Here is a 57,671-nt window from a genome sequence, read left to right on the forward strand (position 1 = left end):
CTCAGCTGCGCCGAGTGCCGCACCCCGGTCCGGTGCACGCGCTGCCAGGGACCGGTCGCGCTCGGCGCGTCCGGCGCGGCCCCGACGTGCCGATGGTGCGGTCTCGCCCTGCCGGCCCACGGCTTCGAGTGCGGCCACTGCGGGTCGCGCCGGCTCCGGTCGTCGATCACCGGGGCGCGCCGCACGGCCGAGGAGATCGGCCGCGCCCTGCCCGGCGTGCCGGTGCACACCTCGGGGTCGGGGGAGGTGCTCGCCACGGTGGGCCGTGAGCCGGCCCTCGTCATCGCGACGCCGGGCGCCGAGCCGGTGGCGGAGGGCGGCTACACGGGCGTGCTGCTCCTCGACGCCTGGGCCAGCCTCGACCTGCCGGTGCTCGACGCGCCGATCGAGGCGCTGCGCCGGTGGATGTCGGCGGCTGCCCTCGCCCGCCAGGGTCGGGCCGTCGTGCTGTGCGGCGCGCCCGAGGCGGTCGCCCTGCCGGCCGTCGAGGCGCTCGTGCGGTGGGACCCCGCCTGGCTCGCGGAGCGCGAGCTGCTCGAGCGTCGCGAGCTCGGCCTGCCACCCGCGGTCCGGGTCGCCCAGCTGACCGGGGGCCGGCGCGCGCTCGAGGAGGCGCTCGGGCAGGCCGACCTGCCCGCCCACGCCCAGGTGCTCGGTCCGGTGCCGCTCTCGCAGCTCGGCGCTCCTGTGCGTCGCGGTGGCCAGCCCGACCCGGACGGTGAGCGCGCGCCGGCCGACCACCACGTGCTCGTCCGCGTGCCGCCCGAGGGCACCCTCGAGCTGACGCGGGCGCTCATCGCGCTCAAGGCGTTCCGGTCGGCGCGCAAGGAGGCCGCCGTCGTCGCGGTCCGCGTCGACCCGCTCGACACCTTCTGAGGCCGGGCCACGAACCGGCCCGTGACAGAGTGGCGCCATGGCTGATCGAGACCTCGACATCGTCCTCTACGGCGCCTCCGGCTTCGTCGGTGCCCTGACGGCCGCGCACGTCGCCGCGCAGGCCGGCCCCGAGCTGCGGGTGGCCCTCGCCGGCCGCTCCCGCGAGAAGCTCGAGGCGCTGCGCGTCGAGCTCGGTCGCGCCGCCGCCGGCTGGGAGGTCGTGACCGTCGACGCGACGGACGCCCCGGGCCTGCGGGCGCTCGCCGACCGCACCCGGGTGCTCGCCACGACGGTGGGGCCGTATGCCGTGCACGGCAAGCACGTCGCCCGCGCCTGCGCCGAGGCCGGCACCCACTACGCCGACCTCACCGGTGAGGTCCTCTTCGTCCGGTGGTCGCTCGACGAGCTCGACGCGCTGGCGCGCGAGTCGGGCGCCGCCATCGTGCACAGCTGCGGGTTCGACTCGATCCCCTCCGACCTCGGCGTGCTGACGACGGCGCACCGCGCGGCGGCCGACGGCGAGGGCACGCTCACCGACACGACGCTGCTCGTGCGTTCGCTCAAGGGCGGCATCTCCGGCGGCACCATCGACTCCGGACGGCAGCAGGCCATCGCGGCCCGGTCCGACGCGGCGGCCCGGCGCGTCATCGGCGACCCCTACGGCCTCAGCCCCCGCCGGTCGGAGGAGCCGTCGTCGGGGCGAACCCCGGCCCGCGGGCTGCTCGAGCGCGTGCGCCGGTCGGTGCCCGTCGACCGCGACCCGGCGACGGGACGCTGGACGGGCCCGTTCGTCATGGCCTCCTACAACACCCGCATCGTGCGGCTGTCGAATTCGCTCACCCACTGGTCCTACGGGCGCGGGCTGCGCTACCGGGAGGTCACCGACTTCGGCTCCGGGCCGATGTCGCCGCTCCTGGCCGGTGGCATGGCCGTCGGTCTCGGCGGCGTGCTCGCCGGGCTGTCCTTCGCCCCGACGCGCGCGGTGCTCGACCGGTTCCTGCCCAAGCCGGGGGAGGGGCCGTCACCCCAGACCCAGGCCGCCGGCCGCTTCCGGCTCGACATCCGGGCCACCACGACGACCGGTGCCCGCTACCGCACGCGGGTCGGCGCCGACCTCGACCCGGGCTACGGCGGCACCGCCGTCATGCTTGGGCAGACGGTGCTCGCGCTGGCGGCCGACGACGGGCTGCCGCTGCGGGCCGGCGTCGGCACGCCGGCGACGGCGCTCGGCGACGCCCTCGTCGATCGCCTCCGCGCGCAGGGCTTCACCTTCGAGGCCGAGCGGATGTCGGCGGACTGAGGCAGGATGGCCGCACCGGTCACTCCGGTGCGACGTGCACCGGGCCGGCCCGACGGAGAGGCACGCCGTGGGACGCATCGAGGTGCACGAGTTCATCTCGCTCGACGGGGTCTTCGAGGAACCGAGCTGGACCGCGGAGTTCCCCTTCGACCCCCTCATGGGTGAGGCGATCGGTCGCCTCACGGGACCGGGCTCCGAGCTGCTGCTCGGCCGCCGCACCTACGAGATGTTCGCCCCCGCGTGGTCCTCGCGCACCGACGACGACGACCCGGGCGCGACGTTCTTCAACGGCGCCCGCAAGAACGTCGTCTCGACGACGCTGCGCGACCCCGACTGGAACAACTCCCGGGTCATCGGCGGCTACGACCCCGAGCGCATCGCCGCGCTGCGCGACGAGGTGGAGGGCTCCCTCTACGTCAGCGGCAGCGGCACGCTCGTGCGGGCCCTGCTGCGCGACGGGCTGGTCGACGGGCTGCACCTCTTCGTCTTCCCCGTCGTGCTCGGCTCGGGCGAGCGCCTCTTCACGTCCGAGCGCGTCGGCGGGCTGAGCCTGGCCGAGACCGAGGCGTACGACAGCGGCGTCGTGCACCTCGCCTACAGCCAGTCCTGACCGGCGCCGCCAGCGTCGGGACACCGGTTCTTCGGACGTGACCCAGCCACCTCCAAAGAAGTGCTTGACGGTCGAGACCTGGTGACGACATACTCCCAAACATGTCTTTGGGAGAAGAGCGGATCAGCGAGCTGCGTGCGACGGCCCACCCGTTGCGGCTGCAGATGCTCTCGCTGCTGACGGGCGCCGAGCTGAGCGCCGCGGAGGTCGCGCGCGAGCTCGACGTCACGCAGGCCAACGCGAGCTACCATCTGCGGCTGCTGCACGCGGCCGGGCTGCTCGAGGTCGCGGGGGAGGAGAGCGTGCGCGGCGGCCGGGCGAAGAAGTACCGGCACGTCTGGGACGCCGAGCGTCCGAGCGGTGACCGGCCCTCGAGCGACGACGAGAGCATGGCCTACGCCCGCGTGCTCGCCGAGGCCATCCCTCGTCGGTATGCCGAGCGCGAGCGGCGTCCGGGACGCGGGAAGGCCATGTTCACCGACGCGGAGCTCTGGGTCGAGCCGGAGGTCTGGGAGCGCGTCTTCGACCTCGTCAGCGAGGCGAGCGGGCTGCTGCACGCGAGCGCCCGCCCCCCGCGTACGGAGGGGACGGTGCGCGCCAACCTCTCGGTCGCGGCCTTCCGCATGGACCCCGGCGCCGCTGCGTCGAATGGTGCGGGTGGCGGCGTGGGCGGCGGCACGGGTGGGGGTGCGCGGTGAGGCCCCGCGAGTCGCTCGGGGCGCTCGGCGACCGTCGCTTCGCGTGGTACTTCACGGCCCGCACCGTCTCGACCGCTGGCTCGGTCATGGTGCCCGTCGCGCTCGCCTTCGCGGTGCTGCACATCGACCAGTCGGCGGGCGCGCTCGCGCAGGTGCTCGGGGTGCGCACGCTGACGATGGTCGTGTTCCTGCTCGTCGGCGGGGTGGTGGCCGACCGGTTCTCGCGCATCGTCGTGCTGCAGGTCTCGCACGTGCTCACCTGCGTGACCCAGGCGCTCGCGGCCGGGCTCATCATCAGCGGGCACGCGACGCTGACCCAGCTGACCGTCCTCGAGGGCGTCAACGGCGCGGTGTCGGCCTTCACGATGCCGGCCATGATGGGCGTCGTCCCGCTCGTGGTCGACCGCCGCCGGCTGCAGCAGGCCAACGCGCTGCTGTCGTTCAGCCGCAGCGGGCTCGCCATCGTCGGGCCGGCCGTGGCCGGGCTGCTCGTCGTCGGGGTCGGCCCGGGCTGGGCGCTCGCGGTCGACGCGCTCACGTATGCCGTCGCCGTCGTCTGCCTCGCGCGCGTCGGGCTGCCCCGGCACCGGGAGGATGCCGGCACGCGGCACTCCATGGTCGCGGAGCTGCGCGAGGGCTGGACCGAGTTCACGAGCCGCGAGTGGCTCTGGGTGGTCGTGCTCGTCTTCGGCGTCATGAACGCCATCCACGTGGGTGTCGTGGGGGTGCTCGGCCCGCTCATCGCGAGCTCCACCGAGGCCATCGGCGAGGCCGGCTGGGGGCTCGTGCTCAGCGCCGAGGCCATCGGCACGGTGCTCATGACGCTCGTCATGCTGCGGCTGCGGCTCGCCCACCCGCTCCGCGCCGGCATGCTCGCGATGGGCGTGCTGGCGGTGCCCATGGTGCTGCTCGGGGCGGCGCCCGCGCTCGTCCCGGTGGCCGTCGGCTTCCTGCTCGCGGGCGCGGCCGTCGAAGTCTTCGGCGTCGGCTGGAGCACGGCCCTGCACGAGCACATCCCGGTGGCCGTGCTCTCGCGGGTGTCGAGCTACGACGCGCTCGGGTCCTTCGTCGCCATGCCGATCGGCACCTTCCTCTACGGCTGGCTCGCGACGTCCGTCGACCTCGAGACGCTCGTGCTCGTCAGCGCCGCCGTCTACGTCCTCGTCGCGCTCAGTGCGCTGGCGTCGCGGTCGGTGCGCGACCTCGGCCGGTCGGTCGAGGAGCCCACCGACGGGACGGCCGACGGGACGGCCGACGGGACAGCAGGGGGGACGCCGGGCGGGACGACGGACGAAGCGACGACCGGGAGCGCGGGCACCGGGTCGACGGCGCGGCCCTAGACTGTCGGTCGATCCCGTTCGTCCCCGTCCGTCCGTTCCCGCCCGCTCCCAGGAGATCCGTGTCGATCCAGGACATCCGACTCTTCGGTGACCCGGTCCTGCGCACCGCGGCCGCCGAGGTCGTCGACTTCGACAAGCAGCTGCGCGTCCTCGTCAAGGACCTCGAGGACACCATGCTCGACGCGCCCGGCGCCGGGCTCGCGGCGCCGCAGATCGGGGTCGGGCTGCGGGTCTTCACCTACTGGGTCGACGGTGTGCTCGGCCACCTCGTCAACCCGCGCCTCGACCTCTCCGACGAGGAGCAGGACGGGCCGGAGGGGTGTCTGTCGATCCCCGGGCTGGCGTTCGACACGAAGCGCTCGCTGCACGTCGTCGCCACGGGGCAGAACATGTTCGGCGAGCCGGTCGTGCTCGAGGGCACGCAGCTGCTCGCGCGCTGCGTGCAGCACGAGACCGACCACCTCGACGGCATCCTCTTCGTCGACCGCCTCGACCCCGACGCTCGCCGCGCCGCGATGCGGGCGATCCGCGAGGCCGAGTGGTTCGCCGACAACCCGCCGGAGGTGCGGATCAGCCCGCACTCCACCTTCGGCCGGGCGATGTGAGATGAGGGTCGTCTTCGCAGGCACCCCCGAGGCAGCAGTGCCGAGCCTCGACGCGGTCGCCTCCTCGAGCCACGAGCTCGTCGGTGTCGTCACCCGCCCGGACGCGCCCGCCGGGCGCGGCCGCCGCCTCGAGGCCTCGCCCGTGCGCCGGCGTGCCGAGGAGCTCGGCGTCCCCGTGCTGACGCCCGCCCGTGTGCGGGAGCCGGAGTTCCTCGACGCACTGCGCGCCCTGGCCCCGGACGCCTGCCCGGTCGTGGCCTACGGCAACCTCGTGCCACCCGAGGCGCTCGAGATCCCCCGCCTCGGATGGGTCAACCTGCACTTCTCGCTCCTGCCTGCCTGGCGCGGCGCGGCGCCCGTGCAGCACGCGATCATGGCCGGTGACGAGGTCACCGGCGCCTCGACCTTCCTGCTCGAACGCGGCCTCGACACCGGGCCCGTGCTCGGGGTGATGACGGAGACGATCCGTGCGACCGACACCGCGGGCGACCTCCTCGGACGCCTCGCGACGGCCGGCGCGGGCCTGCTCGTCGCGACGCTCGACGGCCTCGAGGCCGGCGAGCTCGTCGCTCGTCCTCAGCCGGCCGAGGGGGTGTCGCTCGCACCGAAGATCGAGGTCGACGACGCGCGCGTCGACTGGCGGCACCCGGCCACGGCCGTCGACCGCCTCGTGCGCAGCTGCACGCCGGCACCCGGGGCGTGGACGACGTTCCGCGGCGAGCGGCTCAAGGTGGCACCGGTGGTCGTGGCGCCCGCCGACGGTGGCGGGGGCGATGCCGCCGGCGCGCTCGCGCCGGGCGAGCTGCGCGTCACGAAGCGCGCCGTGCTCGTGGGCACGGGCACCGTGCCCGTGCGCCTGGGCACGGTGCAGGCGCACGGCAAGAAGGCGATGGCCGCGGCCGACTGGGCGCGCGGCATCCGCATCAGCGAGGGAGAACGGGTCGGCGATGAGTGACGGGCGACGCGGAGAACGTCAGCGGCCGCCGGCGCGCGAGCGGTCGGCCCGGCACCGCTCCGAGCAGCGGCCCTCGGAGCGGGCGCGCCGCACCGACCCCGCCCGGCTCGCCGCCTACACGGCGATGCGCGACGTCGCCGACGGCGGCTACGCCAACCTCGTGCTGCCGAAGCTGTTGCGCGACAAGAAGATCAGCGGTCGCGACGCCGGTTTCGCCACCGAGCTCGTCTACGGCGCCACGCGCCTCTCGGGGCTCTACGACCGCATCATCGCCGTGGCTGCCGGTCGCCCCGTCGAGAAGATCGACGCCAACGTGCTCGACACCCTCCGGCTGGGCACGCACCAGCTGCTCGGGATGCGCGTGCCGAGCCACGCCGCGGTCGACGAGACCGTCGCACTCGCGCGCCAGGTCAACGGGGCCGGCGCGGCCGGCTTCGTCAACGCCGTCATGCGCAGGGTCAGCGAGCGCGAGGGCGACGCGTGGATCGAGCTCGTCACCGAGGGCATCACCGACCCGGTCGAGCGGCTCGCAGCGCGCACCTCGCACCCGGTGTGGATCGCCAAGGCCCTCCGGGCCGCCCTCATCGGCCACGGCACGGTGTCGACCGACGACGTGGAGGCCTCCCTGACCGCGCTGCTCGAGAGCGACAACGCCCCGGCGAAGGTGTCGCTCGTCGCGCGCCCGGGACTCACGACGCTCGAGGAGCTCGAGGACGCCGGAGCCGAGCGGTCGGGCCTCAGCCCCGTCGGCGCGACGCTTCCCGAGGGCGATCCCGGCGCCATCGCGGCCGTGCGCGACGGTCGGGCGGCCGTGCAGGACGAGGGCTCGCAGCTGCTCGTGCTCGCCCTCGCCGCGGCCGACGTGCAGGGCGCGGCGACCGCCGAGGAGCGCTGGCTCGACCTCTGCGCGGGCCCCGGCGGCAAGGCGGGACTGCTTGCCTCGCTCGCCATCGAACGGCGGATCCCGTTCGTGGCCAACGAGATCAGCGAGCACCGGGCCGACCTCGTGTGGCAGACCCTCGCGGCGGCGCGAGCGGTGGCCCGTGAGGAGGACGTCAGCCTCAAGGTGCGCCACGGCGACGGCCGCGACCTCGGGGAGGTGGAGCCGGGCGGCTTCAGCCGGGTGCTCGTCGACGCCCCGTGCACGGGCCTGGGCGCGCTCCGCCGGCGGCCCGAGGCGCGCTGGCGCCGCTCTGCGGGCGACGTCGCCGCCCTCGCCGAGTTGCAGCGCGAGCTGCTGGCCTCCGCGGTCGACGCCACGGCGTCGGGCGGCCTCGTCGGCTACGCGACGTGCAGCCCGCACCTCAACGAGACCCGTTTCGTCGTGGCCGACCTGCTCAAGCGGCGCGACGACGTCGAGGTCGTCGACGCGCGCCCGTGGTTCGTCGACGCCGCGGGTCACGAGCTCGAGGGCCTCGGTGACGGCCCCTACGTGCAGCTGTGGCCCCACGTGCACGGCACCGACGCGATGTTCTTCGCCCTCCTGCGCAAGCACTAGGCCAGCAGCCCCCGTCGAGGCCGAGGGCAGCGGCCCTAGGCTGACGGCGTGCAGATCTCACCGAGCATCCTCTCCGCCGACTTCGCCAACCTCGAGTCGGAGCTGGGCCGCATCGCGAACGCTGACTGGGCCCACGTCGACGTCATGGACGCGCACTTCGTGCCCAACCTGACCCTCGGCCTGCCGGTCGTGGAGGCCCTGCTCGCCGTCAGCCCCGTCCCGATCGACGCGCACCTCATGATCGAGGACCCCGACCGCTGGGCGCCGCAGTACGCCGAGGCGGGCTGCCAGTCGGTGACCTTCCACGTCGAGGCCGCGCGCGACCCCCGCGCCCTCGCCCGGGCCCTGCGCGCCGCCGGGGCGCGCGCGTCGATGGCCCTCAAGCCGGGCACCGACTTCGCGCCGTACGCCGACCTGCTGCCCGAGCTCGACATGGTGCTCGTGATGACCGTCGAGCCCGGTTTCGGCGGCCAGTCGTTCATGGCCGACCAGATGCCCAAGGTGCGGCAGGTCCGCGAGGCCGTGAAGCGCCACGGTGGCGAGATCTGGATCCAGGTCGACGGCGGCGTGAGCGCCCGCAGTATCGAGCAGTGCGCCGAGGCCGGTGCGGACGTCTTCGTCGCCGGCTCCGCGGTCTACGGCGCCGAGGACGCTGCCGCCGCCGTCGACGAGCTGCGGTCCCTGGCCTCTCGGCACCGCCACTGACCCATGGCACGACGCCGCACGCCACGACGCCAGCTGCCGCCGCGCCTCGTGCGCGTCGTCGCCCTGGGCGTGGTCGCCACGGCCCTCGGTGCGTGCTCCGGCACCGACGGCACCGCGAGCGACGGCCCCCGCCCGGTCGCCGCGACGCCCAGCTCGGCCGGGGAGCTGGTCGAGACCCTCTGGGTCGACCGCAGCGAGCACGTCGGTGACAACAGCAGGGTCGTCGCGCTCGTCGCCGACGTGGGCCTCGCGGCACCCGGCCGGCCCACCCTCGAGCTCCAGACGAGCACCCGTCCCTACGGTGTGACGATCCGGTATGCCGACGGTGTGCACGCCGACCCCGCCGAGCTGACGCGCCCGGCCACCCTGCTGCTCGGCACCATCGGCAACCTCGGCCGCGTCCGGGTCGAGGCGGACGGGACGACGTTCACGTTCTCCGCCGCGGACGCCACGCGGGCCCTCGGCTACGACGTCAAGCGTCTGGGGCAGGACCGCGGCGCCCTCGAGGCCTACCTCCGCGAGGCGCGCTGACAGCGCCTCGGGCAGCCCGGAGCCGCGCGACACCGCCGACCTCGTCCGCTTCCTGCTCTCGGACCAGGGCAGCTGGATGAACGGCCGGCTCCTCCTCAGCAACGGCGGCTTCCGCACCGCCCGACCCCCACCCGACCCCCACCCGACCACGCCAACCCCGCCACGGCGCAACTCGCGTGCCCGAACCCGCCCCACCGACCACGCCAACTCCGCCAGGGCGTGACTCGCGTGCCCGAACCCGCCCCACCGACCACGCCAACTGCGCCGCGGCGCGACTCGTCAGGCGGGGCGGGGGCGGTGTCGGCGGTCTCGAGGCGTGGAAGGCCGGCTCCTCGTACGGGTGGGCGGCCCGGAGCCGGCGTCGGTGCTGCCGACGGCGACACCGTCGGGGACACCGCCGTGGCGGCCGTCACGCGGCCGCGACATGCGGGTGGCGGGCCGTCGGGTGCATACTGGGCCTACGTGCTCCGGGGTCGGTGTAATTCCGAGCCGGCGGTTACAGTCCGCGACCCGATCGCCTCCAGCGACCGGTTGACCTGGTGGAACTCCAGGACCGACGGTGAAAGTCCGGATGGGAGGCAGCACGAGACAGGCCGTCGTGGCCTGGGCCGTCGGCGTTGTCTCCGTGCGGTTCCGGACCACGTGGGCGTGTGGAGTACCCCCGGAGTTCGTCCGACCCACGACGAACCATCCAAGGACGACCACCACATGCAGGCTCCAGCTCTGGCCGACCAGGCGAAGAACGTCTTCCAGCAGGCCATCGACGCGACGATCCCCATCGGGCCCTACCAGCTGCACTGGCTCGAGCTCGTCGGCGTGCTCATCGGGCTCGCGTCCGCCTACCTCGGCATGCGTCGGTGGGTGTGGGCCTGGCCCGTGGGCATCCTCGCGAACGTCATGCTCTTCTTCGTCTACCTCGGCGCGGTCTTCGGGGCCGACGAGCGCATCCCGCTCTTCGGCCAGGCCGGGCGCCAGGTGTTCTTCATCATCACGAGCATCTACGGCTGGTGGCGGTGGGCACAGGTGCGCCGGCTGAACCACGCCGACGACGCGAGCGGGGTCGCGATCACGCCGCGCTGGGCCAGCACCCGCGAGCGGGTCGCCGTCGTCGCCTTCTGGCTCGTCGGCACCGTCGTCGTGCACCAGGTCTTCGTCTGGCTGTGGAACCTCTCGCCCAACCCGTTCTTCACGCCCGAGTGGTGGTTCTACTGGTGCGACGCGTGGATCTTCGTCGGCTCCATCGTCGCCACCTACGCCATGGCCCGTGGCTGGAACGAGTTCTGGCTCGCCTGGATCGCCGTCGACCTCGTCGGGGTGCCGTTCGCCTTCGCCACGGACTACGTGCCGACCGGGGTGCTCTACACGTTCTACGGCCTGTTCGTCCTCTACGGCTTCACCCAGTGGGTCAAGGTGACCCGGGCCGAGCGGCCCGACGTCGAGCCCGAGCTCGTGCGGACGTCGAGCTGACCATGGGGGACACGTCAGCGTCGGCCTGGATGCGGCGAGCGCTCCAGCTCGCCGCGTCGGGGCCGTGGCCCGACCCCAACCCGCGCGTCGGCTGCGTCGTCGTCGCCCCGGACGGCACCGTCGTGGGGGAGGGCTTCCACCGGGGCTCCGGCACGCCGCACGCCGAGGCCGAGGCCCTGCGCGCGGCCGGCGCCGCCGCCCGCGGCGCCACGGCCTACGTCACCCTGGAGCCCTGCTCGCACCGGGGTCGCACCGGCCCGTGCGCCGACGCCCTCGTCGAGGCCGGGGTCGCCCGGGTCGTCTTTGCCCAGTCGGACCCGAACCCGGATGCCGCCGGCGGCGCCGAGCGGTTGCACGCGGCCGGGCTGCACGTGACGGGCGGAGTGCTGGCCGACGAGGCCGCCGCCCTCAACGACCGGTGGGCCCGCACCGTGGCCCTCGGGCGGCCCCTCGTCACGTGGAAGCTGGCGACGACCCTCGACGGTCGGAGCGCCGCCGCCGACGGCACGAGCCAGTGGATCACCGACGAGGTGGCGCGGGCCGACGTGCACCGGCTGCGCGCCACGCGCGACGCGGTGCTCGTCGGCACCGGCACCGTCCTCGCGGACGACCCCCGGCTCACCGTCCGGCTGCCGGACGGCTCACCCGCGCCGCGCCAGCCCCTCCGCGCGGTGATGGGGTTGCGCGCGGTGCCCGCCGGCGCCCGCGTCGACGACGCACCCGGCACGGCCGTCCGCCTCACCACGCGGGATCCCGCCGAGGCGCTCGACCGGCTGTGGCGCGAAGGAGTCCGCGACGTCTGGTTGGAGGGAGGCCCGACGCTCGCCGCGGCCTTCCTGCGTGCCGGCCTGGTCGACGACGTCTACGCCTACGTCGCTTCCACCCTGCTCGGGGCCGGCCGCGCGGCCGTCGACGACCTCGGCATCGGCACGATCGCGGACGCGCGGCGACTCGAGCTCGCCGACGCGGCGGTGGTCGGGGGCGCCGTGCGCATCCACGCCGTGGCGCCGCCGTCGTCCACCACGTCGTCCACCACGTCGTCCACCACGTCGTCCAGCACGTCGTCCACGACCGCCACCGACGCCGACGCCGCCGCGTCCACACCAGCACCAGCACCAGCACCAGCGAAAGCCTGAGGAGAGAGCCATGTTCACCGGAATCGTCGAGGAGCTCGGCACCGTCGTCGCGGTCGAGCACGGCCCCGAGTCGGCCGTCCTGCGCATCGACGGGCCGCTCGTCGTCGCCGACGCCACCCACGGGGCCTCGATCGCCGTCAACGGGGTGTGCCTCACCGTCACGACGCACGACGAGGCGGGATTCGCCGTCGACGTCATGGCCGAGACGCTCCGGCGCAGCAGCCTCGGGACGCTCGCCCCGGGCGACCGCGTCAACCTCGAGCGGGCCATGCGGGCCGACGGGCGCTTCGGCGGCCATGTCGTGCAGGGCCACGTCGACGGCACGGCGACCATCACGGGGCGCACCCCGGGGGACCGGTGGGAGACCGTCGACCTCACGCTCCCGGCCGGCCTCGCGGCATACGTCGTCGAGAAGGGCTCGATCACCGTCGACGGCGTCTCCCTCACCGTGTCGCACGTCGGCGACGACGCCTTCGGCGTCTCGCTCATCCCGACCACGCTCGAGCTGACCACGCTGGGGCACAAGGGGATCGGTGACGTCGTCAACCTCGAGGTCGACGTCATCGCGAAGTACGTCGAGCGCCTGCTCAGCCACCGCACGGAGGTGCTCTCGTGACGGCCCTGTCGACCATCGAGTCCGCCCTCGAGGCGCTGCGCGCCGGACGGCCGGTGCTCGTCCTCGACGACGAGGGACGCGAGAACGAGGGAGACCTCGTGCTGGCGGCGCAGACCGCGACCGAGGAGTGGATGGCCTGGACGATCCGCCACTCGTCGGGCTACCTGTGCGCGCCGATGCCCGCCGAGGTCGCCGACCACCTCGCGTTGCCGCTCATGGTCTCCGAGAACCGCGACCCGCTGCGCACGGCCTACACCGTCTCGGTGGACGCCGCGTCGGGCGTCACGACCGGCATCAGCGCCGCCGACCGCCTGCGCACCGTGCAGGTGCTCGCTGACCCGGCCGCGACGCCTACCGACCTCATCCGCCCGGGGCACGTGCTGCCGCTCCGGGCTCGTCACGGCGGGGTGCTGACGCGCCCGGGCCACACGGAGGCGGCCGTCGACCTCGTCCGCCTCGCGGGGCTCTCGCCCGTCGGCGTCATCGGCGAGCTCGTGCACGACGACGGCACGATGATGCGCCTCGACGCCGTCGTCGAGCTCGGGCGGGAGTTCGACCTGCCGGTCGTCACCATCGAGCAGCTCATCGACTGGCGCCAGCGCCTCGACCGGGTCGAGCGCCTCGCGACGACCCGCATCCCCACGGCGCACGGCACGTTCACCGCTCACGGCTACCGCGACACGCTCTCGGGCGACGAGCACGTCGCGCTCGTCAGCCCGCGAGGGCTGCGGGGCCGGGCGGAGGCCGGGCCCGTGCTGACCCGCCTGCACTCCGAGTGCCTGACCGGCGACGCGTTCGGGTCGTTGCGCTGCGACTGCGGCCCCCAGCTGCAGGCATCCCTCGCGCGGGTGGGCCGGGAGGGCGGCGTCGTCGTCTACCTCGGGGGGCACGAGGGCCGCGGGGTGGGTCTCGTCGACAAGCTGCGCGCCTACGCCGAGCAGGACGGCGGCGCCGACACCGTCGACGCGCAGACCGCGCTCGGCCTCCCGGTCGACGCGCGGGAGTACGCCGCGGGCGCGGCGATCCTGCACGACCTCGACGTGAGCCAGGTCGTGCTGCTGACCAACAACCCCGGCAAGGTCGCCGCGCTGCGCGGCCTCGGGATCGACGTCGTCGCCGTGGAGCGGCTGCACGGCCCGATGGGGTCCGACAACGAGCAGTACCTGACGACCAAGCGCCAGAAGCTCGGTCACGACATCCCGGTCCCCGGTGACCGGCACGGCGAGGAGACGGCATGAAGCACGGCGCACCCACCATCGAGACCGACGGCAGCGGCCTGCGCGTCGCGGTCGTCGCGGCCAGCTGGCACGAGCAGGTCATGGACGGCCTCGTCGACGGCGCCCTGCGGGGGCTGGCCGACGCCCACGTCGCACGCGTCGACGTCGTGCGCGTGCCGGGCACCTTCGAGCTCTCCGTCGCGTGCGCGACCCTCGCCCAGCGCTACGACGCGCTCGTGGCGCTCGGCGTCGTGATCCGCGGCGGCACCCCGCACTTCGACTACGTCTGCCACGCGGCCACGACCGGCATCACGGAGGTGTCGGTGCGCACGGCCACGCCGATCGGCTTCGGCGTGCTCACGTGCGACGACGAGGCCCAGGCCCTCGACCGCGCGGGGCTGCCCGGCTCGGCGGAGGACAAGGGCCACGAGGCCGCGACGGCGGCGGTCGCCACGGTCGCGGCGCTGCGTGCCGCCGTCCCGTCGTGAACCGGCGTCGAGGGCAGCCCGCACCGGCCCGTAGGCTGGGGCACCGTGAAGAGCTTTGAGCAGCTGTACGCCGAGCTGGCCGAGAAGGCGCAGACGCGACCCGAGGGGTCGGGCACCGTCGCGCAGCTCGACGCCGGGGTGCACGCGATCGGGAAGAAGATCGTCGAGGAGGCCGCCGAGGTGTGGATGGCCGCCGAGTACGAGTCGAACGACGAGGCGGCGGAGGAGATCAGCCAGCTGATCTACCATCTGCAGGTCCTCATGCTCGCCAAGGGCATCTCGCTCGACGACGTCTACTCACACCTCTGAGGACCCCGATCCATGCTGCGAATCGCCGTGCCCAACAAGGGTTCCCTGTCCGATGCGACCGTCGACCTGCTGCGTGAGGCGGGCTACCGCACCCGCCGCGACAGCAAGGAGCTCGTGGTCAACGACGCCGAGAACGACGTCGAGTTCTTCTACCTGCGCCCCCGCGACATCGCGGTCTACGTCGGCTCGGGCACCGTCGACGCCGGCGTCACCGGCCGCGACCTGCTCCTCGACTCCGGGTCCACCGCGGTCGAGGTGATGTCGCTCGGCTTCGGTGCGTCGACGTTCCGGTATGCCGGCCGGCCCGGCACCGTCGGCACGGTCGAGGAGATCGCGGGCAAGCGGGTCGCCACCTCGTACGCCGGCCTCGTGCGCGCCGACCTCGATGCGCGCGGCCTCTCGGCCGAGGTGGTGCGCCTCGACGGCGCCGTCGAGACGGCCATCACCCTCGGGGTGGCCGACTGCATCGCCGACGTCGTCGAGACCGGCACGACCCTGCGCCAGCAGGGCCTCGAGGTCTTCGGCGAGCCGATCCTGCGCTCCGAGGCCGTCCTCATTCGCGGCGACCGCCCCGGCGAGGACCAGGCCATCGAGGTGCTGCAGCGCCGCATCGCCGGCGTCATCACGGCCCGCACCTACGTCATGCTCGACTACGACTGCCCGCGGGCCCTCGTCGACGAGGCGTGCGCGCTGACGCCGGGCCTCGAGTCGCCCACGGTCTCGCCGATGCAGGACGAGGCCTGGGTCGCCGTGCGCGCCATGGTGCCGCGCATCGGTCGCAACCGCCTCATGGACGAGCTCTACGACCTCGGCGCCCGCGCGATCCTCGTCACCGACATCGCCGCCTGCCGCTTGTGACCGCCGACCCGCCCGTGCCGCCGCCGGCCACCGCCGCGCTGGCACCGTTCCGGCCGCGCCGCGGGCGCGCCGTGGCGCTGGGCGTCGTGTGGTCCTCGCTGCTCGTCTTCGGCGTCATCGCCGTGCTGATGCCGAGCGAGGGCGGCCGGTGGGGCATCGGGGACCGGCTCATGTTCTTCGGCCTCGGGGTGGTCGTGGCCCTGACGGCGTGGCGCTACGCCTCGATCGTGGCCGTGCCGAGCCGGTCGGGGCTCGTCGTGCGCAACCTCGTCGTCACCCGCACGCTCACCTGGCCCGAGATCGTGGGCATCCAGTTCGGGGGTGGCGAACCCTGGGTGACGCTCGACCTCGAGGAGGGCGACACGATGGCGGTCATGGCGATCCAGAAGGCCGACGGGCCGGTGTCGGGCCGGGAGGCCTCGCGCCTCGCGGCGCTCGTGCAGGCCTTCGGCGAGTCGCCGGAGCCCGGGGGGCCGGGGGAGCCAGGGCGGTCGGCGCCGTGACGGACGTGACCGGCGAGCCCACCCCCGAGCGGATGCGCCACGCCCTCGGGCACTTCGCGACCGGCGTCACCGTCGTCACCGGGTTCGGGCCCCAGGGCGAGCCCGTCGGGTTCGCCTGCCAGTCGTTCACCTCGGTCTCGCTCCACCCGCCGCTCGTGCTCTTCTGCGCCGACCACCGGGGCCGCTCGTGGCCCCGGATGCGTGAGCAGGGCGTCTTCACCGTCAACGTGCTCGGCCACGGCCAGCGCGACGTCGTCCAGCGCTTCGGCTCCGCCGCGGGGGCCCGCTTCGACGGGCTCGACTGGGAGCGCTCCGAGCACGGCGGCCCGAGCCTGCCCGGCGCCCTGGTGCGCGTGCACTGCACCGTCGAGCAGGTGCACGTCGCCGGCGACCACGACGTCGTCGTCGGTCGGGTCCGCGGCCTCGACGACGGTCCGTCGGGCCGACCGATGCTCTTCTACCGCGGCCGGTTCACGGTGACCGAGCGCCGCGGCTCGGCCGTCGCCGCCGACACCTCCGACGAGTCGGGCGTCGAACCGATGGACGACTACTGGGGCTGAGGGCCCGTGAGCGCGCCGCCGTCGGCCGGGCCGCCGTCGACGAGCCCGTCCCACGACCAGTGCGGGACGTCGAGCCCGTCGGGGACGTCGCTCGCCGAGTCGTGGTGGATCGCCAGGCGCTCGGTCGCCCACCGGAAGTAGGCGACGAGGACCGCGGCGAGCGCCGGGTCGGCCGCGAGTCCGACGTCGTCGACCGCCGCGGCGAAGCAGCGGACGGCGCGCTCGTCCATCTCGTGGTGCTCACCGTTGCCCGCGTGCATCCGCACGACGTCGCTCTCGGTCGCGATCGTGGCGGTGTAGTCGAGGGGGCCGCCGAGCGCCTCGGCCCAGTAGAGGGCGAGGCGGTGCGAGTGGTCGGGGTGGTGCCCGTGCGAGAACGCGTGCGCCACCACGGGGTCGGCGAGGCAGCGTTCGTGCCAGGCGTGGGCCAGCGACTCGAGGGCGGGCAGGCCACCGACGGCCTCGTAGACGGTCTCGGTCACCTGGGCAGGGTCCCAGGTGACCGCTCGCGCGACAAGGCCGCTGCCGTCAGCGGAAGTGGATGAAGTTCGACGGCCACGAGGAGCTGCCGCGGCTGATGATCCGCCGCCCGCTCATCGAGGTGTAGGTCTTGCCGAGGACGTAGCCGCCGTAGCCGCTCTCGGAGATGGCGACCTGGTCGCCGTCGGAGCTGACCCAGTCGACGTAGGCGACGTGGTTGGAGTTCCACTGCGCGATGTCGCCGACCCGGGGCCGCTGGTCGACGGCGAAGCCCTTCGCGCGGGCGTTGTCGTCCCACGACGTCGCGTTGCCGAGGTTGCCCGGGTTCCGGACGCCGTCCTGCGAGAGACGGAAGGCCGAGTAGTTCGTGCAGTTGTTGCCCCACGCGTCGACGGGGTAGTTCCACGCGCGCTGGCCGTAGTAGCCGAAGCGCTCGATGCAGTCCTGCGTCGCGCGGGAGTAGCACGTCCACCCCGACGGGGCGGCCGCGCCGACGGCGGTCCAGAGGACGGACGACGGCCCGTAGACCGCGGCGTTCGCGTTGTTGAGGACGCGGATGACCGACCCGGGCGTGCTGGTGCGCGTCGACCAGATCGTCGTGCCGCTCGCGTTGCGGACGACGAAGTTGCCGCCCGTCAGCATCTTGGCGTAGTTGCCCGCGCCGCTCGTGTACGCCGTCCACTGGCGCACGCCCGTGCTCGAGAGCAGCTCGAGCTCGCCGTCGGTGCCCATCGTCAGGCGGTAGGCGCCGTTGGCCGAGACGATCGACTCGCCGCCGCGGAGGACCTGGCCGGGAAGCATCCGGTCGTAGCGGTTGCCCCGGTGGTCCCAGACGGTCGTCGTGCCCGAGCGGACCTGGAGGACGCCGTCGTTCGTCAGGGTGACGAGGCCGCCGGTCCACCCCGAGGTGCCGCTCGACCACGCGACCGAGCGGTCGGGTCGGACGATGTCGATGTCGCCGTCGGCTCCGACGACGAGGCGGCTCTGCGCGCCCGTCGAGCCGCTCGCCCAACGGCGCGCCCCGGCGGCGGTCGTGATGACGAGGTTCCCGTCGGGCTGCATCGTCGCGAAGTAGGCGCCGTTGGGCGAACGCAGCGCGGTGCCGGACGAGAGCACCTGTCCGGTCCGGAGGGTGGCGCCGGAGACGAAGGTGAAGGCATCCCACTCGACGACGGTGCCGGCTCGCGTCGAGACGCGCATGGGCACCGCGCCGGTGGCGACGCGGGGCGGCGCGACCGCGGTCAGGGTCGTCGCCGACACGCGGGTGAACGACTGAGCCGCGACGCCGTTGAACCAGACGCCCGTGACGTCGGTGAACGACGTGCCGCGGAGGGTGACGACGGTGCCGCCGGCGAGCGGACCCGACGCGGGGGAGACGGCGGCGACGGCGGGCGGGTCCTGGAAGGTGAAGCGGCCCGCTGCGACGACGGGCGAGGTGCCGCCCGGTGTCGTGACGCGGACGTCGACGTCCTCCTCAGCGTGCGCCGGCAGGGTGACGCGCAGCGTCGTGTCCGACACCGTCGTCACCGCCGGGGCGTCGGTGCCCCCGAAGGCGACGGCCGAGACGCGGGTGAATCCGGTGCCGGTGACCGTGACGGTGGTGCCGCCGTCGGTGCGGGCCAGGCCCGGCGAGACCGTGCCGAGGGTCGGCACCGGCTGGTACTCGAACGTGGCCGACGGGCCGGTGGCCGAGATCCCGCCCGGCGTCGTGACGCGGAGCGCGGTCGGGCCCGCGGCGTGCGCAGGTGTCGTGACCCGCAGCTCGCGGTCGGAGACGACGGTCAGCGCGCTGCCGTCGGCGCCGTCGAGCTCGACCTGCGTCGCGAGCGCGAGGCCCGAGCCGCGCACGACGAGGACGGTGCCGCCCGCGACCGGGCCGGCCGGCGCGGAGAGCGAGGCGACGACCGGGACGGCGACGTAGCGGAAGAGCGTGGCGGGGCCGACGGGGCTCGTGCCGCTCGGCGTCGTCACGGTCACGGTGACGGTGCTCCCGGCGTGCGCCGGTGTCGTGACCCGGATCGTCGAGTCCGACACCCGCGTCAGCCCGGTCGCGGTGGAGCCGCCGAAGCGCACCTGCGTCGCGTTGCCGAGGTGGGCGCCGGTCAGGGTGACGACGGTGCCGCCGGCCACGGGTCCCGCGGTGGCCGACATGCTCGAGAGGACCGGCGGGAAGCCGAAGAGGAACCGCGCGCGAGAGGTGGCGGGTGACGTGCCACCCGGCGTCACGACCCGGACGTCGACCGGGCCGGCGTCGCGGGCGGGCGTCGTCACCCGCACCGTCGTCGCCGACACGCGCACGACCGACCGGGCCGGCGTGTCGCCGAAGCGGACCTCGGAGACCCGCGAGAGGTCGGCCCCGGTCAGCGTCACGACGGTGCCGCCGGTGGCGGACCCGACGGCCGGCGACACGGAGTTCAGGGTCGGGGTCCCGACGTAGGCGTACGCGTTCGCGGCATACCCCTTCGAGGTGCCCGACGCGGTGGCGACGTGGACGTTGACGAGCCCGGCGGCGTGGGCGGGCACGGTGGCACGCACGCTCGTCGACGACAGGACGGTGAAGGTGGCGCGCGTCGAGCCGAAGGTGACCGACGTGGCACCCGCGAGGTCGCGTCCGCCGATGACGACGTCGGACCCGCCCGCGAGGGGGCCTGCGACGACGGAGAGCGAGGTGACGGCCGGGGCGCCGACGTAGGTGAACCGGCCGGTGGCGACGGCCGGGGAGGTGCCGTGCGGCGTCGTGACGCGCACGTCGGCCGAGCCGGCGCCGTGGGCCGGCGCGGTGGCTCGCACCTGCGTTGCCGAGACGCGGACGAGCTTCGCCGAGGCGACGCCGCCGAACGTGACGCGCGTCGCCGCGGTGAGCCTCAGGCCCGTAACGGTGACGACCGTGCCGCCCTTGACCGGGCCGGATGCCGGGACGACGCCTGCCACGACCGGCGCTGTGGGCACCGGCACCGGCTTGGGCGCGACGTAGAGGAAGCGGGCGCGGGTGCTGACGGCGGAGTTGCCGCCGGCGGAGGTCGTGACGCGGACGTCGACGGTGCCGGAGGAGTGGCGCGGCGTGGTGACGCGGACCTGGGTGGCGGAGACGCGGACGAGGCGGGTGCCGGGGGTGGCGCCGAAGAGGACGCGGGTGGCGCCGGTGAGGCGCTGGCCGGTGAGCGTGACGACGGTGCCGCCGGCGGTCGAGCCGGAGCGGGTCGACAGGCCGGTGACGACGGGCGGCTGCGGGGCCGGGACGGGCTTGGGCGCGACGTAGAGGAAGCGGGCGCGGGTGCTGACGGCGGAGTTGCCGCCGGCGGAGGTCGTGACGCGGACGTCGACGGTGCCGGAGGAGTGGCGCGGCGTGGTGACGCGGACCTGGGTGGCGGAGACGCGGACGAGGCGGGTGCCGGGGGTGGCGCCGAAGAGGACGCGGGTGGCGCCGGTGAGGCGCTGGCCGGTGAGCGTGACGACGGTGCCGCCGGCGGTCGAGCCGGAGCGGGTCGACAGGCCGGTGACGACGGGAGTCAGCGGGGCGGACTGGGCCGGAGCGGCATACGTGAAGCGTGCGGCCGCGACGGCGGGCGACGTGCCGCCCGGCGTGGTGACCCGCACGTCGACGGCGCCGGCCGCGTGCGCGGGGGCCGTGACGCGCACCTGGGTCTTCGACAGGCGCGTCAGGCCGGATGCCGGGGTGGTGCCGAAGTGGACCGCGCTCGCGCGGTGGAGCCCGGAGCCGGTGATCGTCACCGTGGTCCTGCCCGCCGTGGACGACGTGCGGGTCGACAGGCCGGTGACGGCCGGGACCGGCTCGAAGGCGAACGTCGAGCGCAGCGTGAGCGGCGAGGTGCCCGCCGGCGAGCTGACGCGCACGTTGACGAGCGCGGCGGCGTGCGCGGGGGTCTTGACGCGCACGCGGGTCGCCGAGACTCGCGTCACGGCGGTGACGCTCGCGGCGCCGAACCAGACCCGCGTCGTCGCGCCGACGCCCGGGCCCGAGAGGTCGACGCTCGTGCCGCCGCGCACGGGACCCGCGACGACCGAGAGGCTGACGCCGTCCGGGGCCGGGACGGCGGCCGCGGCCGTCGGCGCCCCGACGAGACCGGGCACCCCGGCGATCATCGCGAGGGCGAGCAGCACGGAGAGGGTGCGTCCCGCCGCTCGTCGGTGGCCTCCGGGGGCGGGGGCGGTGGATCGGGTGGGGCGGGGCAGCATCCGTCGTCTCCTAGGCAGGTTCGCACGTCCGGCGAGCATTGTGCCCAGGAAAAAGGTCCCTTGTATGCGCTTTCGTCCGAATTGCTCTGTCTCAGAGGTCCGGTGGTCGCGCCCGGCCCGATGACCTACTCCACGCGGCGCAGGTCCGGGCGCAGGTGGAGCAGCACGACGGCCTGCACGACGCCGATCACCGCGAGCACGCCCCACACGGGCGAGAGCCCGCCGGTCACGTCACGGAGCAGGCCCATTGCGAGCGGCCCCACCGACGCGACGCCGTAGGAGATGAGGAACGCCATGCCGGTGAGGCGACCGCTCGCCTCGGGGGTGCGGGCGTAGCGCACGAGGAGCACGAGCGCGAGCGAGAAGGCGGCGCCCTGGCCGAGGCCGGTGACGACGGCCCAGACCCACGGGGCGGTCGTCGGTGCGAGCCAGATGCCGACCGAGCCGACGACACCGAGCACCGCGGCCGGCAGGAGCAGCCGGCGCATGTCGCTCGCGCGGTCGCTCAGCACGGGCCCGAGCAGGCCCGAGACGATCTGCGCGCCGCTGAAGGCCGCGGCGAGGTAGCCGGCCGACGCGCGCGACCAGCCCTGCTCGACGTAGGTCGGCGCGAGCCAGGTCACGGCGGAGTAGAAGCACCAGGACTGCAGGGCGAGGTAGCCGGCCACGAGCCACGCGGTCGACGAGCGCCACGGCAGCCGGCCCGGCCCCTCCTCGCCCGGCGTGTGGTGCGGGTTGGCGCGCACCGTGAACGGGCCCCAGGCCAGGGCGCCGACGAGCGCGAGCACGCTCCACGACCCGAGCGAGGCCTGCCAGCTGCCGAGCCGGTCGGCGAGCGGCACCGCCACGGCCGAGCTGACCGCGGCCCCGCCCATCATCGCCAGCATGTAGAGGCCGGTCACGAGGCCGGTGCGCTCGGGGGGGAAGTACGTCTTGACGAGCCGCGGCAGCAGCGTGCCCGCCACGGCGATCCCCACGCCGCAGAGGAAGGTGCCGGCGTAGAGCACGACGACGTGGTCACCGGCGAAGCGGCTCAGCGTGCCGGCGAGGATGCTGAGCACCGCGAGCAGCACCGCACCGGCCGCGCCGGTGTGGTGCGCGATGCGGCTCGCCACGGGCGCGAAGAGGCCCATGCAGAGCACCGGCAGCGTCGTCAGGGCGCCGGCGGCCGCATGGCTGAGGCCGAGGTCGGCCGAGATCGCGTCGAGCAGCGGCGGCACGCTCGTGATCGCCACCCGCAGGTTGGCGGCGACGGCCACGAGGGCCACCGCCATGACCCAGACGGGCGGCAGGGGGCGGAGGACGCGGTCTCGGCGCAGCACCCTCAGAGACTAGATGTGTCGAGCACGAGGTCGGCACGCAGCCTCGTCGAGTCGGCGCCGAAGAGCGCCGTCTCCTGGTCGGCCCACCGCTGCCACTGCGGCTCGTAGGCCGGCCCGTCGCGGTCGACGCCGCGGCGGTGCCGGAGCGCGACGTCGGCGTCGACGAAGACGGCGAGCGCCGCATACGGCCGCGCGGGCCCGACGCTCGAGCCGCACCCCTCGACGACGAGGTAGCGGCACGGCGGCACGTCCCGCGTGCCCGCCCACTCCTCGCGCACCCAGCTCCAGATCCGGTATGCCGCCCGCTCGCCCTGCGACAGGGGCCCCAGCACCTCGGTGGTGAGCAGCCCCGGCGCCTCGGCGAGCCCGTCCCAGCCGGGGTAGAGGTGGTCCATGTGGACGACGGAGACCGGACCGTGGGCGGCGAGCGCGAGCTCGACGCCGCGGGCGAGCGTCGTCTTGCCCGCGCCGCTCGGGCCGTCGAGGGCGACGACGACGACCTCGCCGCAGCGGGGCGCGGCGCGCAGGGCGCGCGCCACCACCGCCTCCACGTGCTCCGGGCGGGGCTCCCGCGTCACCTCGTCCCACATGGGCGCGACCCTACCCACCCGAGGGCGCCCCGGGTGCTGCCCTAGATTTGTCGTCATGCCGGTCGCCACGAGAGTCATCGCCTGCCTCGACGTCGACGAGGGGCGCGTCGTCAAGGGCGTCAACTTCGAGAACCTGCGCGACGCCGGCGACCCGGTCGAGCTCGCGAAGCTCTACGACGAGCAGGGCGTCGACGAGCTGACCTTCCTCGACGTCACGGCGAGCAGCGGCGACCGGGAGACGACCTACGACGTCGTGCGCCGCACGGCCGAGCAGGTCTTCATCCCGCTCACCGTGGGCGGCGGGGTGCGCACGGTCGAGGACGTCGACCGCCTGCTCCGGGCCGGCGCCGACAAGGTCGGCGTCAACACGGCGGCCATCGCCCGCCCGGAGCTCGTCGCCGAGATCGCGGCGCGCTTCGGCGCGCAGGTGCTCGTGCTGTCGGCCGACGTGCGCCGCCGTCGGGGCGACGACGGCAGGCCCACCGACGACTTCGTCATGACGACCCACGGCGGGCGCACGCCCGTCGACCTCGACGCCGTCGAGTGGTGCGCGCGCGCCGCCGAGCTCGGCGCGGGCGAGATCCTGCTCAACTCGATGGACGCCGACGGCACCAAGGACGGCTTCGACCTCGAGCTGATCCGCCGGGTGCGCGCGGCCGTCTCGGTGCCCGTCATCGCGAGCGGCGGCGCCGGCCGCGTGGAGCACTTCGCGCCCGCCGTCGAGGCCGGCGCGGACGCGGTGCTGGCCGCGAGCGTCTTCCACTTCCGCGAGCTGACCGTCGGCGAGGTCAAGGACGCGCTGCGCGCGGCCGGCGTCACCGTGCGCTGACCGACGCCGACGCCGACGCTCCGACGCGCTCGGGCCGCGGCGTCTCAGCCGAGGCCGAGCTCGGCGTCCTGCAGGGCCGCGATGTCGTCGGCGTCGCCCTCGAGCTCGACCCGGGCCACGCTCTTGCGGCCGTACGCGTAGAGCACGAGCTCGGCCGGCGTGCCGCGGAGCACCACGGTGCCGTGCTCGTCGGGCAGCTTGGCGGCATACCGGCCGTGGCCCTCGGCGATGAGCACGATGCCGGTGGCCGACCGGCGGAACATCAGCCGGGCCGTGCGCCGCAGCGCCGACCACAGCGCGGCCTGCAGGCGGGGGTCGAGGTCGCGCGGGCGCCAGTCCGGCTGCGCGCGGCGCACGTCCTCGTGGTGCACGAAGTACTCGACGAGGTTGGCGAGCTCGTCGACCTTCGGCAGGGCCATCGGGTTCCACGCGGGCGCGCCACCGCGCACGCGCTGGACGAGCGCCGCGTGGTCGCCGTGCGCCAGCCGGCGCTGCTCGCGCTCGAGCCGTCCCGACAGGAACGGCAGTAGTGTGCCCGCCGCGAGGTCGGGTCGGTGCTCGCGGACGTAGAGGTGCGCGGCGAGGTCGCGCGTCGCCCAGCCCTCGCACATCGTGGGCGCGTCGGGGCCGAGCCGGTCGAGCTCGTCGCAGAGCAGGAGGCGTTCGGAAAGGGCGTGGCGCGTCATGGGCCCATCCTGTCAGGATCGCCCGGTGATCGAGCTCGTGCGTCCGACCGTCGACCTCGCCGACTCCTGGTGGGCGATGGTCGACGACTTCGGCGACGAGACCATCCACGGGTCGAGCTACCGTCCGGGCGACCGCGACGTCCTGCGCGACCCGGAGGCCTTCGAGGAGTGGGTCGACTGGCTCGGCCGGATGGAGCGGCCCGACGAGGCCCTGCCCGAGGGCCGCGTGCCGTCGTCGAACCGGTGGATCGTGCGTGACGGCGAGGTCATCGGCACCATCGCGGTCCGCCACGGGCTCACCCCCTCGCTCCTCGTCGAGGGCGGGCACATCGGGTATGCCGTCGCGCCGAGGTCGCGCCGCCAGGGCGTCGCGGGCGAGGCGCTCGGTCTCGCCCTCGCGATCGCCGCCTCCCGGGGCATCGACCCGGTGCTCGTGACGTGCGACGCGGACAACACGGCGTCCGCGCGCACCATCCGGTCGCGCGGGGGCGTGCTCGAGGACGAGCAGGACGGCGTGCTGCGTCACTGGGTGCGCACGGGCGCGCCCGCGCAGCCCATCGGTGCGGGGCCGATCGAGACGAGGCACGCACGGCTGGTGCCCGTCACGGGTGCGGAGGCCGCGGCCATGCGGGCGGGCGAACGGCGCGCCGGCTGGGCCGAGGGCTACCCCCGCGAGGACGACCTCGACGCCGTCGGGACGATGACGGGCGACCCCGACGCGTGGTCGCCGCGGCACGTCGTGCGGCGCAGCGACGGGCTCGCCGTCGGCTCGATCGGCTGCTTCGGTCCGCCGGAGGACGGGGTCGTCGAGGTCGGCTACGGCCTCGTGCCGGAGGCCCGCGGGGGTGGGCTCATGACCGACGTGCTCTCCGCCATGGTGCGCTCGCTCGAGGCGGCCGGCCTCTCGGTCGTGGCGCACACCGAGCCGGGCAACGTGCCGAGCCACCGCGTGCTGGCCCGGCTGGGGTTCGCCCGGGTCGAGGAGCCCGGGAGCGCGACATCGAGCGATCCGGGGGCGGAGTGGCTCTGGGCGCGTGACGTGAGAGGCTGAGGGGTCGAGCACCGGGCACGACATCGGCACGACACCAGGGGAGCAGCGCACCGTGAACGTCCCGCCCACCTCGACCCTGCGGGAGGGTCTCGCCGTCATCGGCCGAGGCATCAAGGGCCAGCCCCGCTGGTTCTCCCTCGCCGTGCTCGGCAGCGTCGTCTACGGCGTCATGACGAGCCTCACCGCGGCCGCCATCGGCTACGTCGTGCGCGAGGCGGTGACCCCCGCCATCGCGGCCCGCCACGTCACGGCGGGGCAGCTGTGGTTCATCGGCGGCGTCATGGCCGCGGTCGTGCTGACGACCATCGTCGGCGTCATCGGCCGGCGCATCGCCGGCGGCGTGGCGATGTACAACCTCGGCGCCATGTACCGCCGCCGAGTCACCCGTCAGTACCTCCGGCTACCGCTGCGCTGGCACCACGCGCACCCGTCCGGGCAGCTGCTCTCGAACGCGAACGCCGACGTCGAGGCGACGTGGAACATCTTCGCGCCGCTGCCGATGGCCCTCGGCGTCGTCGTCATGCTCGTCTTCGGCATCGTCCAGATGGTCGTCGTCGACCCGTGGCTCGCGGTCGTCGGCCTCACCGTCTTCCCGATGCTCTTCCTCGCCAACGTCGCCTTCCAGCGCGCCATGTCGCCGCGGGTGACGCGCGCCCAGCAGCTGCGGGCCGACGTCTCCGAGGTCGCGCACGAGAGCTTCGAGGCCGCCCTCATCGTCAAGTCGCTGGGCCGCGAGGACCACGAGGCCGAGCGCTTCCGGGCGGTCACGCACGAGCTGCGCGACGCGAACATCGAGGTGGGCCGCACCCGCGGGCGCTTCGACCCGGCCATCGAGGCCATCCCGACGGTCGGCACGCTGGCCGTGCTCTTCGTCGGCACCCTCCGCGTCCGCAGCGGCCTGCTCTCGGCCGCGGAGGTCGTGCAGATCGCCTACCTCTTCTCCATCCTCGCCTTCCCGGTGCGGGCCCTCGGCTGGGTGCTCGCCGAGCTGCCCCGCGCGGTGGTCGGGTGGAAGCGCGTCTCCGCGGTCCTCGACGCGACCGGGAGCATGGCCTTCGGCGACCGGTCCCTGCCGACCGGCGCCGCGAGCCACCTGCAGGCCGAGCGACTGGCCTACGCCTACGAGATCGAGGACGAGGCGGGCGACGCCGACCTCAACCCCGCCGTCGTCGACGTCACGCTCGACGTCGCGCCGGGAGCCACGGTCGCCGTCGTCGGGCCCACGGGCAGCGGCAAGTCGACGCTGACCAACCTCGTCATGCGGCTCGTCGACCCCGACAGCGGCGCGGTGCTCGTCGACGACGTCGACCTGCGCGAGGTGCGGCACGGCGGGGTGAGCGAGGTCGCCGCCCTCGTGGCCCAGCAGACCTTCATGTTCGACGACAGCGTGCGCGGGAACATCACGCTCGGCGCCGAGCACGACGACGACGCCGTGTGGCGGGCCCTCGACGTGGCGCAGGGCACCGGCTTCGTCGAGAAGCTGCCGCAGGGCCTCGACACCCACGTGGGCGAGCGCGGCGCCAGCCTCTCCGGCGGCCAGCGCCAGCGGATCGCCCTGGCCCGCGCGGTGATCCGCCAGCCACAGCTGCTGATCCTCGACGACGCGACGTCGGCCGTCGACCCCAGCGTCGAGCAGGCCATCCTCGGCCGGCTGCGCGAGGCGAGCAGCGGCACGACCGTCCTCGTCGTCGCCTACCGGATGGCGACGATCCTGCTCGCCGACGAGGTCGTCTACCTCGAGGGCGGGCGCGTCGTCGACCACGGCTCGCACGCCCAGCTGCTGGGGCGGTGCGTCGGCTACGAACGGCTCGTGACGGCATACGCCCGTGAGGCCGCCGAGCGCGACGCGATCGCGGCGGACGAGGAGGTCTCCCGATGAGCATGCGCTCCCAGCAGGTGGTCGAGCACCACGGTGTCGCCACGGGCACCGAGATGACGACGTGGCAGACCCTGAAGCGCGGCGTCGTGCTGTCACCGGAGCTGCGCAAGGGCATCGGGGTGACGGTGCTGCTCGCGGTGCTCTCGACGCTCGGGCGCGTGCTCGTGCCCTTCGTCGTGCAGCGCATCACCGACGAGGGCATCCTCGCCGACGACGGTCCCGACACCGGCATCGTGGCTGCCTACATCGGGGTGGCGCTCGCCGGTGTCGTCGTGACGGCGTTCTCCGCCTACTTCGTCAACGTCCGCCTCTTCAAGTCGTCCGAGAACGGTCTGGCGACCCTGCGGCTCAAGGCCTTCCGCCACATCCACGACCTGGCGATGCTGACCCAGAACACCGAGCGGCGCGGCTCGCTCGTCTCGCGCGTGACCTCGGACGTCGACACGATCTCGATGTTCGTGCAGTTCGGCGGGCTCATGCTGCTCATCAACCTCGCGCAGATCACGCTCGCGACGGTGCTCATGGTCGTCTACAGCCCGCTGCTCGGCCTCGTCGTGTGGCTGTGCTTCGTGCCGCTCTTCATCATCATCCGCAAGTTCCAGGGCATCGTCGGGCGGGCCTACACCCGGGTGCGCGAGCGGGTCGGCGACATGCTCGGCGCCATCTCCGAGGCGGTCGTCGGTGCGCAGGCCATCCGCGCGTACGGCGTCGAGGAGCGCACGGCCACCCGCATCGACACGGCGATCGAGGCGCACCGGAAGGCCGCCATCGGCGCGCAGGCGCGCTCCGTCGTCGCCTTCACCTCGGGCCAGCTCGTGTCGGGGCTCACGACGGCCGTCGTCCTCGTCGTCGGCACGGTGCTGGCGGCGCGCGGGAGCCTGACCCTCGGGGAGCTGCTCGCGTTCCTCTTCCTCGTCAACCTCTTCACGCAGCCGGTGCAGCAGGCGACCGAGATCCTCAACGAGATGCAGAACGCCGTCGCGGGGTGGCGTCGCGTCATCGGGATCATCGACACGCCCGCCGACGTCTCCGACCCGGGCGACGACGGTGTCACGCTGCCGCGCGGGCCGATCACCGTGCAGTTCGACGGCGTCGGGTTCGCCTACCCCGGTGGGGAACCCGTGCTCCACGACATCGACCTGACGATCGCCCCGCGCAGCCGGGTCGCCATCGTGGGAGAGACCGGATCGGGCAAGTCGACGCTCGCCAAGCTGCTGACGCGGCTCATGGACCCGAGCAGCGGCGTCGTGCGGCTCGACGGCGTCGACCTCGGCACGATCCGCTTCTCGTCTCTGCGCTCGCGCGTCGTGCTCGTGCCGCAGGAGGGGTTCCTCTTCGACGGCACGCTGCTCGAGAACATCCGCTTCGGGCGACCCGCGGCGAGCGCGGACGACGTGCGGCTCACCCTCACCGAGCTCGGCCTCGACGCCTGGGTGGCCACCCTGCCGCTCGGCCTCGGCACCGACGTCGGGCAGCGCGGCGAGTCGCTGTCGGCGGGGGAGCGGCAGCTCGTCGCGCTCGCGCGGGCCTACCTCGCCGACCCCGACCTGCTCGTGCTCGACGAGGCGACGTCGGCCGTCGACCCCAGCACCGAGGTGCGCCTGCAGCGCGCCCTCGACTCGCTGACCCGCGGCCGCACGTCCATCGCCATCGCGCACCGGCTCTCGACGGCCCAGGCGGCCGACGAGGTCATCGTCGTCGACGCGGGTCGCATCGTCGAGCGCGGCCACCACACCGAGCTCGTGCGCCTCGGCGGCGTCTACTCGAGGCTCCACGAGTCCTGGGTGGCGCAGCAGCAGGCCGTCTGACGCGCCGCGCCCGGCCGGGGCGCCCACCCGCAACACACCGTGGAAGTCGCAACCCACCGGGAACGGATGCCGGTGGGTTGCGACCTACTCGGTGTGTTGTGGGGGCAGGGGTGGCGGCGCGGCGGCACCTCGCGACAGCTGTCCCACGAGGGCGAGGACGGCGTCGGCCACCGCACCCGGCTCCGAGAGCAGGAGCAGGTGCCCGCCCTCGAGGTCGGCGACCGGCCAGCCGTGGCGCGAGGCGAAGGCCAGCTCGTCGGCATACGTCGTGCCGAACGCGAGGTAGGCGGCGGGCTGCGCGACCCACCCGGGCGGCGCCGTCAGGGTGGTGTCGAACCAGGCGAGGGGCAGCCGCGGGCACGCGCGGTCGAGCTCGTCGAACCGGCCTGCGGGGACGGCCTGCTCGACGTCGGACCTCGGCCACCAGCGCGTCCACGGCGGCAACCGGCCGTCGTCCTCCACGAGCTCGCCGAGCCACGAGCGGAAGGCGGGCGGCGCGAGCCGGTGGGCGCCCGACGCCGGTGGCAGGGCCGCGTCGACGAAGACGACCGGACCGGCCGTGCCGGCGGCGCTGCGCACGTGCGGCGCGAGGTAGCCCGCGTTGCTGTGGGCGACGAGGACGGTCCCGGCCCGCAGCTGCCGGGCCCACCGGGCGACGAGGTGCGGCGGTCCCTCGCCCGGCGCGAGACCCGGCGAGGCCACGGTGGCCGGCAGGCCCGACCGGCCGAGCGACGCGGCGAGGTCGTCCATGACGTGCGCGGGCAGGAGCGGACTGGGCAGCAGCAGCGCCCCGTCCCCAGAACTGCTCGTGGTCACGGCCCGAGCGTACGACCGGCAGAATGGTCCGGTGACCGATGCGACCGACGTGACCGATGCGACCGACCCCGTCCTCGACCCGCAGATCGCCGGGCTGCTCAAGCGCGACGAGCACGGCCTCGTCGCCGCCGTCGTCCAGCAGCACGACACGGGCGACGTGCTCATGGTCGGCTGGATGGACGACGAGGCGCTGCGCCGCACGCTCGGCGAGGGCCGGGTGACCTTCTGGTCGCGCAGCCGGCAGGAGTACTGGCGCAAGGGCGACACGAGCGGGCACGCGCAGTGGGTCAAGGGCGTGCGCCTCGACTGCGACGGCGACGCCCTGCTCGTCACCGTCGACCAGGTCGGGGCGGCCTGCCACACCGGTGACCGCACCTGCTTCGACGCCCGCGTCCTGCCCGCCAAGGTCGGCGAGCCCCAGCCCACCCCGTAACCGTCGAAAGGCCAGAGTCCGCGGGTCCCCAACCGTCGAAAGGCCAAAGTCCGCGGATCCCCAGCCGTCGAAAGGCCAAAGTCCGCGGGTCGCCAGCCGTCGATGGGCCAAGGCTCACGGTTCCGTCCCCTCGGTCGGACGCTCCACCAAGAGTGGCCTCTCGTCACCCACCCACCCGCAAAGGGTGGCCTTTCGACGGTGGGGGACCCGCAGAGGGTGGCCTTTCGACGTTCACCGACCCGCACCAAGTGGCCTTTCGACGGTGGAGGGGTGGCGTCGGGGGGTGGCGGCGTGGGCCAGAATGGGGCGGTGCCCGACTCGAACACCTCGCTCACCGCCGCGTCGACACCCCACGCCGACCTCACGTGGGGGAGGACCTGGCCCAGCCTCGAGGTGTTCACCGAGCTCGCGCTCGAGCACCGTCGCGTCATCCCCGTCGTGCGCCGCGTGCTCGCCGACGCCGAGACGCCCGTTGGGGTCTACCGCAAGCTCGCGCAGGACGCGCCGGGCACCTTCCTGCTCGAGTCGGCCGAGCACGGCGGCGTCTGGTCGCGCTACTCCATCGTCGGCGCCCGGAGCGCCGCGACGCTCACCGAGCGGGACGGCCGGGTGCACTGGATCGGCGACCCGCCGGTCGGGCTGCCGACGGACGGCGACCCCACCGCGGCCGTGCGCGACGTCGTCGCCGCGCTCGCGACGCCGCGCATCCCGGGCCTGCCGCCGCTGACGGGCGGCCTCGTCGGCGCCATCACCTACGACGCCGTGCGCCGCTGGGAGCGGGTGCCCGACGGCGGCCGCGACGAGCTCGACCTGCCCGAGCTCGCGATGATGCTCGCCACCGACCTCGCCGTCTTCGACCACAGCGACGGCTCCCTGCTGCTCGTCGCGAACGCCGTCAACCACGACGCCACCGACGAGCGCATCGAGGACGCGTGGGCCGACGCCGTCGCGCGGCTCGACCGGATGGTCGAGCAGCTGGCCGCCCCGGCCCCGAGCACCGTGGCCACCATCGAGCCCGCACCGAGCAGCCCGACGAGCAGCCACACGCAGCCGGAGTACGAGTCCATGGTCGAGCAGGCCAAGGAGGCGATCCGCGCCGGCGAGGCGTTCCAGATCGTCGTCTCGCAACGGTTCACGGTGCCCTGCCCGGCCGACGCGCTCGACGTCTACCGCGCCCTGCGGGTCAGCAACCCGAGCCCCTACATGTACCTCCTGCGCCTGCCGCACCCCGACGGCTCGGCCTACGACGTCGTCGGCTCGAGCCCCGAGGCGCTCATCAAGGTGACCGATCGGCAGGCGATCACCCACCCGATCGCCGGCTCGCGCCCCCGCGGCAAGACGCCCGACCACGACGCGCACCTCGCGGAGGAGCTGCTCGGCGACGCCAAGGAGCGCGCCGAGCACCTCATGCTCGTCGACCTGGCCCGCAACGACCTCCAGCGGATCTGCCGGGCCGGCACCGTCGACACCGTCGACTTCATGTCGGTGCGCCGCTACAGCCACATCATGCACATCGAGTCGACGGTCGTAGGCGAGCTGCGCGAGGACCGCAGCGCCTACGACGCGCTCGTCGCGACGTTCCCGGCCGGCACCCTGAGCGGCGCCCCGAAGCCGCGGGCCATGGCGCTCATCGACGAGTACGAGGGCCTGCGGCGGGGCCTCTACGGCGGCGTCGTCGGCTACCTCGACTTCGCCGGCGACCTCGACATGGCCATCGCGATCCGCACCGCGCTCATCAAGGACGGCCGCGCGCACGTGCAGGCCGGGGCGGGCATCGTTGCCGACTCGGTGCCCCACCTCGAGTTCGAGGAGACCGTCACCAAGGCGGCGGCGGCCCTGCGTGCGGTGGCTGCCGCGGCCGGCCTGCGCCCGCTCGGGGGCCGGGGCGCATGACGCTGTCGAAGAAGGCGGCGGCTCTCGCCGTCCTCGGCCCCGCCGCGCTGCTGCTCGGAGCGAGCACCCAGCCCTGGGCGACGGGGGAGTCGCGCGACGTGCTGAGCAGCGCGGCCACCTCGGTGACCGGCGGCGCCGCGGCGCCCGGCGTCGTCGGGCTCCTCGCCGTGTGCGTCGTGGCCGTGCTCGGGGTCATGACCGGCGGCCGCCTCATCCGGGCCGTGTCGGCCGGGGTGCTCGTGCTCGCGGCCGCGGGCGCGGCAGCCATGACCGTGCTCGTCGCGCTGCGCCCGGTCGCCACCGTCGCCGACGCCGTGGCGCGCGAGCTGGCCCGCACGACGGCCCCGGCCGCCACCGGCCAGAGCACCGCGTGGGTGTGGGCGGCCGTCGCCCTCTCGCTCCTGCTCGTCGTCGGCGCGGTGCTGACCGCGGTCTCGAGCAGCTCCTGGGCCGGCCTCTCGAGTCGCTACGAGCGCGGCGACAAGCCGGCTAGCGGCCCGCGGGGCGAGGTGCGCACCACGTGGGACGAGCTGAGCGAGGGCGGCGACCCCACCCTGCGCGACGACCCCCACGCGACCTGACAGAATGAGGGCCACGAACGGGTCGGCGCGCACGCGTGCCGCCGACCGGACCAGAGAGGACGCCATGGAAGAGCAGCACGAGGACCACGGGCACAGCGTCGCGGCCTGGACGGCCGTGGGAATCATCCTGATCGGCTCGGCCATCGCCTCCGTCGCGGTGCTCCTGCCCAACGTCGTGCTCGGGATCGTCGGCGCGGTCGTCATCGTCGCCGGCGCCGTCACCGGTCGCGTCATGTCGATGGCCGGCTACGGCGGCTCGGCCCGCCACGCGCAGTCGGGCTCGCTCGTCGACGCCCCCGACGAGGCCGGCGCCCCCACCCTCGGCAAGAGCTGAGCCCCGTGGCGACGGTTCTCGACGGGATCATCGGCGGCGTCCGCGAGGATCTCGGGCGCCGTCGCGCCGCACTGCCGCTGACCGAGCTCGAGGTTCGGCTCGCGGCCGTCGCCCCGGCCCTCGACCCGATGCCCGGCATCCGGGGCGCCGAGGGCGTCGCGGTCATCGCGGAGGTCAAGCGGTCGAGCCCGAGCAAGGGCGCGCTCGCCGACATCCCCGAGCCCGGCCTGCTGGCGAGGTCGTATGCCGCCGGCGGGGCGAGCGCGATCAGCGTGCTCACCGAGGAGCGCCGGTTCTCCGGCAGTCTCGCCGACCTCGACGAGGTGCGTGCGGCCGTGCGGACCCCCTTGCTGCGCAAGGACTTCATGGTCGATGCCTACCAGGTGACCGAGGCGCGCGCCCACGGCGCCGACCTCGTCCTGCTCATCGTCGCGGCGCTCGACGACGCGCTCATGCGTGACCTGCACGACCAGGCCCGCGAGCTCGGCATGACGGCCCTCGTCGAGGTGCACGACGCCGCCGAGCTGGAGCGGGCCCTCGCGCTCGAACCGGCACTCGTCGGCGTCAACGCCCGCAACCTCAAGACCCTCGAGGTCGACCCCCGCACCGTCACCGACCTGCTGCCCCGCATCCCCGACGGCGTCGTCGGCGTCGCCGAGTCCGGCGTGACCGGCCCCGCCGACGTCGCGACCTACGTCCGCGCGGGCGCCGGAGCCGTGCTCGTCGGCGAGGCGCTCGTCAGGGACGGTGCCCCCGAGGCCGCGATCCGCGCCTTCATCGACGCCGCGTCCGCGGTCCGGGCCACGGCCCGCCCCGGCGCGGCAGGAGAGTGAGCATGACCACGACATCCAACGTGCCGGCATACGGCCGCTTCGGCGGCTTCGGCGGACGCTACGTCCCCGAGGCGCTCGTCCCCGCGCTCGAGCAGCTCGAGGAGGTCTGGCGCAAGGCCGTCGTCGACCCCGAGTTCGTCGGCGAGCTCGAGCGGCTGCAGCGCACCTACACGGGTCGGCCGAGCATCGTCACCGAGGTGCCGCGCTTCGCCGAGCACTGCGGCGGCGCGCGCGTCATCCTCAAGCGCGAGGACCTCAACCACACGGGCTCGCACAAGATCAACAACGTGCTCGGCCAGGCCCTGCTGACGAAGCGGATGGGCAAGACGCGCGTCATCGCCGAGACCGGCGCCGGGCAGCACGGGGTCGCGACCGCGACCGCGGCCGCCCTGCTCGGGCTCGACTGCGTCGTCTACATGGGCCGCAAGGACACCGAGCGCCAGGCGCTCAACGTCGCCCGCATGCGCCTGCTCGGCGCGGAGGTCGTGCCCGTCGACAACGGCAGCAAGACCCTCAAGGACGCCGTCAACGAGGCCTTCCGCGACTGGGTCGCCAACGTGGAGACGACGCACTACGTGCTCGGGACCGTGACCGGGCCGCACCCGTTCCCCGAGATGGTCCGTGACTTCCACCGCGTCATCGGCGTCGAGGCGCGCCAGCAGGTGCTCGACCTCGTCGGCCGCCTGCCCGACGCCGTGCTCGCCTGCGTCGGCGGCGGCTCGAACGCGATGGGCATCTTCCACCGCTTCATCGACGACGCCTCGGTGCGCCTCATCGGCTTCGAGGCCGGGGGAGAGGGCGTCGAGTCCGGCAAGCACGCCGCCCGGTTCTCGGCCGGCATCCCCGGCGTGCTGCACGGTGCCTTCACCTACGTCATGCAGGACGAGGACGGCCAGACCGTCGAGTCGCACAGCGTCTCCGCCGGTCTCGACTACCCCAGCGTCGGTCCGGAGCACGCGCACCTGCTCGAGTCCGGCCGGGCCGAGTACCGCCCGGTCACCGACGACGAGGCCATGGAGGCCTTCTCGCTCCTGTCGCGCACCGAGGGCATCCTGCCCGCCATCGAGAGCGCGCACGCCCTCGCCGGCGCCATCAAGGTCGGGCGCGAGCTCGGCCCCGACGCGGTGCTGCTCGTCAACCTCTCGGGGCGCGGCGACAAGGACGTCCACACGGCCGCCGAGTGGTTCGGGCTCATCGCCGACGACGGCACGCCGCAGCTGCCCGACGACGACGGAGCCAAGGGCGCGGGGGTCCAGCAGTGAGCGTCGCCGGCATCATCGAGGCCTGCCGCGAGCAGGGCCGGCCCGCCCTCGTCGGCTACCTGCCCGTCGGCTTCCCGACCGTCGAGGGCTCGATCGCCGCGATGAAGGTGCTCGTCGACTCCGGCGTCGACATCGTCGAGATCGGCGTGCCCTACAGCGACCCCGTCATGGACGGCCCCGTCATCCAGGACGCCGCCGTGCGCGCCCTCGAGAACGGCGTGCACCTCACCGACATCTTCACGGCCGCCCGCGAGATCTCCGGCGCCGGCGCCGGCGCCCTCGTCATGACCTACTGGAACCCGGTCATGCGCTACGGCGTCGAGCGGTTCGCCGCCGACCTCGCAGCGGCCGGTGGTGCCGGTCTCATCACGCCCGACCTCATCCCCGACGAGGCCGGCGACTGGATCGAGGCGGCCGACGCGCACGACCTCGACAAGGTCTTCCTCGTCGCGCCGAGCTCGACGCCCGAGCGCCTCGAGGCCGTGACGGCCCGGTGCCGCGGCTTCGTCTACGCGACGGCCGTCATGGGGGTCACGGGCGCGCGCGCCAGCGTCGGCGAGGCAGCCGCCGCCCTCGTCGGCCGCACCCGCGAGCACACCGACCTCCCCGTCTGCGTCGGCGTCGGCGTCTCCACCGGCGACCAGGCGGCCGAGGTCGGCCGCTACGCCGACGGGGTCATCGTCGGGTCGGCGCTCGTCCGGTGCCTCACCGAGGCCGACTCGCCGGAGCAGGGGCTCGAGGCGCTCGGCGCCCTGGCCCGCGAGCTCGCCGACGGCGTGCGCCGGAGCCGGGCGTGAGCCTGCTGGCCGCCCTGCCGGCTGCCTTGCCGGCCGCACTGCCGGCCGAGATCCCGTCGCCCAGCGTCGGCGTGTGGCACCTCGGCCCGCTGCCGATCCGGGGCTACGCCATGTGCATCCTCGCCGGCATCGTCGTGGCCGTCTGGCTGACCCAGCGGCGCCTCGAGGCACGCGGCCACCGGTCGGGCGTCGCGATCGACATCTCCGCCTGGGCCGTGCCGTTCGGCATCGTCGGCGGGCGCATCTACCACCTCGTCACGACGCCGCAGCCCTACTTCGGCGAGGGCGGCGACCCGTGGAAGGCCTTCGCCATCTACGAGGGCGGGCTCGGCATCTGGGGCGCCGTCATGCTCGGCGCGGTCGGCGCGTGGATCGGCTGCCGCAAGAACGGCGTGGCCTTCCGCGACTTCGTCGACGCCGCCGCCCCCGGGCTCGCGATCGCCCAGGCCATGGGCCGCTTCGGCAACTGGTTCAACAACGAGATCTACGGCGGGCCCACCGACCTGCCGTGGAAGCTGCGCATCTACGAGTGGGACACCTCGGCCGGGCGCGCGGTCGTCGACGCCGCGGGCAACCCGGTGGTCAAGGGCTACTTCCACCCGACGTTCCTCTACGAGGCGCTCTGGTGCCTCCTGCTCGCGGCCGTGCTCGTCTGGATGGGCCGCCGCCTCGACCTCAAGGCGGGCCAGGTCTTCGCCGCCTACGTCGTCGGCTACCCGATCGGGCGCTTCGTCATCGAGAGCATGCGCAGCGACTCGGCCAACCTCATCCTCGGCCACCGCGTCAACACCTGGGTGAGCCTGCTCGTCATCCTCTTCGGGCTCTACCTCTGGCGGCGCTTCGGCCGCCTGCCGCAGCCGTCCGCACCAACCGACCCGTCCGACCCGACCGACCCGACCGCCTCGACCGCCTCGACAAAGGCGACCGCCGCAGATCCTGCGGTGGCGGAGGCCTCCGACGGGTCGAACGACGGCGCGCGGGCCGAAGCCGACGCGGAGCGTCCCGCCCAGTCCTGAGGTCACCCCGCGTGGGGTGCGACACACCACGCGAGCACGACGTCTCACGATGCGGAATCCGGCGTATCAACAGGTAGGACGAGCGACCGCTCCGATATCGTCGTCGCCAACGCCTGTGGCCAGTGCCGTCCACATGCCCTCAGTCATGTCATGTGGTCGCGCGCGCCTCCTCGCCGCGGGCCCAGCAGAAGGACGGTGAAGATGTCGCCGCACACCCGCACCCGGGGCCTGTTCAGTGCCCACCCGGAGAACTCCGGTCTCTACCGGCGCGAGTTCGAGCACGACGCCTGCGGTGTCGCCCTCATCGCGACGATGCGGGGGACGGCGGGCCACGACATCGTCGACCACGCCCTCACGGCGCTGCGCAACCTCGACCACCGCGGTGCCACGGGCGCCGACCCGCTCGTCGGTGACGGCGCCGGCATCCTGACGCAGATCCCCGACGCGTTCTTCCGTGCCACCGTGCCCTTCACGCTGCCCAACGACGGGGCGTATGCCGCCGGGATCGCGTTCCTGCCGCAGGACCCCGCCGAGCGGGCCGTGGCCAAGGCCCGCATCGAGGAGCTCGCCGTCGCCGAGAACCTCAAGGTGCTCGGCTGGCGCGAGGTGCCCGTCGAGGCCGACCTCGTCGGCGCCGTCGCGCGCGAGTGCATGCCCTTCTTCGAGCAGCTCTTCGTCAGCAGCTCGATGGGCCGCCAGGTCGCGCTCGGGCTCGACCGGCTCGCCTTCTGCCTGCGCAAGCGCGCCGAGCACGAGGTCGACGTCTACTTCGCCTCGCTCAGCTCGCGCACCATCGTCTACAAGGGGATGCTGACGACCGGCCAGCTCGAGCCGTTCTTCCCCGACCTGTCCGACCCGCGCTTCGCCAGCGAGCTCGCCCTCGTGCACTCGCGCTTCTCGACGAACACCTTCCCGTCGTGGCCGCTCGCGCACCCCTACCGCTTCATCGCCCACAACGGCGAGATCAACACCGTCAAGGGCAACCGCAACTGGATGCACGCGCGCGAGAGCCTGCTGACGTCCGACATCATCCCGGGCGACCTCGAGCGGGTTTTCCCGGTCTGCACGCCCGACGCGTCCGACTCGGCCAGCTTCGACGAGGTGCTCGAGCTGCTGCACCTCGGCGGCCGGTCCCTGCCGCACGCCGTGCTCATGATGATCCCGGAGGCGTGGGAGAACCACGCGACGATGGACCCCGCCCGCAAGGCGTTCTACGAGTTCCACTCGACCTTCATGGAGCCGTGGGACGGCCCGGCCAACGTCTGCTTCAGCGACGGCACGCTCGTCGGCGCCGTGCTCGACCGCAACGGCCTGCGCCCTGGCCGCTACACCGTCACCGAAGACGGCCTCGTCGTGCTCGCGTCCGAGTCGGGCGTGCTCGAGCTCGACCCGGCCACCATCGTGCACCGCGGGCGCCTCCAGCCCGGCAAGATGTTCCTCGTCGACACCGAGCACGGCCGCATCGTCGGCGACGAGGAGATCAAGACCCAGCTCGCCGCCGCCAAGCCGTATGCCGAGTGGCTGCACGCGGGGCTCATCCGCCTCGAGGACCTCCCGGAGCGCGAGCACATCGTGCACACGGCGGCCTCCGTGGCGCGCCGCCAGCAGACCTTCGGCTACACGTCCGAGGAGCTGCGGATCCTGCTGACGCCGATGGCGCGCTCCGGCGCCGAGGCGCTCGGCTCGATGGGCACCGACACCCCCATCGCCGTGCTCTCCGCGCGTCCGCGGCTGCTCTTCGACTACTTCACCCAGCTCTTCGCGCAGGTGACGAACCCGCCGCTCGACGCGATCCGCGAGGAGCTCGTCACCTCCCTCGGCACGTACATGGGCCCGGAGGGCAACGCCCTCTCGGCCACGCCGAGCCACGCCCGGCAGCTCGTGCTCGACTTCCCGGTCATCGACAACGACGAGCTCGCGAAGATCGTGCACATCAACGCCGACGGCGACCTGCCCGGCTACGCGACGCACGTCGTGCGCGGGCTCTACGACGTCACCGGGGGAGCGGCCGCCATGCGCGACCGGCTCGAGGAGATCTTCGCCGAGGTCTCGACGGCGATCTCCCGCGGCGCGCGCTTCGTCGTGCTCTCCGACCGCGACTCGGGTCGTGACCTCGCCCCCATCCCGTCGCTGCTGCTGACCGCGGCCGTGCACCACCACCTCATCCGCGAGAAGACCCGCACCCAGGTCGGCCTGCTCGTCGAGGCGGGCGACGTCCGCGAGGTGCACCACGTGGCCCTGCTCATCGGCTTCGGCGCCGCCGCCGTCAACCCCTACCTCGCGATGGAGACGGTCGAGGACCTCGTCCGCTCGGGCGAGATCGAGGGCGTCACGCCCGAGAAGGCCGTCGCCAACCTCATCAAGGCGCTCGGCAAGGGCGTGCTCAAGGTGATGTCGAAGATGGGCATCTCCACCGTCGCGTCGTACCGCGGGGCGCAGGTCTTCGAGGCCATCGGGCTGTCGCAGGCGCTCGTCGACCGCTACTTCACCGGCACCGTGAGCCAGCTCGGCGGGGTCGGCCTCGACGTCATCGCCCGCGAGACGGCCGAGCGGCACGCGCGGGCCTACCCGCCGGACGGCGTGCAGCAGCCGCACCGTGTGCTCGAGGTCGGGGGCGAGTACCAGTGGCGCCGTGAGGGCGAGCCGCACCTCTTCGACCCCGACACGGTCTTCCGCCTCCAGCACTCCACGCGCCAGCGCCGCTACGACATCTTCAAGCAGTACACCGAGCGCGTCGACGACCAGACCTCGCGGCTCATGACGCTCCGCGGCCTGATGGGCTTCCGCCCCACGGGCGTCACGGGCCGGCTGCCCGTGCCGATCGAGGAGGTCGAGCCGGTCAGCGAGATCGTCAAGCGCTTCAACACCGGCGCGATGAGCTACGGCTCGATCTCGCAGGAGGCGCACGAGACGCTCGCCGTCGCGATGAACCACCTCGGCGGCCGCTCCAACACCGGCGAGGGCGGCGAGGACGTCGAGCGTCTGCTCGACCCCGAGCGCCGCTCGGCCGTCAAGCAGGTCGCCTCGGGGCGCTTCGGCGTCACGAGCCTCTACCTCACCCACTCCGACGACATCCAGATCAAGATGGCGCAGGGCGCCAAGCCCGGCGAGGGCGGCCAGCTGCCCGGCCACAAGGTCTACCCCTGGGTGGCCAAGACGCGGCACTCGACGCCCGGTGTCGGGCTCATCTCGCCGCCGCCGCACCACGACATCTACTCCATCGAGGACCTCGCCCAGCTGATCCACGACCTCAAGAACGCCAACCCGGTCGCGCGCATCCACGTCAAGCTCGTCAGCGAGATCGGCGTCGGCACCGTGGCGGCGGGCGTGTCCAAGGCGCACGCGGACGTCGTGCTCATCTCCGGCCACGACGGCGGCACCGGCGCCTCGCCGCTCACCTCGCTCAAGCACGCCGGCGCGCCGTGGGAGCTCGGCCTCGCCGAGGCGCAGCAGACGCTCGTGCTCAACGGCCTGCGCGACCGCATCGTCGTGCAGGTCGACGGCCAGCTGAAGACCGGCCGCGACGTCGTCGTCGCCGCCCTGCTCGGCGCCGAGGAGTTCGGCTTCGCCACGGCGCCGCTCGTGGTCTCCGGCTGCGTCATGATGCGCGTCTGCCACCTCGACACCTGCCCGGTCGGCATCGCGACGCAGAACCCCGAGCTGCGGGCCCGCTTCTCCGGCAAGCCCGAGTTCGTCGAGACCTTCTTCGAGTACATCGCGCAGGAGGTGCGCGAGCACCTCGCCTCGCTCGGGTTCCGCTCGATCGAGGAGGCCGTCGGCCAGGTCGGCAGCCTGGACATCGACAAGGCCGTCGCGCACTGGAAGGCCTCGGGTCTCGACCTCAGCCCGATCCTCGCCGTGGCCGACAACCCGACCGGTGGCACCCTGCACCAGTCGGCCACCCAGGACCACGGCCTCGACAAGGCGCTCGACAACGAGCTGCTGAGCCGCGCCCTGCCGGCCATCGAGAGCGGCGAGCAGGTGCGCAGCGAGATCGCCGTGCGCAACGTCAACCGCACCGTCGGCACGATGCTCGGGCACCACGTCACCAAGGCCCACCCGGACGGCCTCGCGGACAACACGATCGAGCTGACCATGACTGGCTCGGGCGGGCAGTCGTTCGGCGCCTTCCTGCCGGCGGGTGTGACGCTGCAGCTCTTCGGCGACACCAACGACTACGTCGGCAAGGGCCTGTCGGGCGGGCGCGTCGTCGTCCGGCCGCACCGCGACGCCGCGCTCGTCGCCGAGGAGAACGTCATCGGCGGCAACGTCATCGGCTACGGCGCGACGACCGGGCGGATCTTCCTGCGCGGCATCGTCGGCGAGCGCTTCTGCGTGCGCAACTCGGGCGCGCTCGCCGTCGTCGAGGGCGTCGGCGACCACGGCTGCGAGTACATGACGGGCGGTGCCGCCGTCGTGCTCGGCCGCACCGGCCGCAACTTCGCGGCCGGCATGTCGGGCGGCGTGGCCTACGTCCTCGACCTCGACGAGCACCTCGTCAACCGCGAGATGGTCGACCTGCTCGCGCTGCGCGACGAGGACGACGCGTCGCTGCGCGAGCTCCTCGAGGAGCACGTGCGGTGGACCGAGTCGCCCGTCGCCGCAGCGCTGCTCGCCGACTGGGCGGCGGCTCGCGAGCGCTTCACGCTCGTGCTGCCCCGCGACTACCAGCGCGTCCTCGACGTGCGCGCCGAGGCCGAGGCCCAAGGGCTCGACCTCGACGGCCCCGACGTGTGGAACCGGATCATGGAGGCTTCCCGTGGCTGACCCCCAAGGCTTTCTCAGCACCCGCGAGCGGGAGCTGCCCACCCGCCGACCCGTCCCGGTGCGCATCCGCGACTGGAAGGAGGTGTACGAGGAGCAGCAGGCCGGTGAGCTGCAGCGCCAGGCCGGTCGCTGCATGGACTGCGGCATCCCCTTCTGCCACTCCGGCTGCCCCCTGGGCAACCTCATCCCCGAGTGGAACACCTTCGCGTGGCGCGGCGACTGGACCGACGCCATCGAGCGGCTGCACGCGACGAACAACTTCCCGGAGTTCACCGGCCGCCTCTGCCCCGCGCCGTGCGAGACGGCGTGCGTGCTCGGGATCAACCAGCCCGCCGTGACGATCAAGCAGATCGAGGTCACGACGATCGAGCGTGCCTTCGAGGAGGGGCTCGTGCACCCGCTGCCGCCCGAGCGGCTCTCGGGCAAGACCGTGGCCGTCGTCGGCTCGGGCCCCGCGGGCCTCGCGGCCGCGCAGCAGCTGACGCGCGCCGGCCACACCGTGGCCGTCTTCGAGCGCGCCGACAAGCCGGGCGGCCTGCTGCGCTACGGCATCCCGGAGTTCAAGATGGAGAAGGCCGTCCTCGACCGCCGTCTCGCGCAGATGAAGGCCGAGGGCACCCGCTTCCGCAACGGCATGGACATCGGCGTCGACATCACCGGGCGCCAGCTGCGCGACCGCTACGACGCCGTCGTGCTCGCGCTCGGGGCCACCGTGCCGCGCGACCTCGACGTGCCGGGCCGCGACCTCGGCGGCATCCACCAGGCCATGGACTTCCTCCCGCAGGGCAACCGGGCCGCGCTCGGTGAGCACGTGGAGGACCAAGTCGTCGCGACCGGCAAGCACGTCGTCGTCATCGGCGGCGGCGACACCGGTGCCGACTGCATCGGCACGTCGCACCGCCAGGGCGCGGCGTCGGTGACGAGCCTCGAGATCATGCCGCAGCCGGGGGAGGACCGTCCCTCGAACCAGCCGTGGCCGACCTACCCGATGCTCTACCGCGTCGCGAGCGCCCACGAGGAGGGTGGCGAGCGCATCTACGCCGTCAGCACCACGGAGTTCGTCGGCGACGACGACGGCAACGTCGCGGCGCTGCGCCTCACCGAGGTCGAGATGGTCGACGGCCGGCCCACGCCGAAGCCGGGCACCGAGCGGGAGATCCCCGCCCAGCTCGTCCTCTTCGCCATGGGCTTCCTCGGCCCGCAGGGGCCCGGGGTCGTCGAGCAGCTCGGCGTCGACCTCGACGAGCGCAGCAACGTGCGGCGCGACAAGAACTTCATGAGCTCGGTGCCGGGCGTCTTCGTCGCCGGCGACGCCGGCCGTGGCCAGTCGCTCATCGTCTGGGCGATCGCGGAGGGCCGGGCGGCTGCGGCCGGTGTCGACGCCTGGCTCACCGGGTCGAGCTCCCTGCCGCGCCCGATCGGTCCCGCCGACCGGCCGCTGACCGTCTGACCTGCCGCTTCCCCCACCCCACGGGTGGGTCACCACCCCCGCGTGGTGACCCACGTCACAGCACCCATAAGGTTGACCCATGCGCCGCGCCAAGATCGTCTGCACCATCGGTCCCAAGACCTCGTCACCCTCGCAGCTGCGGGCCCTCGTCGACGCCGGCATGGACGTCGCCCGACTCAACCTCTCGCACGGCGACCACGCCGTCCACGAGCAGGTCTACCGCGACGTGCGCGCGGCCGGTGACGCGTCCGGTCGTGCCGTCGGCATCCTCGTCGACCTCCAGGGCCCGAAGATCCGCACCGGGCGCTTCGCGTCGGGCCCGGTGTCGCTGACCCCGGGCCAGCGCTTCACCATCACGACCCGCGACGTCGAGGGCGACGACAGCATCGTCGGCACGACGTATGCCGGTCTGCCGGGTGACGTGACGCCGGGCGACGTCCTGCTCATCGACGACGGCAAGGTCATGCTGCGGGCCGTCGAGGTCAACGACACCGACGTGCTGACCGAGACCGTCATCGGCGGCGTCGTCAGCAACAACAAGGGGATCAACCTGCCCGGCGTCGCCGTCAGCGTGCCGGCCCTGTCGGAGAAGGACCGCGAGGACCTCCGCTTCGCCATGCGCCTCGGCGTCGACATGATCGCCCTGTCGTTCGTCCGCTCGGCCGACGACATCGACGACGTGCACGCGATCATGGACGAGTTCGGCGACCGCATCCCGGTCATCGCCAAGATCGAGAAGCCGCAGGCCGTCGACAACCTCGAGAACATCATCGCGGCCTTCGACGGCGTCATGGTCGCCCGCGGCGACCTCGGCGTCGAGATGCCGCTCGAGGACGTGCCGCTCGTGCAGAAGCGCGCCATCGAGCTGTGCCGCCGCGAGGCCAAGCCGGTCATCGTCGCCACGCAGGTGCTCGAGTCGATGATCGAGAACCCGCGCCCGACCCGCGCCGAGGCCTCCGACGCCGCGAACGCCGTGCTCGACGGGGCCGACGCGCTCATGCTGTCGGGGGAGACCTCCGTCGGCGCCTGGCCGATCGACTCGGTGCGCACCATGGCGCGCATCATCGAGTCCACCGAGGAGAACGGCTTCGACAAGATCGTCCGGATGACCTCGAACCCCAAGACCGTCGGCGGCGCGGTGACCAAGGCCGCCGTCGAGATCGGCGAGGTCGTCGGCTCGAAGTTCCTCATCATCTTCACCGAGACCGGCGGCTCGGCCACCCGGATGGCCCGCATCCGGCCCCGGCTGCCCATGCTCGCCTTCACCTCCGAGCCGCGGGTGCGCTCGCGCCTGGCGCTCGTGTGGGGCGTCGAGACCTACCTCGTGCCGCGCATGCAGCACACCGACCAGTTCGCCATGCAGGTCGACCTCAAGCTCATCCCGGAGGGCCGGGTCTCCGAGGGCGACCGCGTCGTCATCGTCGCCGGCTCGCCCCCCGGCATCCCGGGCTCGACGAACGCGCTGCGCGTGCACCGCGTCGGCGACGCCGTGAACCGGGCCGCCCCCGCCTACCGGCCGGAGGAGGTTACCGGCTGACGCCGGTATGCTGGCGGCCGCACTCCGGCCGGGGTGGTGGAATGGCAGACACGGGGCACTCAAAATGCTCTGGCCGCAAGGCCGTGCGGGTTCGAGTCCCGCCCTCGGCACTCCTGACGCCCGCGGGAACCCTCCCGAAACGCGCCCGAAACGTGCGCCCGGCTAGGCTCTCCCCGTGAGCACTGAGAGCACCGAGAGCACCGACACCTCCGCGGCGGGCGCCACCCCGAAGCCCGCCCCCACCGCCCCGGCGGCACCGGCCGCTCCGGCCGGCGCGTCCGCCCCCGCCACGCGCATCCTCGTGGCCGAGGACGAGGCCCTCATCCGGCTCGACCTCGTCGAGATGCTCGGCGAGCAGGGCTACGAGGTCGTCGGCCAGGCGAGCAACGGCGAGCAGGCGGTCGAGCTCGCCACCGAGCTGAGGCCCGACCTCGTCATCATGGACGTCAAGATGCCCGTGCTCGACGGCCTGAGCGCCGCCGAGCAGCTGCACGCGGCGAAGCTCTGCCCGGTCATCATGCTCACCGCGTTCTCGCAGACCGAGCTCGTCGAGCGCGCCCGCGACGCCGGCGTCATGGCCTACATCGTCAAGCCCTTCACGGCCGACGACCTGCGCCCGGCCATCGACATCGCGACGTCGCGCTGGCAGGAGCTCAAGGCCCTCGAGTCCGAGATCGCCGACCTCGGCGAGCGGCTCGAGACGCGCAAGCTCGTCGACCGGGCCAAGGGCGTGCTCATGACCCAGCTCAAGCTGAGCGAGTCGGACGCCTTCCGGTGGATCCAGAAGACCGCGATGGACCGCCGGCTCGGGATGAAAGAGGTCGCCGAGGCCGTCATCAACGGGTTCCCGACCTCCTGATGTCGCATCCGCCGCAAATCGTGCGGCGGTGAGGTCACGACACGGTCACCGATCGCCCGGATTCCGTGACCAGCCGGGGGGCACTGGCCTAGTCTCCGAGTCAGCCCTCGACCGAGGGATGCGTGACATCAGGAGGACACCCGTGCGTTCTACCCTCAAGTTCGCTGTGCCGCTCGCGGTCGCAGCGCTTGCCCTCGGTGCGTGTGGCACCAAGGGTGGCGACTCCGCCGCGCCGGCCGCGAGCGGTGGCGCCGCAGCTTGCGGCAACTACAAGATCGGCATGTTCGGCGCCCTCACCGGCCCGAACGCCAACCTGGGCATCTACATCCAGAACGGCGTGAACCTCGCCCTCGACGACTACAACAAGAAGCACGCGGACTGCAAGGTCACGCTCGAGAACTACGACTCGCAGGGCGACCCGACGCAGGCTCCGGCCCTGGCCAAGAAGGCCATCGACGACAAGAAGGTCGTCGGCATCGTCGGCCCCGCGTTCTCCGGTGAGTCCAAGGCCGCCGACCCCGCCTTCAACGAGGCCGGTCTCGTGACCATCACGCCGTCCGCGACGAACCCGGCCCTCGCCGACAACGGCTGGAAGACCTTCTTCCGTGCGCTCGGCAACGACGCCACGCAGGGCCCTGCGGCCGCGAAGTACATCAAGGACACCCTGAAGTCGACGAAGACCTTCGTCATCGACGACGCGTCCGAGTACGGCAAGGGCCTGGCCGACATCGTCCGCAAGGACCTCGGCAGCCAGGTCATCGGCAACGACACGATCCAGCAGAAGCAGACCGACTTCAGCGCCTCCGTCACCAAGGTGACGAGCTCGGGCGCCGACGCGCTCTTCTTCGGTGGCTACTCGCCCGAGGCCGCCCCGATGATCAAGCAGCTGCGGGACGCCGGCTGGAAGGGCACGTTCGTCGTGGCCGACGGCGTCAAGGACCAGTCCTACATCGACAACGCCAAGGACGCCGCCGAGGGCACCATCATCACCTGCCCGTGCGTGCCGCCGGACGTCGCGCCCGACTTCCAGGCCGCGTACAAGGCGAAGTACAACGAGGACCCCAACACCTACTCGGGTGAGGGCTACGACTCCGCCACGATCCTGCTCGACGGCATCGCCGCCGGCAAGGACCGTGCGTCGATGGTCGACTTCGTCAAGGCCTACGACAAGAAGGGCGTGACGAAGCAGCTGAAGTTCGACGACAAGGGCGAGTCGGCCGACATCAAGGTCTTCGCCTACAAGGTCGAGGGTGGCAAGATCGTCTCCGCCGGCGAGATCAAGTAACGCGAACGTCCGGAACGGGGGGCGGGCGGAGCAGTAGGCTCCGACCGCCCCTCGCTCGGTTGACGCGCGTTCCCTGACCCGCCCACCGCACCCGGCCCAGGAGGTCTTGGATGCAGTTCCTTCTCGACAACTTCGCGGCACTCACCGTCACCGGCCTGACGCTCGGTGCCGTGTACGCCCTCGTGGCCCTCGGCTACACCCTCGTCTACGGCGTGCTGCGCCTCATCAACTTCGCCCACTCCGAGGTGTTCATGTACGGCACCTTCGCGGCGCTGTGGATCGTGCTCCTCCTCGGCGGCAAGGCCGGCGGCAGCGTCGGCCAGGTCGTCTTCTGGGTCGCGATGATGTTCATCGCGGCCATGGCGATGTCCGGCCTCGTCGCCATCCTGCTCGAACGGGTGGCGTACCGGCCCCTGCGCAAGCGCAACGCGCCGCCGCTCATCGCGCTCATCTCGGCCATCGGTGCCTCGTTCGTCCTCTCCGAGCTGATGGGCCTGCGCAGCCGCATCGCCGGGTGGTTCGGCCTTGAGGACGACCTCTCGGCCTACGTGCGCAACTCGCGCAACAACTCGGCCCTGCCGAGCATCATCACGCCGCAACCGGTCTTCACGATCGGTGGCTACAACGTGACGAACCTCGACCTGCTCGTCGTCATCGGCGCGGTCACCATCATGGTGGTCCTCGACCAGTTCGTGAAGCGCTCGCGCCTCGGGCGCGGCATCCGTGCCGTGGCCATGGACCCCGAGTCGGCCGCCCTGATGGGCGTCAACCGCGACCGGGTCATCCAGGTCACCTTCCTGCTCGGCGGTGTCATGGCCGGCGCGGCGGCGGTGTTCTACATCCTCAAGTACAACACCCGCTACGACGCCGGCTTCATCCTCGGCGTCAAGGCCTTCACCGCGGCCGTCCTCGGCGGCATCGGCAACCTGCGCGGCGCGCTGCTGGGCGGCTTCGTCCTCGGCCTCGCCGAGAACTACGGCTCCGCGGTCGTCGGCTCGCAGTGGAAGGACGTCGTGGCGTTCGTCCTGCTCATCCTCATCCTCCTCTTCCGACCCACCGGCCTGCTCGGTGAGTCCCTCGGAAAGGCACGCGCATGAGTGGCTTCAAGGAGCGCGTCAACGGCCTGCCGCTCGTCGTCAAGATCCTGCTCTGGGTCGCCTTCGCCGTCTTCCTCTTCCTGCTGCCCCTGCTCAACATCCCGCTCATCACGACCGAGGGCTCCGACTTCGGCGGCGTGCTCTTCACCGTCGCGACGTACGTCCTCGTGGCGCTCGGGCTCAACATCGTCGTCGGCTACGCGGGCCTGCTCGACCTCGGCTACGTCGGCTTCTACGCCATCGGCGCCTACACCGTCGGTGTGCTCTCGGCCGAGCACGGCAATCTCTCGTGGGTCGTCGTCGTGCCGATCGCCATCGTCGTGGCGATGATCTCGGGTGTCCTGCTCGGTGCGCCCACTCTGCGCGTGCGCGGCGACTACCTCGCCATCGTGACGCTCGGCTTCGGCGAGATCGTGCGCCTCACGCTCGTCAACTCGCAGTGGCTCGGCGGCGCCCAGGGCATCTCCGACATCCCGAAGCCGCCGGGAGTCGAGCTCTTCGAGGTGCCGAGCCTCGACTGGAGCAGCGGGGCACCCGTCGTCGACCTCGACACCACGTCGACGTTCCTCAAGTTCGGCATCACCGACTTCGTGCCGTTCTACTGGCTCGCCCTCGCCATCATCGCCCTCGTCCTGCTCTTCGACATCCTCGTCAAGAGCAGCCGCGTCGGCCGGGCCTGGGAGGCCACGCGCGAGGACGAGGACGCCGCCGAGCTGATGGGCGTGCCGACCTTCCGGTTCAAGTTGCTCGCCTTCGCCCTCGGCGCCGCCATCGGCGGCCTCTCGGGTGCGCTCTTCGCGACGAAGTCGGGCTTCATCAACCCGCAGAGCTTCGAGCTGCTGCTCTCGATCCTCTTCCTCGCGGCCGTCGTCGTCGGTGGCGCCGGCAACCGCTGGGGCGTGGTCGTCGGCGCGATCGTCGTCAGCTACTTCCCGGAGCGGTTCCGCGACTTCGCGGACTTCCGCGTGCTCGTCTTCGGCCTCGCGCTGATGCTGCTCGCGATCTTCCGCCCCCAGGGCCTGCTGCCGCCACGGCGCACCGTCCGGGCGAAGCGGGCCGACGACAGACAGGCCGTTCTCGAGGAAGGAGAAGCCAGTGCCTGAGCAGAACCAGCCCGAGACCAGCGGTGAGCACCAGCTCGCCGACCCGGCCGACGAGGTGACCCAGATCAACCCCGACGTCGACATCGCGCCCGAGGACATCGGCGTGCCCGCCGTGTCGGAGGGCGAGAAGCTGCTCGAGGTCGACGAGGTGACGCTGCGCTTCGGTGGCGTCGTCGCCCTCAACGAGGTGAGCTTCCACATCAACAAGGGCGAGATCCTCGGGCTCATCGGCCCGAACGGCGCCGGCAAGACGACCTGCTTCAACGTCATGACCGGCGTCTACCAGCCGACGTCCGGCGCGGTGCGCTACCTCGGCAAGCCGCTCGGCAAGCGCAAGAAGTTCCAGATCACCAAGCTCGGGATCGCCCGGACCTTCCAGAACATCCGGCTCTTCGCCAACATGACCGCGCTCGAGAACGTGCTCGTCGGGGTCGACGCGCACCACTCGACCGGGGTCATCTCGGCGATGTTCCGCCTGCCGAAGCACCGCACCGAGGAGGCGCAGGGCTACGCCCGCGCCATGGAGCTGCTCACCTTCATGGGCCTCGACGGCAAGGCCGACGAGCTCGCGCGCAACCTCCCGTACGGCGACCAGCGCCGTCTCGAGATCGCGCGTGCCCTCGCCACGAGCCCGCAGCTGCTCTGCCTCGACGAGCCGGCGGCCGGGTTCAACCCGGCCGAGAAGGTCAAGCTGATGGAGCTGATCCGCACGATCCGCGACCAGGGCTACACCGTGCTGCTCATCGAGCACGACATGAAGCTCGTCATGGGCGTGACCGACCGGATCGTCGTGCTCGAGTTCGGTCGCAAGATCGCCGAGGGCTCGCCGGCGGAGATCCGCGACAACCCGGCGGTCATCGCCGCCTACCTGGGAGTTGATGAGGAAGATGCTTCTTGAGGTCAACGGCCTGTGCGTCAACTACGGGCGCATCGAGGCCATCCGCGACATCAGCTTCACGGTCGAGGAGGGTGAGATCGTCACCCTCATCGGCGCGAACGGTGCGGGCAAGACGACGACGATGAAGACGATCTCGGGCCTGCGCCCGGTGCGCGCCGGCTCGGTCGTCTTCAACGGCAAGGACATCACCCACCTGCCGTCGCACGAGCGGCCCGTCCTCGGCATCTCGCAGTCGCCCGAGGGCCGTGGCTGCTTCGTCGGCATGACGGTGATGGAGAACCTCGAGATGGGCACCTACGCCCGTCCGGACCGCAAGTCCAAGGCGATCAAGGACGACCTCGACCGGGTCTTCGAGCTCTTCCCCCGGCTCAAGGAGCGCGTGAGCCAGGCGGCGGGCTCGATGTCGGGCGGCGAGCAGCAGATGCTGGCGATGGGCCGTGCGCTCATGGCCAAGCCGAAGCTGCTCCTGCTCGACGAGCCGTCGATGGGGCTCGCGCCGAAGCTCATCCAGCAGATCTTCGACATCGTCACGGAGATCAACAGCCAGGGCACGACGGTGCTGCTCGTGGAGCAGAACGCGGCGCAGGCGCTCAAGCGCTCACACCGCGCCTACATCCTCGAGACGGGCGAGATCGTCCGGGAGGGCGCGGGCACCGAGCTCGCGGCCGACCCGGCCGTCAAGGCGGCCTACCTCGGCGGCGACGTCTAGGCGCACCACGCCGGGACGCGCCGGCCACGAGCCGAGAACGGGGTGCCACGACACGGTCGTGGCACCCCGTTCGTCGTGATCAAATCTTTACATCCCCTTCCGTGCGCGCCCGTGTGGTCGTAGTGTCTGGCGGGTGACCTCAGAGCCGGAACGGGAGAGATGATGGCGCGATCGACGGTGTCGGTGCAGCGGGTGGACGACGACCTGCACGCGCAGTTCATCGAGCTGTGGATCACGCACCGCGTCGAGGGCGGCACGACGCCCGAGGCGGCGCAGCGCCTGGCGCTCGACGGAACCCTGCGAAATGCCTTGCAGCGCATGGACATCTGCGCCTTCCTGGCGTTCGTCGACGGGACACCGGCCGGCTACGTCGTCCTCTCCGACTCGACGCGCAGCCTCCTCGTCGACACCCCGTGCGTGTCGATCGACATGCTCTACGTCCACCCGGACTTCCGGCGCCAGGGTGTCGGCCGCTCGCTGCTGACCTCCGCGGGCCGGTATGCCGACCGCCAGGGCTGCGAGCACCTCGCGAGCGCCGTGCCGGCCGGGGACCGCGACGCGAACCGCTTCTTCGCCCGCCTCGGGTTCGCCCCGGAGACGGTGCGGCGCGTGGCGTCCGCGCCCGCGCTCCTGCGCAAGCTGGCGGGGGAGGCCAAGCCGCAGCGGGTGTCGCTGGACCTGCTCCAGCGCCGCCGCGACCTGCGCGCCCGCGCCCCGCGGCGCACGTCGGGCCCCAAGATCGCCGGCTGACGACGCCCGCGACCCCGGTCAGGCCCCCGGGGCGGCGTCGCGCAGGAGGCAGGTGATCCGCGACGTGCAGACCCGGCGGCCGTCCTCGTCGGTGACGACGACGTCGTAGCTGACGAGCGTGCGGCCGGCACTCAGCACCGTCGCGGTCCCGGTCACGAGGCCGGTGCGCGCCGCGCGGTGGTGGGTCGCGTTGATGTCGAGTCCCACGGCCACCCGTCCCGGACCGGCGTGCAGCTGCGCGCCGATCGAGCCGAGCGTCTCGGCGAGCACGACGCTCGCGCCGCCGTGCAGCAGGCCGTAGGGCTGGGTGTTGCCCTCGACGGGCATCGTCGCGACGAGTCGCTCGCGGGTGGCCTCGACGACCTCGATCTGCATGCGCTCGATGAGCGTGCCGGCGGTGGTGAACCCCATCGGCTCGAGGCCGCGCGGGCTCGTGGGGGAGTCGGGCGTGGCGGGCTGAGCGTCGGTCATGTCCGAGATCGTATGCGGGCGGCGGGCCCGGGACGCCGCGTGACCCGCGTGACCCGCGGCTTCGTGGGCTGTGGGTGGGCGCCACTAGGGTGGCTCCCGTGAGCCGACTTCTCCTTCTCGACGGACACTCGCTGGCCTACCGGGCCTTCTTCGCCCTGCCGGCGGAGAACTTCTCGACGAGCACGGGCCAGCACACCAACGCCGTCTACGGCTTCACCTCGATGCTCATCAACATGCTGCGCGACGAGGAGCCGACCCACGTCGTCGTCGCCTTCGACAAGTCGCGCCAGACGTTCCGCACCGAGGAGTACGCCGAGTACAAGGCGGGCCGCGCGCGCACGCCCGACGAGTTCTCGGGCCAGCTGCCGCTCATCCGCGAGGTCCTCGACGCGCTCCGGATCACCCATGTCGAGCTCGACGGCTACGAGGCCGACGACATCATCGCGACGATCGCGACGGCGGCGGGGGAGCAGGGCGTCGACGTGCTCATCTGCTCCGGCGACCGCGACACCTTCCAGCTCGTCACCGACACGGTCACGATCCTCTACCCCGTCCGCGGGGTGTCCGAGGTGTGGCGGATGGGCCCGAGCGAGGTGCAGGAGAAGTACGGCGTGCCGCCCGAGCGCTACAGCGACCTCGCGGCCATGGTCGGCGAGACCTCCGACAACCTGCCGGGCGTGCCCGGCGTCGGTCCGAAGACGGCCGCGAAGTGGATCACCCAGTTCGGCGACCTCCCCGGCATCGTCGCGGGCGTCGACCAGATCAAGGGCAAGGCCGGCGAGTCGCTGCGCGAGCACCTCGACCAGGTGCTGCGCAACCGGCGGCTCAACCAGCTCGTGCGCGACGCGCCCGTCGGCGTCGCCATCGACGACCTCGTGCGCCACCAGTGGGCGCGTGAGGAGGTCCACGAGGTGTTCGACCGCCTCGAGTTCCGGGTGCTGCGCGACCGGCTCTTCGCGTCCGTCGAGGCCGCCGAGCCCGAGGCGGAGGAGGGTTTCGACGTCGAGGGCACGACGCTCGTGCCCGAGGACGTCGCCGACTGGGTGGCCGCCCACCTGCCCGCCGGCGAGCGCGCGGGCCTGTCCGTCGCCGGGACGTGGGCGCGGGGCACGGGCGACGCCACCGGCCTCGCCATCGCCGCCCCCGACGGCACGGCGGCCTACGTCGACCTGACGACCCTGCCGCCCGAGGCCGAGACGTCGGTGGCCTCGTGGCTCGAGGACCCCGAGCGTCCCAAGGCCATGCACGACGCCAAGGGCCCGATCGAGGCCCTGACGGCCCGCGGCTTCACGGTGGCCGGGCTGAGCAGCGACACCCAGCTCGCGGCATACCTCGTCAAGCCCGACCAGCGCACCTACCACCTCGACGACCTCGTGCTGCGTCACCTCAAGCGTGAGCTGAGCGGGGCCGCGCCCACCGACGGGCAGGGCATGCTCGACTTCGGTGGCGACGCCGACGACGCCGCGGCCGGCCAGGAGATGGTGCGGGCCACGGCCGTGCGCGACCTCGCCGCCGCCCTCGACGAGCAGCTGGCCGCCACGGGTGGCGCCGAGCTGCTCGCCGACATGGAGCTGCCGCTCATCGGGGTGCTCGCGCGCATGGAGCGCACCGGCATCGCCGTCGACGTGCCGGGCCTCGACGCCCTCGAGAGCGACTTCGCCGCGAAGGTCGCCCAGGCCCAGGAGGACGCCTGGGACGCCATCGGCGGCAACCGGATCAACCTCGGCTCCCCGAAGCAGCTGCAGGAGGTGCTCTTCGGCGAGCTCAACATGCCGAAGACGAAGAAGACGAAGACCGGCTACACCACCGACGCCGACGCGCTCGCCGACCTCTTCACCAAGACCGAGCACCCGTTCCTCGAGGCGCTGCTGCGCCACCGCGACGCCGCCCGCCTGCGGGTCACCGTCGAGGGTCTGCAGAAGTCCGTCTCCGACGACGGCCGGATCCACACGACCTACCTGCAGACCATCGCGGCCACGGGCCGGCTGTCCTCGACCGAGCCGAACCTGCAGAACGTCCCGATCCGCACCGAGGAGGGCCGGCGCATCCGTGAGCTGTTCGTCGTCGGCGACGGCTTCGAGGCGCTCATGTCGGCCGACTACTCGCAGATCGAGATGCGCGTCATGGCGCACCTGTCGGGCGACGCCGGGCTCATCGAGGCGTTCCGCACCGGCGAGGACCTGCACAAGTTCGTCGGCTCGCGCGTCTTCGGCGTCGAGCCCGACGACGTGACGGCGGCGATGCGCTCGAAGGTCAAGGCGATGTCCTACGGCCTCGCCTACGGCCTGTCCGCCTACGGCCTCTCCAAGCAGCTGACGATCAGCACCGAGGAGGCGCGTGGCCTCATGGAGGGCTACTTCGAGCGGTTCGGGGGCGTCAGCGCCTACCTGCGCGACGTCGTCGCCGAGGCCCGCGGCACCGGCTACACCGCCACCATGCTCGGCCGCCGCCGGTACCTGCCCGACCTCACGTCCGACAACCGGCAGCGCCGCGAGGCCGCCGAGCGGATGGCGCTCAACGCCCCGATCCAGGGCTCGGCCGCCGACATCATGAAGGTCGCCATGCTCGGCGTCGACCGGGCCCTCACCGAGGCGGGCCTCCGCTCGCGGATCCTGCTGCAGGTGCACGACGAGCTCGTCCTCGAGGTGGCCGCGGGGGAGCGCGACGACCTCGAGCGGATCGTCCGCGAGCAGATGGGCCGGGCGGCCCCGATGGACGTGCCGCTCGACGTCAACGTCGGCGTCGGCCGCTCCTGGCACGACGCCGCGCACTGAGCCGCGCCCGCCCGCACGCCGACCCGCCCGCGCCGCAGATCGTGTGGCGTGGCGGGGCTGCGGCGTGTCTTTCGTCATAGTCGGCCCGCTGCGACCGGAATCTCGGCATACTCACCGGTAACACGCACCCGTCAACGGAGACGGGTGCTTTTACTGTGAGGTGGACATGGTCAGAAGCCTGGTCACAGGTCTGTGTCTCGCCGTCTTCGCGGCGGTCATCATCGGGCTCAGCAACGCGCTCGGGCTGGACCTCGAGCACGTCGCCCTCCTCGGCGCCGCACTCGGCGGGGTGCTCGGTCTCGTGCCGCACCGCCCCGCCTGGGGCAAGCTGGCGGGCTTCTTCGCCGGCTTCGTGCTCGCCTGGCTCGGCTTCGCCCTGCGCGCGGCCGTGCTGCCCGACTCCTCGGCCGGTCGCGCGGTCGCGGCGTTCGTCGTCGTGGCCCTCATCGCCGTCGTCGCCACCGTGAGCGCCGGGCGGCTGCCGCTCTGGAGCGGCCTCGTCGGCGCGGCGTCGATCGTCGGCGCCTACGAGTCGGTCTACACGAACGCACCCTCGCAGTTCCTCAGCGAGTCGCCCGCCGCGGCGACGACGGTGCTGCTCGCCGTCGGCCTCGGCTTCCTCGCCACCACCCTGCTCGCACCGCAGGGTGCGAGCACCGGGGCCGACACCGGCCGCCCCCGGCACCGCGCCGAGTCCGCGGCGCCGGCAGAGCCCGACCTCACCCTCGACGACCTCACGACGGGAGCAGCTCAGTGAGCCGCCGCACCCTGGCCACCGCCGTCGCCGGCCTGGCGACCATGCCCACCCTCCTGCTCCTCGCGGCCTCGCCCGCCGCTGCTGCCGGCGTCGTCGCCGGCACCGGCGACGGCTCCGTGCAGGTGTCGAACACCGAGACGGTGCAGGCCTACCTCGACGCGTCCGGGCACCTCGACGTCGCCCGCGTCTACGAGCAGGTCGCCATGCAGGGCAAGGGCACCGTGGAGCTCGCGAACCCCGTCGAGCAGCAGGGCTTCCGCAACCTCGACGGCTTCAGCGGCCTCGAGGTCGACAACGGCGTCATGACGGGCCGTTTCGACGTCGACGGCGAGCAGCGGCTGCGTACGGTGAGCGACTACACGAAGCGGCTGCCCCTCGAGGTGTCGGCCAGCTACACCCTCGACGGCCGGCCCGTCGAGCCGGGCGACCTGCTCGGGCGCAGCGGCCGGCTCGAGACGCGCTACACCGTCAAGAACGTGACGGGCGCCGCGAAGGAGATCAGCTTCGACGACGGCACCGGTGCGAGCACCACGGCCACCGAGAACGTCGTCATCCCCATGGTCGGCTCGCTCACGACGACGCTGCCGGGCACGTTCACGAACGTCAGCTCGGGGGAGGCCGCCATCGCCGGTGACGGCCGCGGCGGCACCAAGCTGACCTTCACGATGACCCTCTTCGGTCCCATCGGCACCCCGACCGCGACGTTCGGCTACGCGGCCGACATCGTCGACGGCACGCTGCCCAAGGCCTCCGTCTCAGCGCTCCCGGTGAGCCCGCTCGACAGCCCGTCGTTCAAGGGCGGCGCCGCGAGCTACAAGAGCGGGGCGACCACGGGCGCGACGCTGACGGCGGGCGCGACCCAGATCGACGCCAACCTGCTCAAGCTGCGCGACGGAGCGGGCGACCTGCTCGCCGGCCTGATCCAGCTGCGCGACGGCGTGAAGAAGCTCAACGCCGGTCTCGGGGCCCAGGCGCTCCCCGGCTCGCGCGAGCTCGCGACCGGCGCCGGGGCGCTCAGCGACGGCACGGCGAAGCTGAGCGCCGGTGCGCGCGACGCCCGCACCGGCTCCGGCCAGCTCGCGGCGGGCGCCGGCAAGCTGGCCGCCGGCGCCGGACAGGTGGATGCCGGCGTCGAGCAGCTCGACACCGGCGTCGGTCGCCTCGACGCCGGCGCGCAGAAGCTGAGCGGTGGTGCGTCGCAGGTCGACGCCGGTGCGCAGAAGCTGAGCGGTGGTGCGTCGCAGGTCGATGCCGGTGCGCAGAAGCTGAGCGGTGGTGCGTCGCAGGTCGATGCCGGTGCGCAGAAGCTGAGCGGTGGTGCGTCGCAGCTGGACGCGGGTGCGCAGCGGCTGAGCGGTGGCGCGTCGCAGGTCGACTCGGGTGCGGCCCGGGTGGCCGGTGGCCTGCACCTCGTCGGCGACAACGCGCCCGAGCTGCTCGACGGCCTCGCCCAGGTGGCCGACGGCCTCGACCGGGTCGACGGCGGGCTGACGCAGCTGTACGCGGGCGTCGGAGGTCTGCCGGAGCAGGCCAAGCCGCTGCACGCCGGCATCGCCAAGCTGCGCGCCGGTCTCGGCGCCAAGGGCCAGGACGGCACCCTCATCGACGGGGTCGACCAGGTGCGCGCCGGGCTCGCCGCCGCAACCAAGGACGGTGGCAGCCTCGACCAGCTCAAGGGCGGGGTCGACCAGTCCAAGGGCGGGGTCGACCGGTCCAAGGGTGGCGTCGACCAGTCCAAGGGTGGCGTCGACCAGTCCAAGGGTGGCGTCGACCAGTCCAAGGGTGGCGTCGACCAGGTGCGCGCGGGGCTGCAGGACGCGCTCGCGACGGGCGGCGGCATCGACCAGCTCGCCGGCGGGGTGGCCGCGGCGCGCGGCGCCGACTGCGGCGTGGTCTGCAAGGGCATCCTCGCCCAGGTCGCCGGCGGCATCGACGACCTGCGCACCCGGACGGGGGCAGCGGACGACGGCCTCGGGCGGGTGTCGGGGGGTCTCGGCCAGGTGTCCAGCGGTCTCGGTCGGGTCTCGGGTGGCCTCGGGCAGGTGTCCGACGGTCTCGGGCAGGTGTCCGGTGGTCTCGGCCAGGTGTCGGGCGGCCTCGGTCAGCTCAAGGGCAAGGTCGGTGACGCCGCCTTC

51 protein-coding genes, 1 tRNA gene, 1 pseudogene and 1 riboswitch (2 of these 54 cut by a window edge) are annotated in these 57,671 nt (G+C 73.2%); of the genes and pseudogenes, 46 read left to right on the plus strand and 7 right to left on the minus strand.

Annotation, left to right across the window (positions count from 1 at the left end; genetic code table 11):
* The 20 genes and pseudogenes from ABT295_RS00260 to ABT295_RS00355 all read left to right on the plus strand — a co-directional run.
* Positions 1–876, plus strand: the final stretch of a protein-coding gene (locus tag ABT295_RS00260) for a primosomal protein N' (protein ID WP_352392430.1). The gene continues 1,170 nt to the left of window position 1, outside the view; 876 of the gene's 2,046 nt are visible here — the last part of the coding sequence; its start codon lies off the left edge, out of view; the stop codon is at positions 874–876.
* A 37-nt stretch (positions 877–913) separates the two neighbouring features.
* Entirely contained in the window at positions 914–2,176 is a 1,263-nt protein-coding gene (locus ABT295_RS00265) for a saccharopine dehydrogenase family protein (RefSeq protein WP_352392431.1), read from the plus strand.
* 67 nt (positions 2,177–2,243) lie between these two features.
* The gene (locus ABT295_RS00270; RefSeq protein WP_352392432.1) at positions 2,244–2,786 is read left to right on the plus strand and encodes a dihydrofolate reductase family protein; all 543 of its coding nucleotides are present in this window, start codon (positions 2,244–2,246) and stop codon (positions 2,784–2,786) included.
* Positions 2,787–2,887: 101 nt separating this feature from the next.
* Positions 2,888–3,484 (plus strand): ArsR/SmtB family transcription factor, encoded by a 597-nt coding sequence (locus ABT295_RS00275; RefSeq protein ID WP_352392433.1) that lies wholly within the window; start codon positions 2,888–2,890, stop codon positions 3,482–3,484.
* Positions 3,481–4,824 carry an MFS transporter gene (locus ABT295_RS00280; RefSeq protein WP_352392434.1) on the plus strand — a complete coding sequence of 448 codons (1,344 nt, stop codon included), beginning with the start codon at positions 3,481–3,483 and terminating at the stop codon, positions 4,822–4,824. The genes ABT295_RS00275 and ABT295_RS00280 overlap by 4 nt, the downstream gene beginning before the upstream one ends.
* A 59-nt stretch (positions 4,825–4,883) precedes the next feature.
* Complete coding sequence (gene def, locus ABT295_RS00285) at positions 4,884–5,429, plus strand: peptide deformylase (protein WP_352392435.1); 546 nt, start codon at positions 4,884–4,886, stop codon at positions 5,427–5,429.
* A 1-nt stretch (position 5,430) separates the two neighbouring features.
* Entirely contained in the window at positions 5,431–6,384 is a 954-nt protein-coding gene (fmt, locus tag ABT295_RS00290) for a methionyl-tRNA formyltransferase (protein WP_352392436.1), read from the plus strand.
* Positions 6,377–7,882, plus strand: coding sequence for an RsmB/NOP family class I SAM-dependent RNA methyltransferase (locus ABT295_RS00295; protein ID WP_352392437.1), 1,506 nt, complete (start codon positions 6,377–6,379; stop codon positions 7,880–7,882). Before fmt ends, ABT295_RS00295 begins: the two co-directional genes overlap by 8 nt.
* 48 nt (positions 7,883–7,930) lie before the next feature.
* Positions 7,931–8,587 (plus strand): ribulose-phosphate 3-epimerase, encoded by a 657-nt coding sequence (gene rpe, locus ABT295_RS00300; RefSeq protein WP_352392438.1) that lies wholly within the window; start codon positions 7,931–7,933, stop codon positions 8,585–8,587.
* Positions 8,588–8,590: 3 nt separating this feature from the next.
* Positions 8,591–9,118: a DUF4825 domain-containing protein gene (locus ABT295_RS00305; RefSeq protein WP_352392439.1), complete on the plus strand. Its 528-nt coding sequence runs from the start codon at positions 8,591–8,593 to the stop codon at positions 9,116–9,118.
* 22 nt (positions 9,119–9,140) lie between these two features.
* Positions 9,141–9,236 (plus strand): annotated as a pseudogene (locus ABT295_RS00310) (SDR family oxidoreductase); the annotation flags it as partial.
* Between the two features lie 341 nt (positions 9,237–9,577).
* Positions 9,578–9,706, plus strand: a riboswitch (FMN riboswitch).
* 120 nt (positions 9,707–9,826) lie between these two features.
* Entirely contained in the window at positions 9,827–10,585 is a 759-nt protein-coding gene (gene pnuC, locus ABT295_RS00315) for a nicotinamide riboside transporter PnuC (protein ID WP_352392440.1), read from the plus strand.
* A 29-nt stretch (positions 10,586–10,614) separates the two neighbouring features.
* Complete coding sequence (gene ribD / locus ABT295_RS00320) at positions 10,615–11,721, plus strand: bifunctional diaminohydroxyphosphoribosylaminopyrimidine deaminase/5-amino-6-(5-phosphoribosylamino)uracil reductase RibD (RefSeq protein ID WP_352392441.1); 1,107 nt, start codon at positions 10,615–10,617, stop codon at positions 11,719–11,721.
* 10 nt (positions 11,722–11,731) lie between these two features.
* Positions 11,732–12,337, plus strand: a complete 606-nt coding sequence (locus ABT295_RS00325; protein WP_352392442.1) for a riboflavin synthase — start codon at positions 11,732–11,734, stop codon at positions 12,335–12,337.
* Positions 12,334–13,575, plus strand: a complete 1,242-nt coding sequence (gene ribB, locus ABT295_RS00330) for a 3,4-dihydroxy-2-butanone-4-phosphate synthase (RefSeq protein ID WP_352392443.1) — start codon at positions 12,334–12,336, stop codon at positions 13,573–13,575. Before ABT295_RS00325 ends, ribB begins: the two co-directional genes overlap by 4 nt.
* Positions 13,572–14,042: a 6,7-dimethyl-8-ribityllumazine synthase gene (gene ribH, locus ABT295_RS00335; protein WP_352392444.1), complete on the plus strand. Its 471-nt coding sequence runs from the start codon at positions 13,572–13,574 to the stop codon at positions 14,040–14,042. The genes ribB and ribH overlap by 4 nt, the downstream gene beginning before the upstream one ends.
* A 45-nt stretch (positions 14,043–14,087) precedes the next feature.
* Complete coding sequence (locus tag ABT295_RS00340) at positions 14,088–14,351, plus strand: phosphoribosyl-ATP diphosphatase (protein WP_352392445.1); 264 nt, start codon at positions 14,088–14,090, stop codon at positions 14,349–14,351.
* A gap of 12 nt (positions 14,352–14,363) precedes the next feature.
* Positions 14,364–15,209: an ATP phosphoribosyltransferase gene (hisG, locus tag ABT295_RS00345; RefSeq protein WP_352392446.1), complete on the plus strand. Its 846-nt coding sequence runs from the start codon at positions 14,364–14,366 to the stop codon at positions 15,207–15,209.
* On the plus strand, positions 15,206–15,712 hold the full coding sequence (locus ABT295_RS00350; protein ID WP_352392447.1) for a PH domain-containing protein: 507 nt from the start codon (positions 15,206–15,208) through the stop codon (positions 15,710–15,712). Before hisG ends, ABT295_RS00350 begins: the two co-directional genes overlap by 4 nt.
* Positions 15,709–16,272, plus strand: coding sequence for a flavin reductase family protein (locus ABT295_RS00355; protein WP_352392448.1), 564 nt, complete (start codon positions 15,709–15,711; stop codon positions 16,270–16,272). The genes ABT295_RS00350 and ABT295_RS00355 overlap by 4 nt, the downstream gene beginning before the upstream one ends.
* On the opposite strand, the gene ABT295_RS00360 is transcribed toward ABT295_RS00355, so the two are convergent.
* The 4 genes from ABT295_RS00360 to ABT295_RS00375 all read right to left on the minus strand — a co-directional run bounded on the left by ABT295_RS00360 (position 16,260) and on the right by ABT295_RS00375 (position 22,861).
* Positions 16,260–16,754 (minus strand): globin domain-containing protein, encoded by a 495-nt coding sequence (locus tag ABT295_RS00360; RefSeq protein WP_352392449.1) that lies wholly within the window; start codon positions 16,752–16,754, stop codon positions 16,260–16,262. The genes ABT295_RS00355 and ABT295_RS00360 overlap by 13 nt on opposite strands.
* A 46-nt stretch (positions 16,755–16,800) precedes the next feature.
* A complete protein-coding gene (locus ABT295_RS00365; RefSeq protein ID WP_352392450.1) occupies positions 16,801–20,949 on the minus strand; it encodes an IPT/TIG domain-containing protein in 4,149 nt (1,382 codons plus the stop codon).
* 125 nt (positions 20,950–21,074) lie between these two features.
* The gene (locus ABT295_RS00370; RefSeq protein WP_352392451.1) at positions 21,075–22,271 is read right to left on the minus strand and encodes an MFS transporter; all 1,197 of its coding nucleotides are present in this window, start codon (positions 22,269–22,271) and stop codon (positions 21,075–21,077) included.
* A 2-nt stretch (positions 22,272–22,273) separates the two neighbouring features.
* A complete protein-coding gene (locus ABT295_RS00375; RefSeq protein ID WP_352392452.1) occupies positions 22,274–22,861 on the minus strand; it encodes a nucleoside/nucleotide kinase family protein in 588 nt (195 codons plus the stop codon).
* A gap of 55 nt (positions 22,862–22,916) precedes the next feature.
* Between ABT295_RS00375 and hisF the strand changes: the two genes are divergently transcribed.
* On the plus strand, positions 22,917–23,690 hold the full coding sequence (gene hisF / locus ABT295_RS00380; protein WP_352392453.1) for an imidazole glycerol phosphate synthase subunit HisF: 774 nt from the start codon (positions 22,917–22,919) through the stop codon (positions 23,688–23,690).
* Positions 23,691–23,734: 44 nt separating this feature from the next.
* On the opposite strand, the gene ABT295_RS00385 is transcribed toward hisF, so the two are convergent.
* Positions 23,735–24,376 carry a TIGR03085 family metal-binding protein gene (locus ABT295_RS00385; protein WP_352392454.1) on the minus strand — a complete coding sequence of 214 codons (642 nt, stop codon included), beginning with the start codon at positions 24,374–24,376 and terminating at the stop codon, positions 23,735–23,737.
* A 25-nt stretch (positions 24,377–24,401) separates the two neighbouring features.
* On the opposite strand from ABT295_RS00385, the gene ABT295_RS00390 reads away from it, so the two are divergent.
* Genes ABT295_RS00390 through ABT295_RS00400 form a run of 3 tightly spaced genes read left to right on the plus strand, consistent with a single transcriptional unit; the run spans position 24,402 to position 29,114 of the window.
* Positions 24,402–25,427 carry a GNAT family N-acetyltransferase gene (locus tag ABT295_RS00390; RefSeq protein ID WP_352392455.1) on the plus strand — a complete coding sequence of 342 codons (1,026 nt, stop codon included), beginning with the start codon at positions 24,402–24,404 and terminating at the stop codon, positions 25,425–25,427.
* Positions 25,428–25,479: 52 nt separating this feature from the next.
* On the plus strand, positions 25,480–27,306 hold the full coding sequence (locus tag ABT295_RS00395; protein ID WP_352392456.1) for an ABC transporter ATP-binding protein: 1,827 nt from the start codon (positions 25,480–25,482) through the stop codon (positions 27,304–27,306).
* Between the two features lie 2 nt (positions 27,307–27,308).
* Positions 27,309–29,114, plus strand: coding sequence for an ABC transporter ATP-binding protein (locus ABT295_RS00400; RefSeq protein ID WP_502991115.1), 1,806 nt, complete (start codon positions 27,309–27,311; stop codon positions 29,112–29,114).
* Between the two features lie 84 nt (positions 29,115–29,198).
* Here ABT295_RS00400 and ABT295_RS00405 read toward each other — a convergent pair whose 3' ends face one another.
* Entirely contained in the window at positions 29,199–29,930 is a 732-nt protein-coding gene (locus tag ABT295_RS00405) for a hypothetical protein (RefSeq protein ID WP_352392458.1), read from the minus strand.
* A 49-nt stretch (positions 29,931–29,979) separates the two neighbouring features.
* Between ABT295_RS00405 and hisI the strand changes: the two genes are divergently transcribed.
* The 19 genes from hisI to ABT295_RS00500 all read left to right on the plus strand — a co-directional run bounded on the left by hisI (position 29,980) and on the right by ABT295_RS00500 (position 51,534).
* Positions 29,980–30,363 carry a phosphoribosyl-AMP cyclohydrolase gene (hisI, locus tag ABT295_RS00410; RefSeq protein ID WP_352394660.1) on the plus strand — a complete coding sequence of 128 codons (384 nt, stop codon included), beginning with the start codon at positions 29,980–29,982 and terminating at the stop codon, positions 30,361–30,363.
* 309 nt (positions 30,364–30,672) lie between these two features.
* Complete coding sequence (locus ABT295_RS00415; protein ID WP_352392459.1) at positions 30,673–32,256, plus strand: anthranilate synthase component I; 1,584 nt, start codon at positions 30,673–30,675, stop codon at positions 32,254–32,256.
* Positions 32,253–32,837, plus strand: coding sequence for a Trp biosynthesis-associated membrane protein (locus ABT295_RS00420; RefSeq protein ID WP_352392460.1), 585 nt, complete (start codon positions 32,253–32,255; stop codon positions 32,835–32,837). The genes ABT295_RS00415 and ABT295_RS00420 overlap by 4 nt, the downstream gene beginning before the upstream one ends.
* A gap of 64 nt (positions 32,838–32,901) precedes the next feature.
* Positions 32,902–33,171 (plus strand): HGxxPAAW family protein, encoded by a 270-nt coding sequence (locus ABT295_RS00425; RefSeq protein WP_345505451.1) that lies wholly within the window; start codon positions 32,902–32,904, stop codon positions 33,169–33,171.
* Positions 33,172–33,176: 5 nt separating this feature from the next.
* Positions 33,177–34,004, plus strand: a complete 828-nt coding sequence (trpC, locus tag ABT295_RS00430) for an indole-3-glycerol phosphate synthase TrpC (protein ID WP_352392461.1) — start codon at positions 33,177–33,179, stop codon at positions 34,002–34,004.
* Positions 34,005–34,006: 2 nt separating this feature from the next.
* Complete coding sequence (gene trpB / locus ABT295_RS00435; RefSeq protein WP_352392462.1) at positions 34,007–35,266, plus strand: tryptophan synthase subunit beta; 1,260 nt, start codon at positions 34,007–34,009, stop codon at positions 35,264–35,266.
* Positions 35,263–36,063: a tryptophan synthase subunit alpha gene (trpA, locus tag ABT295_RS00440; protein WP_352392463.1), complete on the plus strand. Its 801-nt coding sequence runs from the start codon at positions 35,263–35,265 to the stop codon at positions 36,061–36,063. The genes trpB and trpA overlap by 4 nt, the downstream gene beginning before the upstream one ends.
* Complete coding sequence (gene lgt, locus ABT295_RS00445; protein WP_502991057.1) at positions 36,060–37,079, plus strand: prolipoprotein diacylglyceryl transferase; 1,020 nt, start codon at positions 36,060–36,062, stop codon at positions 37,077–37,079. Before trpA ends, lgt begins: the two co-directional genes overlap by 4 nt.
* Before the next feature lie 201 nt (positions 37,080–37,280).
* On the plus strand, positions 37,281–41,846 hold the full coding sequence (gltB, locus tag ABT295_RS00450) for a glutamate synthase large subunit (protein WP_352392464.1): 4,566 nt from the start codon (positions 37,281–37,283) through the stop codon (positions 41,844–41,846).
* On the plus strand, positions 41,839–43,296 hold the full coding sequence (locus tag ABT295_RS00455; RefSeq protein ID WP_352392465.1) for a glutamate synthase subunit beta: 1,458 nt from the start codon (positions 41,839–41,841) through the stop codon (positions 43,294–43,296). The genes gltB and ABT295_RS00455 overlap by 8 nt, the downstream gene beginning before the upstream one ends.
* Positions 43,297–43,375: 79 nt before the next feature.
* Positions 43,376–44,833 carry a pyruvate kinase gene (gene pyk, locus ABT295_RS00460; RefSeq protein ID WP_352392466.1) on the plus strand — a complete coding sequence of 486 codons (1,458 nt, stop codon included), beginning with the start codon at positions 43,376–43,378 and terminating at the stop codon, positions 44,831–44,833.
* A 27-nt stretch (positions 44,834–44,860) separates the two neighbouring features.
* Positions 44,861–44,943, plus strand: a tRNA-Leu gene (locus ABT295_RS00465).
* A gap of 65 nt (positions 44,944–45,008) precedes the next feature.
* A complete protein-coding gene (locus ABT295_RS00470) occupies positions 45,009–45,692 on the plus strand; it encodes an ANTAR domain-containing response regulator (protein ID WP_502991058.1) in 684 nt (227 codons plus the stop codon).
* Positions 45,693–45,834: 142 nt separating this feature from the next.
* Positions 45,835–46,977 carry a branched-chain amino acid ABC transporter substrate-binding protein gene (locus ABT295_RS00475; protein WP_352392467.1) on the plus strand — a complete coding sequence of 381 codons (1,143 nt, stop codon included), beginning with the start codon at positions 45,835–45,837 and terminating at the stop codon, positions 46,975–46,977.
* A 110-nt stretch (positions 46,978–47,087) separates the two neighbouring features.
* A complete protein-coding gene (locus ABT295_RS00480; RefSeq protein WP_352392468.1) occupies positions 47,088–48,074 on the plus strand; it encodes a branched-chain amino acid ABC transporter permease in 987 nt (328 codons plus the stop codon).
* On the plus strand, positions 48,071–49,177 hold the full coding sequence (locus ABT295_RS00485; RefSeq protein WP_352392469.1) for a branched-chain amino acid ABC transporter permease: 1,107 nt from the start codon (positions 48,071–48,073) through the stop codon (positions 49,175–49,177). Before ABT295_RS00480 ends, ABT295_RS00485 begins: the two co-directional genes overlap by 4 nt.
* Entirely contained in the window at positions 49,170–50,075 is a 906-nt protein-coding gene (locus ABT295_RS00490; protein WP_502991059.1) for an ABC transporter ATP-binding protein, read from the plus strand. The genes ABT295_RS00485 and ABT295_RS00490 overlap by 8 nt, the downstream gene beginning before the upstream one ends.
* Positions 50,065–50,784 (plus strand): ABC transporter ATP-binding protein, encoded by a 720-nt coding sequence (locus ABT295_RS00495; protein WP_352394664.1) that lies wholly within the window; start codon positions 50,065–50,067, stop codon positions 50,782–50,784. The genes ABT295_RS00490 and ABT295_RS00495 overlap by 11 nt, the downstream gene beginning before the upstream one ends.
* A 162-nt stretch (positions 50,785–50,946) precedes the next feature.
* Complete coding sequence (locus ABT295_RS00500; RefSeq protein ID WP_352392470.1) at positions 50,947–51,534, plus strand: GNAT family N-acetyltransferase; 588 nt, start codon at positions 50,947–50,949, stop codon at positions 51,532–51,534.
* Positions 51,535–51,552: 18 nt separating this feature from the next.
* Here the strand turns inward: ABT295_RS00500 and ABT295_RS00505 are convergent, their stop codons facing one another.
* A complete protein-coding gene (locus ABT295_RS00505) occupies positions 51,553–52,005 on the minus strand; it encodes a PaaI family thioesterase (RefSeq protein WP_502991060.1) in 453 nt (150 codons plus the stop codon).
* A gap of 98 nt (positions 52,006–52,103) precedes the next feature.
* Here ABT295_RS00505 and polA point away from each other — a divergent pair, with 98 nt between their 5' ends.
* From polA to ABT295_RS00520, 3 genes are all read left to right on the plus strand, one after another.
* A complete protein-coding gene (polA, locus tag ABT295_RS00510; protein WP_352392471.1) occupies positions 52,104–54,779 on the plus strand; it encodes a DNA polymerase I in 2,676 nt (891 codons plus the stop codon).
* A gap of 166 nt (positions 54,780–54,945) precedes the next feature.
* Positions 54,946–55,536, plus strand: a complete 591-nt coding sequence (locus tag ABT295_RS00515; RefSeq protein WP_352392472.1) for a hypothetical protein — start codon at positions 54,946–54,948, stop codon at positions 55,534–55,536.
* A protein-coding gene (locus tag ABT295_RS00520) for a hypothetical protein (protein ID WP_352392473.1) crosses the window boundary here: on the plus strand, positions 55,533–57,671 show its 5' portion. 1,071 nt of this gene lie beyond the right edge of the window; 2,139 of the gene's 3,210 nt are visible here — the first part of the coding sequence; the start codon lies at positions 55,533–55,535; the stop codon falls past the right edge of the window. The genes ABT295_RS00515 and ABT295_RS00520 overlap by 4 nt, the downstream gene beginning before the upstream one ends.

This window comes from Terrabacter sp. NPDC000476, assembly GCF_040300125.1.
Taxonomy (GTDB): Bacteria; Actinomycetota; Actinomycetes; order Actinomycetales; family Dermatophilaceae; genus Terrabacter.

Bases quoted from the DNA above. Each gene is read 5' to 3' on its own strand.
- ABT295_RS00420 (WP_352392460.1), top strand. From the start codon at position 32,253: ATGACGCTGTCGAAGAAGGCGGCGGCTCTCGCCGTCCTCGGCCCCGCC.
- ABT295_RS00365 (WP_352392450.1), bottom strand. From the start codon at position 20,949: ATGCTGCCCCGCCCCACCCGATCCACCGCCCCCGCCCCCGGAGGCCAC.
- gltB (WP_352392464.1), top strand. From the start codon at position 37,281: ATGTCGCCGCACACCCGCACCCGGGGCCTGTTCAGTGCCCACCCGGAG.
- ribD (WP_352392441.1), top strand. From the start codon at position 10,615: ATGCGGCGAGCGCTCCAGCTCGCCGCGTCGGGGCCGTGGCCCGACCCC.
- ABT295_RS00480 (WP_352392468.1), top strand. From the start codon at position 47,088: ATGCAGTTCCTTCTCGACAACTTCGCGGCACTCACCGTCACCGGCCTG.
- ABT295_RS00425 (WP_345505451.1), top strand. From the start codon at position 32,902: ATGGAAGAGCAGCACGAGGACCACGGGCACAGCGTCGCGGCCTGGACG.
- ABT295_RS00485 (WP_352392469.1), top strand. From the start codon at position 48,071: ATGAGTGGCTTCAAGGAGCGCGTCAACGGCCTGCCGCTCGTCGTCAAG.
- ABT295_RS00275 (WP_352392433.1), top strand. From the start codon at position 2,888: ATGTCTTTGGGAGAAGAGCGGATCAGCGAGCTGCGTGCGACGGCCCAC.
- pyk (WP_352392466.1), top strand. From the start codon at position 43,376: ATGCGCCGCGCCAAGATCGTCTGCACCATCGGTCCCAAGACCTCGTCA.
- ABT295_RS00265 (WP_352392431.1), top strand. From the start codon at position 914: ATGGCTGATCGAGACCTCGACATCGTCCTCTACGGCGCCTCCGGCTTC.
- ABT295_RS00305 (WP_352392439.1), top strand. From the start codon at position 8,591: ATGGCACGACGCCGCACGCCACGACGCCAGCTGCCGCCGCGCCTCGTG.
- trpB (WP_352392462.1), top strand. From the start codon at position 34,007: ATGACCACGACATCCAACGTGCCGGCATACGGCCGCTTCGGCGGCTTC.
- fmt (WP_352392436.1), top strand. From the start codon at position 5,431: ATGAGGGTCGTCTTCGCAGGCACCCCCGAGGCAGCAGTGCCGAGCCTC.
- ABT295_RS00385 (WP_352392454.1), bottom strand. From the start codon at position 24,376: ATGACGCGCCACGCCCTTTCCGAACGCCTCCTGCTCTGCGACGAGCTC.
- ABT295_RS00325 (WP_352392442.1), top strand. From the start codon at position 11,732: ATGTTCACCGGAATCGTCGAGGAGCTCGGCACCGTCGTCGCGGTCGAG.
- ABT295_RS00505 (WP_502991060.1), bottom strand. From the start codon at position 52,005: ATGACCGACGCTCAGCCCGCCACGCCCGACTCCCCCACGAGCCCGCGC.
- ABT295_RS00495 (WP_352394664.1), top strand. From the start codon at position 50,065: ATGCTTCTTGAGGTCAACGGCCTGTGCGTCAACTACGGGCGCATCGAG.
- ribH (WP_352392444.1), top strand. From the start codon at position 13,572: ATGAAGCACGGCGCACCCACCATCGAGACCGACGGCAGCGGCCTGCGC.
- ABT295_RS00375 (WP_352392452.1), bottom strand. From the start codon at position 22,861: ATGTGGGACGAGGTGACGCGGGAGCCCCGCCCGGAGCACGTGGAGGCG.
- ABT295_RS00515 (WP_352392472.1), top strand. From the start codon at position 54,946: ATGGTCAGAAGCCTGGTCACAGGTCTGTGTCTCGCCGTCTTCGCGGCG.
- hisG (WP_352392446.1), top strand. From the start codon at position 14,364: ATGCTGCGAATCGCCGTGCCCAACAAGGGTTCCCTGTCCGATGCGACC.
- hisF (WP_352392453.1), top strand. From the start codon at position 22,917: ATGCCGGTCGCCACGAGAGTCATCGCCTGCCTCGACGTCGACGAGGGG.
- ABT295_RS00500 (WP_352392470.1), top strand. From the start codon at position 50,947: ATGGCGCGATCGACGGTGTCGGTGCAGCGGGTGGACGACGACCTGCAC.
- ABT295_RS00400 (WP_502991115.1), top strand. From the start codon at position 27,309: ATGCGCTCCCAGCAGGTGGTCGAGCACCACGGTGTCGCCACGGGCACC.
- pnuC (WP_352392440.1), top strand. From the start codon at position 9,827: ATGCAGGCTCCAGCTCTGGCCGACCAGGCGAAGAACGTCTTCCAGCAG.
- ABT295_RS00295 (WP_352392437.1), top strand. From the start codon at position 6,377: ATGAGTGACGGGCGACGCGGAGAACGTCAGCGGCCGCCGGCGCGCGAG.